The sequence below is a fragment of the Rhodoferax sp. LS1P39 genome, from assembly GCF_056521425.1.
Map to the genome: position 1 here is coordinate 167,921 of NZ_JBWMAV010000008.1, position 56,660 is coordinate 224,580.

General features: G+C 63.4%; 53 protein-coding genes and 1 pseudogene (2 of these 54 running past the window's edge). 32 read left to right on the top strand and 22 right to left on the bottom strand.

The window, feature by feature from the left end; genetic code table 11:
* The 4 genes from AC097O_RS14675 to AC097O_RS14690 form a co-directional block, all read left to right on the top strand.
* Positions 1-1,578, top strand: the 3' end of a protein-coding gene (locus tag AC097O_RS14675; protein ID WP_479593517.1) for a DEAD/DEAH box helicase. The gene continues 1,836 nt to the left of window position 1, outside the view; 1,578 of the gene's 3,414 nt are visible here — the last part of the coding sequence; the start codon falls outside the window, past its left edge; its stop codon occupies positions 1,576-1,578.
* Positions 1,579-1,681: 103 nt separating this feature from the next.
* The gene (gene relB, locus AC097O_RS14680) at positions 1,682-1,882 is read left to right on the top strand and encodes a type II toxin-antitoxin system RelB family antitoxin (RefSeq protein ID WP_479593518.1); all 201 of its coding nucleotides are present in this window, start codon (positions 1,682-1,684) and stop codon (positions 1,880-1,882) included.
* Complete coding sequence (locus AC097O_RS14685; protein ID WP_479593519.1) at positions 1,854-2,135, top strand: type II toxin-antitoxin system RelE/ParE family toxin; 282 nt, start codon at positions 1,854-1,856, stop codon at positions 2,133-2,135. The genes relB and AC097O_RS14685 overlap by 29 nt, the downstream gene beginning before the upstream one ends.
* Positions 2,136-2,167: 32 nt before the next feature.
* The gene (locus tag AC097O_RS14690) at positions 2,168-2,785 is read left to right on the top strand and encodes a CDP-alcohol phosphatidyltransferase family protein (RefSeq protein ID WP_479593520.1); all 618 of its coding nucleotides are present in this window, start codon (positions 2,168-2,170) and stop codon (positions 2,783-2,785) included.
* Positions 2,786-2,845: 60 nt separating this feature from the next.
* Here AC097O_RS14690 and ptsP read toward each other — a convergent pair whose 3' ends face one another.
* Genes ptsP through AC097O_RS14715 form a run of 5 tightly spaced genes read right to left on the bottom strand, consistent with a single transcriptional unit; the run spans position 2,846 to position 6,621 of the window.
* Positions 2,846-4,684 carry a phosphoenolpyruvate--protein phosphotransferase gene (gene ptsP / locus AC097O_RS14695; RefSeq protein ID WP_479593521.1) on the bottom strand — a complete coding sequence of 613 codons (1,839 nt, stop codon included), beginning with the start codon at positions 4,682-4,684 and terminating at the stop codon, positions 2,846-2,848.
* 4 nt (positions 4,685-4,688) lie between these two features.
* Complete coding sequence (locus AC097O_RS14700; protein ID WP_315188349.1) at positions 4,689-4,958, bottom strand: HPr family phosphocarrier protein; 270 nt, start codon at positions 4,956-4,958, stop codon at positions 4,689-4,691.
* On the bottom strand, positions 4,927-5,370 hold the full coding sequence (locus tag AC097O_RS14705; RefSeq protein WP_479593522.1) for a PTS sugar transporter subunit IIA: 444 nt from the start codon (positions 5,368-5,370) through the stop codon (positions 4,927-4,929). Before AC097O_RS14705 ends, AC097O_RS14700 begins: the two co-directional genes overlap by 32 nt.
* A gap of 10 nt (positions 5,371-5,380) precedes the next feature.
* Positions 5,381-5,917 (bottom strand): hypothetical protein, encoded by a 537-nt coding sequence (locus AC097O_RS14710; RefSeq protein WP_479593523.1) that lies wholly within the window; start codon positions 5,915-5,917, stop codon positions 5,381-5,383.
* Positions 5,914-6,621, bottom strand: coding sequence for a DUF4197 domain-containing protein (locus tag AC097O_RS14715; protein ID WP_479593524.1), 708 nt, complete (start codon positions 6,619-6,621; stop codon positions 5,914-5,916). The genes AC097O_RS14710 and AC097O_RS14715 overlap by 4 nt, the downstream gene beginning before the upstream one ends.
* Before the next feature lie 14 nt (positions 6,622-6,635).
* On the opposite strand from AC097O_RS14715, the gene AC097O_RS14720 reads away from it, so the two are divergent.
* From AC097O_RS14720 to AC097O_RS14740, 5 genes are all read left to right on the top strand, one after another.
* Complete coding sequence (locus tag AC097O_RS14720) at positions 6,636-7,139, top strand: TlpA disulfide reductase family protein (RefSeq protein WP_479593525.1); 504 nt, start codon at positions 6,636-6,638, stop codon at positions 7,137-7,139.
* Positions 7,140-7,416: 277 nt separating this feature from the next.
* A complete protein-coding gene (locus AC097O_RS14725; RefSeq protein ID WP_479593526.1) occupies positions 7,417-7,914 on the top strand; it encodes a GNAT family N-acetyltransferase in 498 nt (165 codons plus the stop codon).
* A 77-nt stretch (positions 7,915-7,991) separates the two neighbouring features.
* A complete protein-coding gene (locus AC097O_RS14730; protein WP_479589402.1) occupies positions 7,992-8,591 on the top strand; it encodes a methylamine utilization protein in 600 nt (199 codons plus the stop codon).
* Positions 8,588-11,014 carry a bifunctional diguanylate cyclase/phosphodiesterase gene (locus AC097O_RS14735; RefSeq protein ID WP_479593527.1) on the top strand — a complete coding sequence of 809 codons (2,427 nt, stop codon included), beginning with the start codon at positions 8,588-8,590 and terminating at the stop codon, positions 11,012-11,014. Before AC097O_RS14730 ends, AC097O_RS14735 begins: the two co-directional genes overlap by 4 nt.
* Before the next feature lie 192 nt (positions 11,015-11,206).
* Positions 11,207-11,428 carry a hypothetical protein gene (locus AC097O_RS14740; RefSeq protein ID WP_315188334.1) on the top strand — a complete coding sequence of 74 codons (222 nt, stop codon included), beginning with the start codon at positions 11,207-11,209 and terminating at the stop codon, positions 11,426-11,428.
* A 70-nt stretch (positions 11,429-11,498) separates the two neighbouring features.
* Here the strand turns inward: AC097O_RS14740 and AC097O_RS14745 are convergent, their stop codons facing one another.
* The gene (locus AC097O_RS14745; RefSeq protein WP_479593528.1) at positions 11,499-12,443 is read right to left on the bottom strand and encodes a DMT family transporter; all 945 of its coding nucleotides are present in this window, start codon (positions 12,441-12,443) and stop codon (positions 11,499-11,501) included.
* 87 nt (positions 12,444-12,530) lie between these two features.
* On the opposite strand from AC097O_RS14745, the gene AC097O_RS14750 reads away from it, so the two are divergent.
* Positions 12,531-13,157, top strand: coding sequence for a LysE family transporter (locus tag AC097O_RS14750; protein WP_315206293.1), 627 nt, complete (start codon positions 12,531-12,533; stop codon positions 13,155-13,157).
* 62 nt (positions 13,158-13,219) lie between these two features.
* Here the strand turns inward: AC097O_RS14750 and AC097O_RS14755 are convergent, their stop codons facing one another.
* The 4 genes from AC097O_RS14755 to AC097O_RS14770 are packed head-to-tail and all read right to left on the bottom strand — an operon-like array spanning position 13,220 to position 15,058.
* Positions 13,220-13,870, bottom strand: a complete 651-nt coding sequence (locus tag AC097O_RS14755; RefSeq protein ID WP_479593529.1) for a DUF599 family protein — start codon at positions 13,868-13,870, stop codon at positions 13,220-13,222.
* A gap of 9 nt (positions 13,871-13,879) precedes the next feature.
* Positions 13,880-14,290, bottom strand: coding sequence for a DUF6691 family protein (locus AC097O_RS14760; RefSeq protein ID WP_479593530.1), 411 nt, complete (start codon positions 14,288-14,290; stop codon positions 13,880-13,882).
* 10 nt (positions 14,291-14,300) lie between these two features.
* Positions 14,301-14,735, bottom strand: a complete 435-nt coding sequence (locus tag AC097O_RS14765) for a YeeE/YedE family protein (protein ID WP_479593531.1) — start codon at positions 14,733-14,735, stop codon at positions 14,301-14,303.
* Entirely contained in the window at positions 14,735-15,058 is a 324-nt protein-coding gene (locus AC097O_RS14770; protein WP_479589389.1) for an ArsR/SmtB family transcription factor, read from the bottom strand. Before AC097O_RS14770 ends, AC097O_RS14765 begins: the two co-directional genes overlap by 1 nt.
* Before the next feature lie 76 nt (positions 15,059-15,134).
* Between AC097O_RS14770 and AC097O_RS14775 the strand changes: the two genes are divergently transcribed.
* A complete protein-coding gene (locus tag AC097O_RS14775; RefSeq protein WP_479593532.1) occupies positions 15,135-16,013 on the top strand; it encodes an MBL fold metallo-hydrolase in 879 nt (292 codons plus the stop codon).
* An 8-nt stretch (positions 16,014-16,021) separates the two neighbouring features.
* Here AC097O_RS14775 and AC097O_RS14780 read toward each other — a convergent pair whose 3' ends face one another.
* From AC097O_RS14780 to htpG, 6 genes and pseudogenes are all read right to left on the bottom strand, one after another.
* Positions 16,022-16,762 carry an SDR family NAD(P)-dependent oxidoreductase gene (locus AC097O_RS14780; RefSeq protein WP_479593533.1) on the bottom strand — a complete coding sequence of 247 codons (741 nt, stop codon included), beginning with the start codon at positions 16,760-16,762 and terminating at the stop codon, positions 16,022-16,024.
* Between the two features lie 93 nt (positions 16,763-16,855).
* Positions 16,856-17,161 (bottom strand): annotated as a pseudogene (locus AC097O_RS14785) (hypothetical protein); the annotation flags it as partial.
* Complete coding sequence (locus AC097O_RS14790) at positions 17,151-17,612, bottom strand: SRPBCC domain-containing protein (protein WP_315188312.1); 462 nt, start codon at positions 17,610-17,612, stop codon at positions 17,151-17,153. The pseudogene AC097O_RS14785 and the gene AC097O_RS14790, both read right to left, overlap by 11 nt.
* A gap of 157 nt (positions 17,613-17,769) precedes the next feature.
* Entirely contained in the window at positions 17,770-18,303 is a 534-nt protein-coding gene (locus AC097O_RS14795) for a DUF6036 family nucleotidyltransferase (RefSeq protein WP_479593534.1), read from the bottom strand.
* Positions 18,300-18,968 carry a helix-turn-helix transcriptional regulator gene (locus AC097O_RS14800; protein ID WP_479593535.1) on the bottom strand — a complete coding sequence of 223 codons (669 nt, stop codon included), beginning with the start codon at positions 18,966-18,968 and terminating at the stop codon, positions 18,300-18,302. Before AC097O_RS14800 ends, AC097O_RS14795 begins: the two co-directional genes overlap by 4 nt.
* A gap of 188 nt (positions 18,969-19,156) precedes the next feature.
* Complete coding sequence (gene htpG, locus AC097O_RS14805; protein WP_479593536.1) at positions 19,157-21,136, bottom strand: molecular chaperone HtpG; 1,980 nt, start codon at positions 21,134-21,136, stop codon at positions 19,157-19,159.
* Between the two features lie 303 nt (positions 21,137-21,439).
* Between htpG and aqpZ the strand changes: the two genes are divergently transcribed.
* The gene (gene aqpZ / locus AC097O_RS14810) at positions 21,440-22,153 is read left to right on the top strand and encodes an aquaporin Z (RefSeq protein ID WP_479593537.1); all 714 of its coding nucleotides are present in this window, start codon (positions 21,440-21,442) and stop codon (positions 22,151-22,153) included.
* A gap of 105 nt (positions 22,154-22,258) precedes the next feature.
* Here the strand turns inward: aqpZ and AC097O_RS14815 are convergent, their stop codons facing one another.
* The 5 genes from AC097O_RS14815 to AC097O_RS14835 all read right to left on the bottom strand — a co-directional run bounded on the left by AC097O_RS14815 (position 22,259) and on the right by AC097O_RS14835 (position 28,422).
* Entirely contained in the window at positions 22,259-23,170 is a 912-nt protein-coding gene (locus AC097O_RS14815; RefSeq protein ID WP_479593538.1) for a DMT family transporter, read from the bottom strand.
* 51 nt (positions 23,171-23,221) lie between these two features.
* On the bottom strand, positions 23,222-24,838 hold the full coding sequence (locus AC097O_RS14820) for an ABC transporter ATP-binding protein (protein ID WP_479593539.1): 1,617 nt from the start codon (positions 24,836-24,838) through the stop codon (positions 23,222-23,224).
* 15 nt (positions 24,839-24,853) lie between these two features.
* Complete coding sequence (locus tag AC097O_RS14825; protein WP_479593540.1) at positions 24,854-25,687, bottom strand: ABC transporter permease; 834 nt, start codon at positions 25,685-25,687, stop codon at positions 24,854-24,856.
* Between the two features lie 17 nt (positions 25,688-25,704).
* A complete protein-coding gene (locus tag AC097O_RS14830; RefSeq protein ID WP_479593541.1) occupies positions 25,705-26,652 on the bottom strand; it encodes an ABC transporter permease in 948 nt (315 codons plus the stop codon).
* Between the two features lie 201 nt (positions 26,653-26,853).
* On the bottom strand, positions 26,854-28,422 hold the full coding sequence (locus tag AC097O_RS14835) for an ABC transporter substrate-binding protein (RefSeq protein WP_479593542.1): 1,569 nt from the start codon (positions 28,420-28,422) through the stop codon (positions 26,854-26,856).
* 614 nt (positions 28,423-29,036) lie between these two features.
* On the opposite strand from AC097O_RS14835, the gene AC097O_RS14840 reads away from it, so the two are divergent.
* The 14 genes from AC097O_RS14840 (at position 29,037) to AC097O_RS14905 (ending at position 48,370) form a co-directional block, all read left to right on the top strand.
* The gene (locus tag AC097O_RS14840; protein ID WP_479593543.1) at positions 29,037-30,302 is read left to right on the top strand and encodes an MFS transporter; all 1,266 of its coding nucleotides are present in this window, start codon (positions 29,037-29,039) and stop codon (positions 30,300-30,302) included.
* A gap of 99 nt (positions 30,303-30,401) precedes the next feature.
* Positions 30,402-31,595, top strand: coding sequence for a mandelate racemase/muconate lactonizing enzyme family protein (locus tag AC097O_RS14845; protein ID WP_479593544.1), 1,194 nt, complete (start codon positions 30,402-30,404; stop codon positions 31,593-31,595).
* A 1-nt stretch (position 31,596) separates the two neighbouring features.
* Positions 31,597-33,015 (top strand): aldehyde dehydrogenase, encoded by a 1,419-nt coding sequence (gene aldA / locus AC097O_RS14850; RefSeq protein WP_479593573.1) that lies wholly within the window; start codon positions 31,597-31,599, stop codon positions 33,013-33,015.
* A gap of 84 nt (positions 33,016-33,099) precedes the next feature.
* Positions 33,100-33,999 (top strand): LysR family transcriptional regulator, encoded by a 900-nt coding sequence (locus AC097O_RS14855; protein ID WP_479593545.1) that lies wholly within the window; start codon positions 33,100-33,102, stop codon positions 33,997-33,999.
* 194 nt (positions 34,000-34,193) lie between these two features.
* On the top strand, positions 34,194-35,504 hold the full coding sequence (locus AC097O_RS14860; protein ID WP_479593546.1) for an MFS transporter: 1,311 nt from the start codon (positions 34,194-34,196) through the stop codon (positions 35,502-35,504).
* A 178-nt stretch (positions 35,505-35,682) separates the two neighbouring features.
* The gene (locus AC097O_RS14865) at positions 35,683-38,739 is read left to right on the top strand and encodes a type VI secretion system Vgr family protein (protein WP_479593547.1); all 3,057 of its coding nucleotides are present in this window, start codon (positions 35,683-35,685) and stop codon (positions 38,737-38,739) included.
* 8 nt (positions 38,740-38,747) lie between these two features.
* Positions 38,748-39,662: a DUF4123 domain-containing protein gene (locus tag AC097O_RS14870; protein ID WP_479593548.1), complete on the top strand. Its 915-nt coding sequence runs from the start codon at positions 38,748-38,750 to the stop codon at positions 39,660-39,662.
* A gap of 27 nt (positions 39,663-39,689) precedes the next feature.
* On the top strand, positions 39,690-40,232 hold the full coding sequence (locus AC097O_RS14875; protein ID WP_479593549.1) for a DUF3304 domain-containing protein: 543 nt from the start codon (positions 39,690-39,692) through the stop codon (positions 40,230-40,232).
* Between the two features lie 9 nt (positions 40,233-40,241).
* Positions 40,242-42,395: a phospholipase effector Tle1 domain-containing protein gene (locus AC097O_RS14880; protein ID WP_479593550.1), complete on the top strand. Its 2,154-nt coding sequence runs from the start codon at positions 40,242-40,244 to the stop codon at positions 42,393-42,395.
* A 426-nt stretch (positions 42,396-42,821) separates the two neighbouring features.
* Positions 42,822-43,877, top strand: coding sequence for a DUF2345 domain-containing protein (locus AC097O_RS14885; RefSeq protein ID WP_479593551.1), 1,056 nt, complete (start codon positions 42,822-42,824; stop codon positions 43,875-43,877).
* Between the two features lie 65 nt (positions 43,878-43,942).
* Positions 43,943-45,709 (top strand): phospholipase D-like domain-containing protein, encoded by a 1,767-nt coding sequence (locus AC097O_RS14890; protein WP_479593552.1) that lies wholly within the window; start codon positions 43,943-43,945, stop codon positions 45,707-45,709.
* An 84-nt stretch (positions 45,710-45,793) separates the two neighbouring features.
* Entirely contained in the window at positions 45,794-46,588 is a 795-nt protein-coding gene (locus tag AC097O_RS14895; RefSeq protein ID WP_479593553.1) for a tetratricopeptide repeat protein, read from the top strand.
* 384 nt (positions 46,589-46,972) lie between these two features.
* On the top strand, positions 46,973-47,803 hold the full coding sequence (locus tag AC097O_RS14900) for a tetratricopeptide repeat protein (RefSeq protein ID WP_479593554.1): 831 nt from the start codon (positions 46,973-46,975) through the stop codon (positions 47,801-47,803).
* Positions 47,804-48,208: 405 nt separating this feature from the next.
* A complete protein-coding gene (locus AC097O_RS14905; protein ID WP_479593555.1) occupies positions 48,209-48,370 on the top strand; it encodes a hypothetical protein in 162 nt (53 codons plus the stop codon).
* Between the two features lie 83 nt (positions 48,371-48,453).
* On the opposite strand, the gene AC097O_RS14910 is transcribed toward AC097O_RS14905, so the two are convergent.
* Complete coding sequence (locus AC097O_RS14910; RefSeq protein ID WP_479593556.1) at positions 48,454-49,338, bottom strand: LysR substrate-binding domain-containing protein; 885 nt, start codon at positions 49,336-49,338, stop codon at positions 48,454-48,456.
* Between the two features lie 265 nt (positions 49,339-49,603).
* Here AC097O_RS14910 and AC097O_RS14915 point away from each other — a divergent pair, with 265 nt between their 5' ends.
* From AC097O_RS14915 to AC097O_RS14940, 6 genes are all read left to right on the top strand, one after another.
* Entirely contained in the window at positions 49,604-50,719 is a 1,116-nt protein-coding gene (locus AC097O_RS14915; RefSeq protein WP_479593557.1) for a clavaminate synthase family protein, read from the top strand.
* Positions 50,716-51,315, top strand: coding sequence for an HD domain-containing protein (locus AC097O_RS14920; RefSeq protein ID WP_479593558.1), 600 nt, complete (start codon positions 50,716-50,718; stop codon positions 51,313-51,315). Before AC097O_RS14915 ends, AC097O_RS14920 begins: the two co-directional genes overlap by 4 nt.
* Before the next feature lie 62 nt (positions 51,316-51,377).
* Positions 51,378-52,712: an aminotransferase-like domain-containing protein gene (locus AC097O_RS14925; RefSeq protein ID WP_479593559.1), complete on the top strand. Its 1,335-nt coding sequence runs from the start codon at positions 51,378-51,380 to the stop codon at positions 52,710-52,712.
* A gap of 146 nt (positions 52,713-52,858) precedes the next feature.
* On the top strand, positions 52,859-54,871 hold the full coding sequence (locus tag AC097O_RS14930) for a CocE/NonD family hydrolase (protein ID WP_479593560.1): 2,013 nt from the start codon (positions 52,859-52,861) through the stop codon (positions 54,869-54,871).
* 61 nt (positions 54,872-54,932) lie between these two features.
* Positions 54,933-55,805 (top strand): DMT family transporter, encoded by an 873-nt coding sequence (locus tag AC097O_RS14935; protein WP_479593561.1) that lies wholly within the window; start codon positions 54,933-54,935, stop codon positions 55,803-55,805.
* A 25-nt stretch (positions 55,806-55,830) separates the two neighbouring features.
* Positions 55,831-56,660: the 5' portion of an NAD(P)-dependent oxidoreductase gene (locus AC097O_RS14940; protein WP_479593562.1), read on the top strand. 91 nt of this gene lie beyond the right edge of the window; 830 of the gene's 921 nt are visible here — the first part of the coding sequence; the start codon lies at positions 55,831-55,833; its stop codon lies beyond the right edge, outside the window.

Consider the following 56,660-nt stretch of genomic DNA (forward strand, 5'->3'; position numbering starts at 1 on the left):
GACCTCGATGGCGACAGCCTGCGCCTGAGCCGCATGGAAGCCCTGCGCGCCGGGGCCGCCCTGGGCGAGGGCGCGGTGTGGACCGGGGCCAGCGCGCTACAGGAACTGGTGGCGCAACTGGCGGGCCGCAGCGCCCTGCCCGAAGTACCGCTGCCCGAGGGCGTGCACGCCAGCCTGCGCCCGTACCAGCAGCAAGGCCTGAACTGGCTGCAGTTTCTGCGCCGCGCGGGCCTCAACGGCATCCTGGCCGACGACATGGGCCTGGGCAAAACCCTGCAAACCCTAGCCCACATCCAGGTGGAAAAAGACGCAGGCCGCCTGACCAACCCGGCGCTCATCATTGCCCCGGTCAGTCTGATGGGCAACTGGCAGCGCGAAGCCCAGCGCTTTTGCCCCGGCCTGCGCACCCTGGTGCTGCACGGCCAGGACCGCCACGAGGTAGCCGACACCACGCATGAACACGACGTGGTCATCGCCCCGTATTCGCTGCTGCAGCGCGACCGCGAAGGCTGGTTGCAAGCCCCCTGGCACATTGTGGTGCTGGACGAAGCCCAGAACATCAAGAACGCCAGCACCCTGGCCGCGCAGGTGGTGGCCGAGCTGCAAACCCAGCACCGCCTGGCCCTGAGCGGCACGCCCATGGAAAACCACCTGGGCGAGATCTGGAGCCTGTTCCACTTTTTGATGCCCGGCTTTCTGGGCAGCCAGGCCAAGTTTGGCAGCCTGTTCCGCACCCCCATCGAAAAACGCGGCGACACCGAGCGCCTGGCCCAGTTGCGCAGCCGCATCACGCCGTTCATGCTGCGCCGTACCAAGGCGCTGGTGGCCCACGAGCTGCCGCCCAAGGTGGAAACCGTGATGCGCGTCGAGCTCGAAGGCCCGCAGGCCGACCTGTACGAGGCCATCCGCCTGACCACCGAAAAGGCGGTGCGCGAGGCACTTGACAGCAAGGGCCTGGCCAAGTCGCACATCACCATCCTGGACGCGCTGCTCAAGCTGCGCCAGGTCTGCTGCGACCCGGGGCTGCTGAAGCTGGAGTCGGCCAAAAAGGTCACCCGCTCCGCCAAGCTCGACCAGTTGATGGAAATCTTGCCCGAGATGCTGGCCGAAGGCCGCAAGGTGCTGCTGTTTTCGCAGTTCACCAGCATGCTGGAGCGCATCGAGGCCGAGCTCAAGGCCCGCGCCATCCCCTGGGTCAAGCTCACCGGCCAGTCGCAAAAGCGCGATGCCATCATCGACCAGTTCACCAGCGGTGCCGTGCCGCTGTTCCTCATCAGCCTGAAAGCCGGGGGCGTGGGCCTGAACCTGCCGCAAGCCGACACCGTGATCCACTATGACCCCTGGTGGAACCCTGCGGTGGAAACCCAGGCCACCGACCGCGCCCACCGCATCGGCCAGACGCAAAGCGTATGGGTGGTGAAGCTGGTGGCCCAGGGCACCATCGAAGAACGCATCCTGGCCCTGCAAGAACGCAAGGCCGCCCTGGCCGAGAGCATGTACAGCGGCGCCCAGGGCCGCAAGGAGCCGCTGTTCTCGGAAGACGATTTGCAGGAGCTGCTCAAACCGCTATCGAAATGAGAGCTTCTTGCGCCCTAGGAATAAGCGGTAGAGGCCGATTTCCTTTAAATCAATAGACCACCATTTACGCCTACGGCCCGCCCGTTTGTGCTAGCCTTAGGCCATGAGCACCGCACTCGACCCCCGTATTTCTGAATTCCAGACCGACGAAGCTGCGGCCAGCTACGACCGCTGGTTCCGCGCCAAGGTGCAAGAGGCCCTGGACAGCAAGGCCCCGCGCCTGCCCCACGACCAAGCCGTGGCCCGCATTGCCGCCATGTTGCAAGCCAAAAGGGATGCCCGTGCTGCAGGTTCGGTGGACTGAGGAAGCCATCCGCGACCTGGTAGAAATCATTGGCTATATCGAGGAACGCGACCCGCTTGCCGCCGCCCGCTTGCAAGATGACATCGTTCAAACCGCCGAACGCCTGGGCTACGTGCCCTTTCTGTACCGCCCCGGCCGTGTGCCCGGCACCCGTGAGCTGGTGGTACGCCCCAACTACCTGGTGGTCTACCAGGTAGGCGATGGCGTGCTGGACCTCCTGCGGGTACTGCACGCCCGGCAACAATATCCCTGAAGCCCTTCTTCCTTACCTTGCCACCAGACACCATGCCCCACCAAAAACCCTTCTCCATGATCCGCGAGTTCCACCTGGCCGACTGGTTCACGCTGGCCAACGCGGTATGCGGCGTGGGGGCGCTGTTTTCGACCATGACCTTTCTGGAAACGGGCGATGTGCAGCACATCTACTTTGCCTGCTGGCTGGTGCTGGCGGCGTTTGTGTTCGATGTGTTCGACGGCAAGATTGCGCGCTGGCGGCAGAAGACCTCCATTCTGGGGCGTGAGCTGGATTCGCTGGCGGATGTGATCTCGTTCGGCGTGGCCCCGGCCATCATGGCCTATGGCTGCGGGATGCAGGGGCTGTATGACCGCATCGTGTTGGCGTTTTTTGTGGCCTGCGGGGTGTCGCGGCTGGCGCGCTACAACGTGACGGCCGAGACGCTGTCGCAGGGCTCGGACAAGGTGAAGTACTTTGAAGGTACGCCGATTCCCACCTCCATCGTGCTGGTGTTCCTGCTGGGCATGGCCGCCTGGACCGGCAATGTGCGGGACGCGCTGTGGGGCGGCTCCGTGGTGCTGGGTGGCTTTACGCTGCATCCGCTGGTGCTGCTGTTTGCGCTGTCGGGCTCGCTGATGATCAGCCGCATCCGCATTCCCAAGCCTTGACACTACCATTTCGATAGCTTCTTACGCTTATGGAATAAGCGCCAGAGGCCGATTTAACCCTTAATACTTGGTCAAAGGCCCCAGCCCGGAATCCACCCGGCAGGGCTCGCCTTCGGGGCGGGCGGTAAGGGGCTCGGCCATGGCCTGGACCGGGTCTTCGGACTCCAGCACGCGCTGTGCCCAAGGCCCCAGGCGGGCGGTGTCGGCACGCAGCACCTCTTGCTTGACGGCCAGAATCTGCGCCGGGTGCATCGAGAAACTACGCAGCCCCAGGCCCAGCAGCAGCCGGGTCATGGCCACGTCACCGGCCATTTCGCCGCACACGCTCACGCCCTTGCCCTGGGCCTGGCTGGCGCGGATGGTATCGGCCAGCAGGCGCAGCACGGCGGGGTGCAGCGGGTCGTACAAATGGGCCACCGATTCGTCGGCGCGGTCGATGGCCAGGGTGTACTGGATCAGGTCGTTGGTACCCACCGACAAGAAGTCGAAGTATTTGAGGAACAGCGGCAGCGTCAACGCGGCCGCCGGGATCTCGATCATCGCGCCCAGCTTGAGCGGGCCGTAGACCACACCCCGGTTGTCCAGCTCGGCGCGGGCAAAGTCCAGCAGGGCCAGGGTCTGGCGGATTTCGCTGCCGTGGGCCAGCATGGGGATCAGCAAATTGACCTGGCCGTGCACCGCCGCCCGCAGGATGGCGCGCAGCTGGGTCAGGAACATGGCCGGGTCGGCCAGGCTCCAGCGGATGGCGCGCAGGCCCAGGGCCGGGTTGAGGTGGGTGTCTTCCTTGTGGCCTTTGTCCAGCGGCTTGTCGGCCCCGATGTCTACCGTGCGGATGGTGACCGGCATGCCCTGCATGCCCTCGACGGCGCTACGGTAGGCCTGGTACTGCTCTTCTTCGTCCGGCAGGCTGCCTTTGCGGCCCATGAACAAAAATTCGCTGCGGAACAGGCCCACGCCCACCGCCCCGGCAATCACCGCGCCCACCGCGTCTTCGGGCATTTCGATGTTGGCCAGCAGCTCGACCTTGTGGCCGTCCAGGGTGATGGCCGGGGTGTGGCGCAGGCGGGTCAGCCGTTCGCGCTCCAGCTCGCCCTGGCGCTGCTTGAAGCCGTATTCGGCCAGGATGATGGGCGAGGGATCGACCAGCACCACCCCGGCATCGCCGTCGATGATGACCCAGTCGTCCTGGCGCACCAGCTGGCTGGCGCTGCGCGCGCCCACCACGGCGGGGATGTCCATGCTGCGCGCCACGATGGCAGTGTGCGAGGTTTTGCCGCCCACATCGGTCACAAACCCGGCGAACACGCTTTGCTTGAACTGCAGCATGTCGGCGGGGGACAGGTCGTGGGCAATCAGCACCAGCGGCACGGTCAGGCTCTCGTCGGGCGACATCTGGTGTGCACCGCCCTTGCGCCGTTCGGCGGGCGATCTGGGCGGCGGCACGGCCATGGGCGAGCCCACGCCCTTCATGTAGCGCAGGATGCGTTCGACCACCTGCTCCAGGTCGGCCTTGCGCTCGCGCAGGTACTCGTCCTCCATCTCGTCGAACTGGCGGGCGATGATCTCCAGCTGGGTGGTCAGCGCCCATTCGGCGTTGTAGAGGCGGTCGGTGATCCAGTGCTTGACCCCGGTGGTCAGGGTTTCGTCTTCCAGCAGCATCAGGTGCACGTCGAGCAGGGCGGTCAGCTCGGGCGGCGCGTCTTTGGGCATGGCGTGCTGCAAGCGCTGCAGCTCGTCCACCACGGCATTGCGGCCCACGCGCACGCGGTCGATCTCGGCCGGGATCTGCTCGGGGGTGATGAAGTAATGCGCCACCTCCACCCGGCTGGAGCCGACCAGCACCGCACGCCCGATGGCGATGCCGCGGGCGACCGGTAAGCCGTGGATGGAAAAGGTCATGGGCTTATTGGCCTTCGCCGAACTTGTCGGCGATCAGGGCCAGCAGCGCGTCCATGGCTTCCTGCTCTTGCGGGCCGTCGGTGTCGAGCACCACGGTGCTGCCAATGCCGGCGGCCAGCATCATCACGCCCATGATGCTTTTGGCGTTGACGCGGCGCTCGCCCCGGGCGATCCAGACCTCGCAGGGGAAGCTGCCCGCCAGCTTGGTGAGCTTGGCGGAGGCGCGGGCGTGCAGTCCCAATTTATTGCTGATGGTCGTGGATGTTTGGATCATGCTTTTTGCGGGCTTGGTTCTGGGGTGCGGTGATGGCGACTTGCATGATGCCCTGCGTGCCGCCGATCAGCGCGCGGGCCACCAGGGCCTCCAGCGATTCGTGGCGGTAGCTGACGGTGCGCAGCAGCATGGGCAGGTTCACGCCGGTGATGAGCTTGGAGCGCACCCCGTCCACCAGCTTCTGCGCCACATTGCTGGGCGTGGCACCGAACACATCGCTCAGCACCAGAAACTGCCCGGAGCCCTGCTGCTCCATGGCGATACGGGCCATGGCAAAGGTTTCTTCGGGCGGGGTATGGGGTTGCACATCCAGGGCCACCACGCCACTGGCGCAGTCGGGAAACACGTGCAGCGCGCACTCGCGCAGGGCGTGCGCAAGCGGGGCGTGGGCGATGATGAGGATGCTGTTCATGCGGGCTCAATTATGGGCGAGGGTGGATTCCCTCGAATTGCAGGCCGGTAAAGAAAGTGTCCGCCACGGCGGTATCCCCTTTATCGGCAAACACCACGGCATTAAACAGGTCGATTCCGTCGGCCTGGATACGGGCAAACCACACGGCCTGGGCGCTGACCGGGCGGCCATCGGCACGCTGGCCCTGCACCGCCCAGCGCACGCCGAGCTGGCCGCCAGGCACCTCGAACGGCTGCGGCTGCGGTTGGGTGGCGCGCAGATTGGCCAGCGTGGCCGCCTGCCAACCCGCCAGCGCCGCCCCGGCTTGCCGGGCATCGGCCAGGCGCACATGGGACACGGCAAACGTGGCCCCGGCGGCGTCGCAGCCCTGCATGTCCAGCGCCACGGTGGCCCCGGCCATGGGCACATCGCGCGTGGCTTTATCGGGTTTGCAGGGCAGCAGCATCTTTAACGTGTGCGCGTCCGAGCGCACGGTGCGCCAGTTCAAAGCCGGGCTGCAGGCCACCAGCCCGGCCAGGGCCAGGCACACCAGGGGGCGCAAGCTCAAAACGTCGCGCCAAACACTTTCTTCAGCACCGCGCTGCCGGTGCCCACCGGGTCCTGGCGGATGGATTTTTCTTGCTCGCCAATCATGGTGTACAGGCCGTCCAGGGCTTTGCGGGTGATGTAGTCCTGGATGGACGCGTCTTCTTTTTTCACCAGCCCGAAGCCAGCGGCCTTGCTGGCGAACTGGTTGTATTTTTCGGCCGCGCCCACTTTTTCGGTGGCTTTGGTCACCACCGGCAGGAACTTGCCGAACAGCGGCTCGCGGGTTTTATCGGCAAAAAACGTGGTCATGGCGTTGTCACCACCGCTGAGGATGTTTTTGGCATCGCTGAAGTTCATGCTCTTCACCGCGCCCACCAGCGCGTCTTTGGCCAAGGGCACGGCGGCTTCGGCGGCGCGGTTCATGCTGGTGATGAGCTCGTCCACGCGCTTGCCCTGGCCCAGGTTTTTCAGCATCTTGGCCGCAGAATCCAGATAACCGGGCAAAGGGATGCGAACTTTTTCGTTGCCCAGGAATCCATCCGTCTGGCCCAACAGGCCCACCGCCGCCACGGCGGCCTTTTCCAGCGCGGCTTTCAGGCCCTGGTTGGCCTCTTTGTCGGTCAGGTCGGCCAGCGACAGGGCGTGGACCTGCTGGGCCGTGGCCCACACCAATGCGCCCAGCGCAGCAGAATTAAAATGGCGACGAGAAAATGGTCGATTCATAGGAACCCCTTGACATGAAAAAAACGTTTGTAGCCGCCAGCGTAGCAGCCCTGCTGGCCTTGGGCTCGGGGGCCTATTATCTGACCGCCCACACGGCCAATGCCGCCCCCATGGCCACCTATGTGCTGCTGGACGGCAGCCAGAAAACCACCGCCGACCTCAAGGGCCAGGTGACGCTGGTCAACTTCTGGGCCACCAGCTGCACCACCTGTGTGGCCGAGATGCCCAAGATCATCGCCACTTTTGATAAGTACCACGCCCAGGGCTTCAACACGCTGGCCATCGCCATGGCCTACGACCCGCCCAGCTACGTGGTCAACTACGCGCAAACCCGCAAGCTGCCGTTTGACGTGGCCATCGACAACACCGGTGCCGCCGCCCACGCCTGGGGCCAGGTGCAACTCACGCCCACCACCTTCCTGGTCAACAAGCGCGGCGAGATCGTCAAGCGCTTCGTGGGCGAGCCCGACTTTCCCGAGCTGCACAAGCTGATCGAAAAGCTGCTCAAGGAAGCCTAAGACTTGGCACACCCCCAGGCTCCAGTGCTTCGCATCTTCCTCCAACCCCCTTGCAGGGGGCAACACCAGCAGCCTGGCAAAGCCAGTTCTGCGGTGTTTCTGGCGGGTGGACGTTCTGGCTGAACGGGGCATCGTTTCATTTCTGATGCGAAATTAGCCTCTAGCGCATATTTAACCTACGCTAGCAGCTACAAAAAATAGAGCAAAAGCAAATTCTGCCCCCAGCGGCGCGCGACTGGCCTAAACTGGCCCCGTCGCAGCCCGTCACCTCACCGCCTTGAACACCCCAGAGATCGCATCCGTCCACTTGCTCACGCCCACCCGGCCTGAGGAACTCGATGCCACCCGCGCCATTTTTCAGGAGTACGCCGACCAGCTGGGCGTGGACCTATGCTTCCAGTCGTTTGACACCGAGCTGGCCACCCTGCCCGGCGACTACGCCGCCCCGCGCGGCGCGCTGCTGCTGGCCCTGGTGGACGGCGCACTGGCCGGGTGCTGTGCCCTGCGCCCGCTGGACAACGTGGACTACGCCAACGCCAGCGAAATGAAACGCCTGTACGTGCGCAAAGCCTTTCGCGGCTTTGGCCTGGGCCGCCAACTGGTCGAAGCGGCGCTGGATGCCGCCCGCGCGGCTGGGTACGACTGCGTGCTGCTCGACACCCTGGTCGATATGGAGGCCGCCCGCGCGCTGTATGAAGACCTGGGCTTCGCCGAGGTGCCGCCCTACTACCACAACCCCATTGCCGGAGCGCACTATCTGAAGGCCGACATTTAAGCCCCACAGTTGGTTACAACAGACGGCCCCGTATTAATATCCGTCCACAATTTGTAACTCTCTCACCCTGTCTGCCCATGCGCCTATTTTTATGTCTGACCACCCTGCTGTGTGCCGCCTTGCCGGTGCTGGCGGCCACGGTACAGGTACAAATGCAGGACAGCACCGGCAAGCCCCTGGTCGGCGCGGTGGTGTACCTGGAGTCGAAAGACGCGGCGGCAGCGGCCAAACCCCTGCAGGGGGCCGAGGTCTCGCAGATCAACCGCCAGTTTGACCCCGAGGTGCGGGTGGTCACCTTGGGCACTTCGGTGCAGTTCCCCAACCGCGACACGGTGCGCCACCACGTGTATTCGTTCTCGGAAGCCAAGCGCTTCGAGCGCAAGCTCTACATCGGCACGGCCGCCGCCCCCGAGGTGTTCGACAAACCCGGCATCGCCTTGCTGGGCTGCAACATCCACGACAACATGGTGGCCTGGGTGGTGGTGGTGCAAACCCCCTACTTTGGCCGCAGCGGAGCCGACGGCAAGCTCAGCCTGGACAACGTGCCTGCAGGCAACTACCGCCTGCGCACCTGGCACAAGCGCCTGGCGGTGGGCGCGGCCCCGCTGGACCAGGCACTGGTGCTGCCCGCCGCCGGTGCCAACGCCACGGTGCGAATGGACGGACTGGCCCCATGATCGCCCTGGTGCTTCGGCGCCTGCACGTGGGCCGCTGGCGGCTGTCTACCCACATCGTAGTGCGCTCACTGCTGCTGCTGCTGCTGGTGCAGGCAGTGGGCTACTGGGTGGTGCGCAACAGCATCGAAAGCAACGCCCGCGACCTGGTCACGACCGAACTGCAACGGGGCCAAAGCATCTGGCTCGGCCTGCTGGAACAAAACGCTGCCAAACTCCGCCAAGGTGCCGCGCTGATATCGGGCGACTTCGGGTTCAATACCGCCGTGGTGGATATGCACAAAGAGAGCGAGAAAGGCGCCGCCAACGCAGAAGACAAAGACATCCTGGTCGAAACCATCCGGGATGTCCTGGACACCCAGGGCGAACGCATCGGCCCCACCGTCATCACCGCCCTGCTCGACCCCCAGCTCCAGCTGATCGCCAGCAACCGCACGCCCGCTGCCAAGGACGTGGTCGACGTGCTGCCCCACATCATCCCGCCCCTGGCGAACAGCAAGCAGGACACCAAGGTCACGCTGGTCGGTGATACCGCCTACCAGTTTGTGCTGGTCAAAATGCGCGCCCCCCTGGCAGAGTCGGTACTGGTAGGGTTCCGTATCGACGAAGCCATGGCCCTGGCCATGAAGAAGAGCTCCGGCCTGGATGTCGCGCTGCTGACCCAGGAAACCCCCGCCAAGCCGCTGCACATCAGCCTGTCAACCCTGCCCAAAAATGACCTGGCCGGCCTGCTCGCAGCGGACCGCACCGCCGATGAGATAGAGATCGGCGGCGACACCCTGGTGGCGCAAACCATCGACCTGCAGGCAGTGGCCGGCAGTGCGCAAACGGTGCTGCTGCGCTCGCTCAGCCAATTGCTGGCACCCTACGAAGCCCTGAAAAGAACCATGTGGTGGATCACTGCCCTGGGCCTGCTGCTGTTTGGCCTGGTCAGCACCGTGACCGCCCGCAGCGTCACCCAGCCCCTGCAGTCACTGGCCCGCGATGCCAAACGCCTGGGCGATGGCACCTACGACCAGCCGGTACACCACACCGAGCGGCGCGACGAAATCGGCGATCTGGCCAAAGCCTTTGACCAGATGCGCAACGACATCGCCGACGACAAAACCCAGATCGAAAAACTGGCCTACTGGGACGACCTGACCCAGCTGCCCAATCGGCTGAACTTTCGCAAACTGCTGAAAAGTGAAATGGAGCACCGCCCGGCCACCGGCGGCAGCCTACAGCCGCCGCTGGCCGTCATCACCCTCAACCTGGACCGCTTCAAGCACGTCAACGACATCCTCGGCTATGCCGAGGGCGACCAACTGCTCAAAGCCGTCACCGCGCGTCTGCTGGACTGTATGGACGACGGTGCGCTGGTCGCCCGGCTCGGGGGCGACGAGTTCTCGGTGCTGCTGCACCACGCCGATGCCGATGCCGCCATCCAGGTGGCCCAGGCCATTGCCCTCGCGTTTGAAGCCCCGTTCCGGGTGGGCGACCAGCCGGTGGACCAGAGCGCCAGCATGGGCATCGCCTGTTGGCCGCAGGACGCGCAGGATCTGGACACCCTGCTGGGCCGAGCCGAGGTGGCCATGTACGTGGCCAAGCGCAAAAACACCGGCTTCCAGCGTTACGACCCGGCCCTGGACTCGTCCAGCAAGCAAACCCTGTCGCTGCTGTCCGAGCTGCGCCGCGCGGTAGAGCACAACCAGCTGCGGCTGTTTTTGCAACCCAAGATCGAGCTCACCACCGGCAAAGTCATCGCCGCCGAAGCCCTGGTGCGCTGGGAGCACCCGGAGCGCGGCCTGGTGCCGCCCGACTCCTTCATTCCGTTTGCCGAGCAAACCGGCTTTGTGCGCCAGCTCACCCTGTGGATGTTCAATGAGGCCGCGCACCAGTGGGCTGGGCTGCAACGGCCCGGCCAGCCGCTGCGCATCTCGGTCAATCTGTCCACCCGCGACCTGATGGCCCTGGACTTCCCGGACGCACTCGACACACTGCTGGCCAAGCACGGCGTGGCCCCCGAGGGCTTCTGCCTGGAGATCACCGAAAGCGCCATCATGGACGACCCGCTGCGCGCCGAAGGCACGCTGAACCGCCTGTCCGAGCGCGGCTTCAAGCTCAGCATCGACGACTTCGGCACCGGCTACTCATCCCTGGCCTACCTCAAGCGCCTGCCAGTGGACGAGCTGAAAATCGACAAATCCTTTGTGATGGGCATGGAACGCGACCCGGACGACGCCAAGATCGTGCGCTCCACCATCGACCTGGCCCACAACATGGGCCTGAGCGTGGTGGCCGAAGGCGTGGAAAACAGCGAAATCTGGCACCTGCTGCGCGAGCAAAACTGCGACGAAGCCCAGGGCTACCACATGAGCAAGCCGCTGCCGGTAGAGAAGTTCAAGGAATGGCGCGAACGCTGGGGCCAGCGCGCGGAAATTTGACTCACCCCCAGGCTACAGTGCTGCGCATCTTCCTCCACCCCCCTTGCAGGGGGCAACACCAGCAGCCTGGCAAAGCCAGTTCTGCGGTGTTTCTGGACGGCGTGCGTTCTGTCTGCAAGCAAATGTGACGTAACGCAAAATCCCCCCAGCGCAGCACCCCGCCGCGCGCAACCCCAGGAACCATCCCACCCCATGAACGCCCTCAAACTCGTTGCCGTCACCCTCATCGCCGCAGGCGTATTGGCCCTGGTCTACGGCAGCTTCAGCTACACCAAGGACACCACCGCCGTCAAAATCGGGCCGCTGGAGCTGTCGGTGAAAGAGAAGGAAACCGTGAACGTGCCCGTCTGGGCCGGTGTGGGCGCCATTGTGGTGGGCGGCCTGCTGCTGGCGTTTGGCAGCAAAAAGGGTTGAACCCCGACCATCGCTATTGAATTGATAGCTACTCGTGCTTATGGAATAAGCGCTGGCAGTCTAAAAAGCATCAAACCTTGACAGGTTGGCCCACCGCCCCCGGCTGGCGGTTCACCAACACGATGCCCACGCCCACCAGCGCCATGGCCCCCAGCAGGCCTGCCGACAGCGGCTCGCCCAGCCACCAGGCACTGAACAGCAGCGCGAACACCGGGGTCAAAAACACAAACACCGACATCCGCGTGGCCGGGTAACGGCCCAGCATCCACATCCAGGCCAGGTAGCTCACAAAGCCGCCCACAATGGCCTGCAGCAGCAGCGAACCGGTGGCAAAGCCGCTGAAGCGAAAGCTCCACGGCTCGCCCAGCACCCACGACACCAACGGCAGCGTGGCGGCACTCACGCCCACCTGGTAGAGCAGCTGCTTCTCGGGCGGCACGCGGGCAAACGCGGTGGTGCGGATCACCACCGTGGTCAGCCCCCACATTAGCCCGGCCAGCAGGCCCAGCGCATCGCCGAACCAGCCCAGCGGGTAGGCCTGGCCCGCAGGGTGGCCAAACAAGCCCTCGCCCATGGCCAGCGCCAGGCCCGCAAACGCGCAGCCCAGGCCCAGCCACTGCCCGCCGCGCAGCCGCTCGCCGGGGATGAAGCGCGGCAGCAGCAGCGCCACCCAGAACGGCGCGCTGTACAAAAACACCGTCAGCCGCGAGGCCAGGGTGTACTCCAGCCCGGCGTGGATGCAGGCAAATTCCGCTGCAAACAGCAGCCCCGCCAGCAGCCCAAAGCGCCAGGCCCCCGCCGGTTCCGAGGCAAACCCCAGCCGCACGCCGCGCCAGCGGCACCACAGCGCCACCGCCACACTGGACACCGCAAACCGCACACAGGCCTGGAACACCGGCGGCACCTCGGCCATGGTCGCTTTCACCAGCGTCTGCTGGAAGCCCCAGAACATGCAGCAGGCCAGTAACAAGGCGATGGCGAGGGGGTCGAGCTGGGTTTTGCGGGGCGTGGGCATGCGGGAATTATCGGCTCCAGGCCCGGCGCATAATTTGCCCGCGCCGACGCTTTGCCGTGCGCTTACGCCACCACTTCAAAGGTTTGCATGCCGTCTCTGGATACCTGTATTGCCTTCTTCGGCCTGTCCTTGCTGCTGGGCTTCACGCCCGGGCCGGACAATATTTTTGTGCTGCTGCAGTCGGCCACCCAGGGCCGCAAGGCCGGGTTTGTGGTCACCCTGGGCCTGTGCGCCGGGCTGGTGGTGCACACCCTGGCGGTGGCACTGGGCCTGGCGGCGGTGTTTGCCGCGTCGGCCATGGCGTTTACCGTGCTCAAGGTGCTGGGCGCCACCTACCTGGCCTATCTGGCCTGGCAGGCGTTCCGCGCGCCGGTGGGGGCGCTGGCCGCGCACACCGAGCAGCAACCCAGCATGCGGCGCATGTTTTTGCGCGGCTGGGTGATGAACCTGACCAACCCCAAGGTGGTGTTTTTCTTTTTGGCGCTGCTGCCGCAGTTTGTGCAGGCCGAGCGCGGCAGCATTGCGCTGCAACTGTGCGTGCTGGGCGGCATCTTCATCGCCTCCACCCTGGTGGCGTTTGGCAGCATCACCTACTTTGCGGCGGCCGTCAGCGCCGGGCTGCGCCGCTCGGCATCGGCCCAGCGCTGGCTGAACCGGGTGGCGGGCACGGTGTTTCTGGGCATGGCGGCGCGGCTGGCGCTGGCCGAACGCTAGTTTGCTATTGAATATATAGCTGGTTACACCCTATCCATAAGCGCTAGCGGCCTAAAAGGCACTTAAATCAGGGCATCCCGCGGAGCAAACCGGTCAAACCCCACCAGCGCCGCCACCACCAGCACGGCGGCCACCGGCCCGGCCAGCGGGTGCAGGATAGATGCCAGCAGTGGCACCACCAGGACCAGGTGCTTCAGCCCCCAGCTGTACAGCACACCGGCCCGGCGCACATAGGCGCTGCCCACGGCCTGCCAGCGCGTGCGGGCGGCAGATGCCACGGGCATGGCGCAGATAAAACTGGCATGGTGGTAGTAGCGCACCGCCGTGACCGATGCCACCAACGATGCCAGCAGCACGGCCAGCAACAGCAGCTCCAGCGCCAGCCGGGCGGTAAAAATAGGCCAATCCGTGGCGGCATCGATGCTGGCGTGCAGGGCCGGCACGGCCAGCGTGGCGGTGCCCATCAGCCCCAGCGCGGCGGTAGAGGCGGCCATGGTGGCCGACATCAACGAGTTGCGCAGCGTCTGCACTGCCAACAACTCCGAACCCACCTGTGCCGACACGGCGGCAAACCACTCCCCGCGCAAAGCGGCATGGGCGGTGCGGGCCAGGCGCTCCGGGTGGCGGCGCTGGGCCACCGCCAGCAGCGCCTCGTAGCCCGCCAGGATCAGTAAGGTGGCCCATGCGGCCAGCCAGGTTGCGTTGCCGGACATGGCGGGGGGTCAGCGGCTCTCTAACCACGCGAACAGGCCCATGCCCACCAGCATGGCTGCCACGAACACCCCCGCCTGGGCCAGCCCCATGCCCACGCCCACCAGCGCCGGGCCCGGGCAGAAACCCGCCACGCCCCAGCCCACGCCAAACAGCAGGCTGCCCCCGACCAGGCGGCGGTCGATCTGGCGGGCGCTGGGCAAGCGCATGGCCGTGCCCAGCAGCGACACGCTACGCCGCCGGGCCACCGCAAACGCCACCGCAGCCACGGCGATGGCACCGCCCATCACGAACGCCAGGGACGGGTCCCACAGGCCGCCCAGGTCCAGAAAACCCAGCACCTTGGCCGGGTTGGCCATGCCGGAAACGAGCAGGCCCAGGCCAAACACCAGGCCCGACAACACAGCAGCGATAAAAACCATGGAGTTCTCCTTACCAACCCACAATGTGGCGCACCACGAACACCGTGGCAAAGCCAGCGGCCATGAAAGCAGCCGTGGCCACCAGCGAGCGCGGCGACAGGCGCGACAGCCCGCACACGCCGTGCCCGCTGGTGCAGCCTGCGCCGTAACGCGTGCCCACGCCCACCAGCAGCCCGGCCAGCACCAGCGTACCGGTGCCCGCGTCGATCTGCGGCACGGGCAGCGGGGCAAACTGCAGGTACACCAGCGGCGCACCCACCAGGCCCAGCACAAAGGCCAGCCGCCAGGCGATGTCGCCCCGCGTGGGCACCAGCAACCCGCCCAGCACACCGCTGATACCGGCAATGCGCCCGTTCAGCAGCACGAACAGGGCGGCGGCCAGGCCGATCAGCGCGCCACCAGCCAGCGATGCCAGCGGGGTGAAGTGGTTCCAGTCGATGGCCATCACGCCTCCTTGGGACAGTACAGGCGGTACAGCACCGCCAGGATGTCCAGCATCGCCGGGTCGGCGACGCTGTAGTAAATGTTCTTGCCCTCGCGGCGAGGGCTGATTACGCCTTCGCTGCGCAACACGCCCAGCTGCTGCGACAGCGTGGGCTGGCGGATGTCCAGCTGCAGCTCCAGGTCGCCGACGCACATTTCGCCCTGCGCCAACTGGCACAGCAGCAGCAAACGGTCTTCATTGGCCAGCACTTTCAGGGCGGCCACCGCGTGGTGGGCGGCACCCCGCAGCACGGCGGGGTCGATGGCAGGGGGGGCTTGTGTCATGGAGTGGGTGGAGAGTGGATTTGCTTTCATTATATTTATTTATATAATATATGTCAACCAACTGTAGGACCCCACCATGACTACCCGCTTGCACACCGAAGGCTTTTTTGACCCCGCAACCTGGACCGTGTCGTACATCGCCTGGGACCCGGCCACCCGCCGCGCCGCCGCCATCGACCCGGTGCTGGACTACGACTTCAAGTCGGGCCGCACCGCCACCGCATCCGCCGACCGGCTGGTGGCCTATGTGCGGGCGCAGGGCCTGCAGCTGGACTGGATTCTGGAAACCCATGCCCATGCCGACCATCTCTCGGGCGCACGCTATCTGCAAAAGCAGCTGGGCGGGCGCATCGCTATCGGTGAGCGCATCCGCGCGGTGCAGGCCACGTTCAAAAAGCTGTTTAACCTGGAGCGCAGCTTTGTGCCCGACGGCAGCCAGTTCGACCACCTGTTCCAGGACGGCGAAACCTTCCACATCGGCGAAATCGAGGCCACCGCCCTGCTGGTGCCCGGCCACACCCCGGCCGACATGGCATACCGCATGGACGGTGCGGTGTTTGTGGGCGACACGCTGTTCATGCCCGACGTGGGCACGGCCCGCGCCGACTTTCCGGGCGGTGACGCACACCAGCTCTACGCCTCCATCCACCGCCTGCTGGCGCTGCCGCCCGAGACCACGGTGTACGTGTGCCACGACTACCCGCCCACCGCCCGTGCGCCCGCCTGGCAGACCTCGGTGGCCGCGCAGCGCGCCCACAACATCCATGTGCGCGACGGCATTTCCGAAGCCGACTTCGTCGCCATGCGCACCGCCCGCGATGCCACCCTGGAAGTGCCCACACTGATCCTGCCGTCCATCCAGGTGAATGTGCGCGCGGGCAACTTCCCACCCGCCGACGACAACGGAGTGGCCTACCTGCGCATCCCGCTGAACGCGCTGCCAACACACCGCTGAGGTTGAATTCAGGCGCCGTAGTCGCCCACCTCGTAGCGCGCCCCAAAGCCCAGCGATGGCAAGGCCAGGATGCGGCACACCGCAGCGGCCACATGGGCGGGCGGCACGAGCCCACCGTCTTCTTTGCGCCGGATGAAGCGCGCCAGCTCGGGAAAGTCGGCTACCGACGCGCTACGGATAAAGGCCTGCATGCCGGTATCGACCACGCCGGGGTCGATGTTGACGGGGATGAACGGCTGCGCCTCGGTCTGCTGCTCCAGCGCCAGTGCGCGGACATAGTTCTCCATGCCTGCCTTGGCTGCGCAGTACAGCGACCAGCCCGCGTAGCCCTTTTGCGCAGCCCCCGACGAAATATTAGCGACCACCTTGCGGCACGGTGTCGCCTGGAACTGCGCCACGATGGCGGAGAGCACGAGGATGGCGGAGCTGAAGTTGGTGTTCAGCTGCGCCAGCACCGCCGCCGGGTCTTTGCGCGAGGCCGGGCCGATCGGGTCCAGGGTGCCCGCGTTGTGGATGACGAGCAACTCGTCCACATCGCCAAGATCGGCAACGGCCGCCATGGCGGCGGCGGCGATGCGATAACTATCGCTGGGGGACGCAAGATCCAGGTGCACCGAATACGCATGCGGCGCGCTGCGCGAGAACTCCAGTACCCGGTAACCGCGCTCCGCCAGGGCTTCGCACAGCGCCAGACCCAGGCCGGTGGAGCCGCCTGTCAACACCGCCAGGCGCAGAGATTCAAAGGCCATAGACTTTCAAGCCTTTTAGGCCTTTAGCGCTTATTCCATAAGCATAAGCAGCTATGTAATGCATAGCACCCACTATTACCGGCGTGGCCGCGATTGCTGCGGGTCGTAGATCACCGTGCCAGTTCCCACACCCACGCCCACCTGCGCGCCGCCCACATTGGTGCTGGCCCCCACCCCCACGCCGGTGCTCACCTGGCCGCGCTGGTTCACCCCGACACCCACACCCACCGGCCCCACCCCGGCCCCCACGCTCAGGTGCAAGCCGCCCGAACCGCCGCCAATCCCGATGCTGACACCCGGGAACAGCGGCACGCTGACCCCCACACCCACCGAGCTGCACCCTCCCAGCAGCAAAGTCGCGGCCACTACCGCGGTGGCACGCCAAGGCTTAAGCACCATCGGGAATCTCCGGTTCGACCAGCTGCGCCAGCATGCCCAGCGACTCCTGCCAGCCCAGGTAGCAAAACTCCACCGGAATCACCGCCGGAATGCCTTCCTGCACGATGTTCAGCTCGGTACCGCAGGCGACCTGGCGAAACGTCACCGTCACCTGCATCTCGCCCGGCAGATTGGGGTCGTCAAAGGTGTCGGTGTAGCGGATCTGCGTGTGCGGCGTGAGTTCGGTGAAAGTGCCACCAAAGGAATGGCTGCTGCCGGTGCCGAAGTTGGTAAACGACATGCGAAAGCTGCCCCCCACCCGCTCCTCCGAGTGGTGGATCTTGGCCGTAAACCCGTGCGGCGGCAGCCACTTGACGCGGGCATCGGGGTCGAGGAAAGCGCGGTAGACCCGCTCGGGCGGGGCGCGCAGGACGCGGTGCAGGCGGACGGTGCCGGGGGTGGGTGTATCCATGATGGACTCCTGTGCAGACTAACCCGCCATTTTCCGGGGAAATGCGGTGGGGCTGCTGTAACAATTAGCGCCAACCGGGGGCGGGGATGGTCCGTAAACGCGCTGGATAGTTCCCAAGTCCACTTGGTCGGGTCAGCGCAGAATCTTTGCACCTCAATCACCCAGCCTGCTTAGCCCACCGACGAATGCAGGCCGCCAGGGTTCTGCGAGCTTCGGCCGAAATAGGCATCCGGGGCACGAGCTCCAAGGCTTGGTGAATCTGCACGTGCCCGAATTTGAGCAAGGCGCTGCAAAACACGCGGTCTTTTTCGCGGGCCGCGAAGGCCTTGGACATGAACAGGTCCAGCACGTCCAGGCACCAGCCGATGCGGCTGTCGGTGTTGACGTTTTGGACCTTATGCAGGCGGCCTTGCCAGCCCTCGGGCAGGATGGCCGTTTCGGGGCCCACGCCCTGGGCATAGTAGCCGTTGGTCTTGTGGAACACAGAACCCTCTCCAATGCTTCCGTCGATCTGGTCAGCCAGCTCAGGGGCGTGCAGGGGGTAAATGTCGGCCTCGGCGGACATCTTGAATTCGGGCTCCGGGTAGGGGATCGACCCCAGAATCGACTGGCTCCCCACGATCACCAACTCGTATTGGTTGGTGATGGCTCCGCTGGCGCGGATGAGGTGCTCCAGTTCGTCGCGGTTCATGGTGCGGGCTCCTGGCCGAGGACGATGCCTTTTTTGAGGCTGCCGAGCTCAGACAGGATGCGCTCGCGCACGGCGGGGGGCAGCACGGGGGTCAACGGCGATGCCTGGCGCAGCTCCTGCGCGCGGCGCGTGCGGCCCAGGGCCTTGCGCCACTGGCCGCCTTCCAGGATGTCTTTCCATTCCAGCCACAGGCTGGTCGAGCGGTGGTTGCCTGCACTGAGCCAGGTCTGGAGCAGGTCTTGGGCCTGCTGCAGCAAAGCGGGGTCTGCGCGCACCAGTCTGACGGCCTCCTCGTGCAGCACCAGGCTTTGCAGGTCCTGGGCCTGGTGGCGGGTGGGGTCGGTGGTCACCATCACCTGCACCTGGGGCGGGCTGCGCAAGGAGCGGGCGGCGGCAGAGTCGGCTGGGGCGGGGTGCAGCACATCGCCCGCCAGCAGAGCCAGATCACTGCCAACGCCCAGCACCGACATCACGCGCAAATACGTGCCTATGGACGGGGCCGGGTCACCGGCCTCCACGGCGCTGAGGGTGGTGCGCGAGATGCCCACGCGGCTGGCGAACTCAACGGTGCTCAGCTTGCGCGCCTTGCGCAGGCGGCGCAGCCGGTCGCCCAGTTGCAGCAGCAACTGGCGTTGCAGGATGGAGGAATCGACTAGCGTGTTCATATGTCCAGCAATTTAATCAAAACATTCAATTTTGTCTAGTTTGCTGAACATATAAAGTAATCTTCAAGCCACAAAAAAGCCCCGCAGGTCTCGCAACCGCGGGGCTTCTCTATAAAACTGACGCTACGAAATCAGTAGCTGCTCACGCCTATTTCATAAGCGCTAGAGCACTTTTCGTACAAATCTATTTATACCAGCAGCGCATTCACCCGCTTGACGTACGCGGCAGGATCCGCAGGCAACCCGCCTTCGGCCAGCAGCGCCTGGTCGAACAGGATGTGGGCCAGGTCGTTGAAGTGCACCGAGCCTTCGAGCTTCTTGACCAGAGCGTGTTCGGCGTTGACTTCCAGCACGGGTTTGACTTCGGGGGCGGTCTGGCCGGCTTGCTTGAGCATGCGGGCGAGCTGGGTGCTCATGCCGTCGTCTTGCACCACCAGGCAGGCGGGGCTGTCGACCAGGCGGGTGGTGACGCGCACGTCTTCGGCCTTGTCTTTCAGGGCCTCTTTCAGCTTGGCCAGCAGGGGCTTGAAGGTTTCGGCGGCGGCCTCAATCGCTTTCTTTTCGTCCTCATCCAGCAGCTTGCCCAGATCGACCGCGCCCTTGGCGACGGACTGCAGGGGGGTGCCGTCGAAGTCTTGCAGGTAGTTCAGCGCCCACTCGTCCACGCGGTCGGTCATCAAGAGGACTTCGATGCCCTTTTTCTTGAAGACTTCGAGCTGCGGGCTGTTCTTGGCGGCGGCGGCGTTGTCGGCGGTGATGTAGTAGATGGCTTCCTGGCCTTCTTTCATGCGCGCCTTGTAGTCGGCCAGCGACACGGTGGTGGTGTCGGTGGTGTTGCTGGCAAAACGCAGCAGCTTGGCCAGGCGGTCGCGGTTGGCGAAGTCTTCGCCCAGGCCTTCTTTCAGGACCGCGCCGAACTCGGCGTAGAACTGGCTGTACTTGCCGACCAGCGCCTTGTCTTCGTCAGACACCACGTCGGTCACATCGTCGGTAGCCACCGGCAGTGCGTTGTGCTTGGCCAAATCTTCCAGCATGCCCAGCACGCGCTTGGTGCAGCCTTCGCGGATGGCTTTGACATCGCGGCTTTCTTGCAGCAGCTCTCTAGACACGTTCAGCGGCAGGTCGGCGGAATCGACCACGCCCTTCACAAAGCGCAGGTAGCTGGGCAGCAGGGCTTCGGCATCGTCCATGATGAAAACGCGCTTCACGTACAGCTTCAGGCCGCCCTTCTTGTCGCGGTTCCACAGGTCTTGCGGGGCTTTGCCGGGCACATACAGCAGCTGGGTGTATTCGGTGCTGCCTTCCACGCGGTTGTGGGTGTGGGCCAGCGGGGCTTCGAAGTCGTGGCTGATCTGCTTGTAGAAGTCGTCGTACTGCTCCTGGGTAATGTCTTTTTTGGCACGGGCCCAGATGGCGCTGGCCTTGTTGACGGCTTCCCATTCGCCGGTGTTGACCATGCCACCGGGCTGGCGGCCGCCGTTTTCGTCTTCGGGATTGATCAGGTCGCCGTCTTTCCACTCTTCCTTTTCCATCAGGATGGGCAGGCTGATGTGGTCGGAGTATTTGCCGATGATGGACTTGAGCTTCCAGGCGGATGCGTAGTCGAGTGCGTCGTCGCGCAGGTGCAGGGTGACGCTGGTGCCGCGCTTTTCGCGGGTGATGTTCTCCACCTCGAACGCGTCGCCGCCCGCAGCACCGCCGTCGCTGGACCAGCGCACACCCTCATTCGCCGCCACACCGGCACGGCGGGATTCCACGGTGATGCGGTCGGCCACGATGAAGCCCGAGTAAAAGCCCACGCCGAACTGGCCGATGAGCTGCGAGTCGGCCTTTTGGTCGCCGCTGAGTTTGCTGACGAAGTCTTTGGTGCCGCTCTTGGCGATGGTGCCCAGGTTGTCGATGGCTTCCTGCTGGGTGAGGCCAATGCCGTTGTCGGTGATCGTCAGGGTCTTGGCATCCTTGTCGAAGGACACGCGCACTTCCAGATTCGGCGCATCTTCATACAGGCCAGGGTTGGCAATGGCCTCAAAACGCAGCTTGTCGCACGCGTCGGAGGCGTTGGACACCAGCTCGCGCATGAAGATTTCCTTGTTGGAATACAGCGCGTGGGTCACGAGGTGCAGCAGTTGGGCCACTTCGGCCTGGAAGGAAAGCGTTTGCTTGGTCATGTTGGTCTGTGGTGTGTCTGTGTAGAGGGTTCGAAAAAGAGGTGTCGGCAACCGGTGTTGCCGGGCAACCCTCAATTATGGCCGGGCGGGCAGATTGCAAGGCCTTAGCGTTTAACAACGCTCGCAGGTGTCAATGAACTTTCATACTTGTAAATGGTTATTACAAATTTCCCGGCAGAAAACGGCCAAATGTGTGAATTAGTTGCCTGCGTCACATTCACCTGCGACGATGATGGCCGCCGCGTGCAGCTTTCGCACCGGGCGATAAGCATGTGGAATGCAACAATATATTGGAGTGAAACTATGGATAGCAATCTTAAAAAGTGGTCCGCCGAATTCCTCGGCACCTTCTGGCTGACGCTGGGCGGCTGCGGCAGTGCCGTGCTGGCCGCTGCCTTTCCGGGCGTGGGCATCGGCCTGCTGGGCGTGTCGCTGGCCTTCGGCCTGACGGTGGTGACCGGTGCGTACGCGCTGGGCCCCATCTCGGGCGGCCACTTCAACCCCGCCGTGTCGATCGGCCTGGCCATTGGTAAGCGCTTCCCCGCTTCCGGCCTGCCGGGCTACATCATTGCCCAGGTGCTGGGCGCGTGCGCTGCAGCGGGCGTGCTGTATTTGATCGTCTCGGGCAAGGCCGACTTTGATGCCGCCAAGGCCTTTACCGGCGCGGGCGCATTTGCCACCAACGGCTTTGGAGCCAACTCGCCCGGCGGCTTCAACATGATGTCGGTGCTGGTCACCGAAGTGGTGTTGACCGCCATCTTCCTGATCGTGATCCTGGGCTCTACCGCCAAGCGCGCTGCCGGTGCCTTTGGCGGCCTGAGCATCGGCCTGTGCCTGACCCTGATCCACCTGGTGTCCATCCCCGTGTCCAACACCTCGGTGAACCCCGCCCGCAGCACCGGCCCCGCGCTGTTTGTGCCCGGTGCCATGGGCGACCTGTGGTTGTTCTGGGTGGCCCCCATCGTGGGTGCGATCCTGGGCGCTGTGATCTACAACGTGCTGCTCAGCGACGACTAAATCACATGCTTTTTAGGCCGCCAGCGCCCATGGAATGGGCGTAAGCAGCTATAAAAAGTATAGTTTTTAAAAAAGCCGCGATCCGTCGCGGATTTTTTGTGCGCGTCAGGTTTTCTCGGCCGCGCGCAGGGCCACCAGCCCGGCGATCACCACGATGGCCCCGCCCAGCACCGTGGTAGCGCGCGGCACCTCGCCAAAGAACAGGTAACCCCAGGTGGGTGCCCACAAAATGCCGGTGTATTCAAACGGCGTAACCACGCTGGCCCGGGCCATGCGGTAGGCGCTGGTAAGAAACAGCGTGCCCACGGCGGCCACCACGCCGCACACCGCCATCAGCGCACCGTCCAGCAGCGTGGGCAGCACCCAGGGGCGCACCAGGAACGACAGGCTGGGATGCTCGGCACGCACAATGCCCAACTGGTGCAAGACCAGCGCGGTAACCAAAGCACCCACCAGAAAAAACGCATTCTGGTGGAACGACATCACCGACGCGGCCTGGGTGGTGCCCAAGCGGCGCGCCATCAGCATGGAACTGCCGTACATGGCCGCCGACAGCAGCGACAGCAGCGCGGCGGGCTCGAACAGGCCGCTGCCGGGCTGCAGCATCACCATCACCCCGGCAAAGCCCACCACCACGGCCAGCCAGACTTTCCAACTGGATTTTTCGCCCAGAAACGGCCCGGCCAGCGCGGTGACGAACAAGGGCACGGTGAAGTACAGCGCCACCGCATCGGCCAGCGGCAGCGCCGGAAATGCCATGTAGTAGGCCGTGTACGAGATGAACAAGATGAGCGCGCGCAGGGCCAGCACGCCCCAGCGCGGCGTGAACAGGGCCTGCCAGCCCACCTCGCGCTGCACCAGGGCCAGCAGCACCGGCACGCCGACCAGCGAACGGATGGCGACCACCTCGGTGAGCGGATAGGCCCCGCTGACCTGCTTGATGATCGCGTCTTGCAGCGAAAACACGAGTACGCCCAGGCACAGGCACAAGATGCCGCGCGCAGTGTGGTTGGTCATAAGAAAAAGGCCGGGTTGGACGGCCCGGCCATGGGGTTTACCGGCAGCGGATCAGGCCGCCACTGCGGCCCGTTCGGCCAGCACGCCGTCCAGCCAGTCCACCCGCATTTCCGGCACGGCGGTGATCAGCTTGCGGGTGTAGGGGTGCTCAGGGTTGTGGAAGATCTTGTCGGTTTGGTCGAAAGCCACAAACTGGCCCTGCAACATCACCGCAGTACGGTGGGCGATGCGGTGCACAACGTCCAGGTCGTGGGTGATCAGCACGTACGACAGGCCCAGCTCGGACTGCAGCTTGCGCAGCAGCTTGAGGATTTCCTCGGCCACCAGCGGGTCGAGCGCCGAAGTCGGCTCGTCCAGGATGATCAGCTCTGGCTTGGCGGCCAGGGCGCGGGCAATGCACACGCGCTGCTTTTGCCCACCCGAGAGCTGGCCGGGGCGGCGCTGCAAAAACTCTACCGGCAGCTCCACCAGCGCCATCAGTTCCTTGGCGCGCTCCAGCACGGCCTGGCGGCCCAGGCCAAAGTAGAACTGCACCGGGCGGCCCACGATGTCCAGCAGGTTGTGCCGCGGGTTGATGGCCACGTCGGGGATCTGGTAGACCAGCTGGATGCGGCGCTTGAGCTCTTTGTCGCGGGCCTTGAGGGCGCGCGGCAAGGCCTTGCCCTGGAAGATGATTTCGCCGCTTTTGGGCGGCAGCAGGCCGGTGACGATGCGCGCCAGGGTGGATTTGCCCGAGCCGGATTCGCCCACCACGGCCACGGTTTCGCCACCTTTGACATCCAGCGACACGCCCTTGACCACATGGAAATCGCCGTAGTAGGCCTGGCAGTCCTTGATGGACAGGACGGTATCGGGCTTGACGGTGGCCTCGTTGGCGCGCTCGCTGGCCGCGGCACCGCGCACGGCCACCAAGCGGGCGGTGTAGTCCTGCTTGGCCTGGGTCAGGATTTGCTGGGTCTGGCCTTCTTCGACCTCTTTGCCGTGGCGCAGCACCTTGATGCGGTCGGCCACCTGGGCCACCACGGCCAGGTCGTGGGTGATGTAGAGCGCGGCGGTGTTGTACTGCTTGATCAGCGATTTGAGCAGGATCAGCACCTCGATCTGGGTGGTTACGTCGAGTGCGGTGGTGGGCTCGTCCAGCACCAGCACGTCGGGGCGGCACGACATGGCCATGGCCGCCATGGCGCGCTGCAACTGGCCGCCCGAGGCCTGGTGCGGGTAGCGCGCGCCAAAGGTGTCGGGGTTGGGCAGGTCCAGCGCCTTGAAGAGCTGGCGCGCCCAGGCCTCGGCCTCGGTGCGGGTCATCAGCTTGTGCAGCAGCGGGGCTTCGCAGACCTGGTCCATCAGGGTGTGGACCGGGTTGAAAGCCGCCGAGGCCGACTGGGCGATGTAGGCCACGCGTTTGCCGCGCACGCTGCGCCGCCCTTCGGCGTTGAGCGCGCGGATGTTCACGCCGTCCAGAATGATTTCGCCCCCGGCGATGTGCACCCCGGCGCGGGCGTAGCACATGCTGGACAGGCCGATGGTGGATTTGCCCGCCCCGCTCTCGCCAATCAGGCCCAGCACCTCGCCCTTGCGCAGGCTCAGGCCCACGTTGTCCACGATGGCGTTGCCCGCCAGGCTCTCCAGGCGCAGGCCTTTGATTTGCAGAATGATTTTCTCGTCCATGGGAATTGGTCTTTCTTACAGTTCGGCTTGCGTGCCCGAGGGGCGTGCGTCCATGGACAACATCCAGTCCACCACCAGGTTCACCGACACGGTGAGCAGCGCAATGGTGGCGGCGGGGTAGATCGGGGCCATCATCCCGAAGTTGATGGCGGCGGCGTTTTCACGCACCATGCCGCCCAGGTCGGCATACGGCGGCTGGATGCCCAGGCCCAGGAACGACAGCCCGGCGATGAACAAGAAGTTGAAGCAAAAGCGCAGGCCAAACTCCGACACCAGCGGGGCCCAGGCGTTGGGCAAGATCTCGCGGCTGATGACCCACCACAGGCCTTCGCCCCGCAGGCGGGCGGCCTCCACGTATTCCATCACCGACAAATTCATGCCCAGCGCCCGAGCCAGCCGAAACACCCGGGTGGAGTCCAGCACGGCGATGGTCAAAATCAGCACCGGGATGCTGGAGCCAAACACGCCCAGCACGATGAGCGCGAAGATCAGGCCGGGGATGGACAGCATCACGTCCACCAGGCGGCTGAAAAACACATCCACCCAGCCCCCCACCACCGCGCTCACAAACCCCAGCACGATGCCGATCAGGAAAGACAGCAGGGTGATGGCCAGGGCCACGCCAATCGTCATGCGGGTGCCGTACAGAATGCGGGTGAGCATGTCGCGCCCGATCTGGTCGCCGCCCAGCCACATGGTCTTGGAGGGCTCGGCCCAGGTTTCGCCGATGTTGGCCGACTGGGCATACGGTGCCAGCCAAGGGGTGAACAGGGCAACAAAGATGAAGATCGCCACCACGGTCAGGCCAAACCAGGCCGACAGGGTGGGTTTTTGTCCAAAAAGTTTCATGGGGCTTCCTTGTTCTTTTAGCGCTTATGGCGCAGGCGCGGGTTGACCAGAATCACCAGAATGTCGGCCACGGTGTTGAGCAGCACAAACACCATGGCAAACACCAGGCCGCAGGCCTGGATCACCGGCACGTCGCGCTTGGATACGGCATCCACCATCAACTGGCCCAGGCCGGGGTAGACAAACACCGCTTCGATCACCACCACCCCCACCACCAGGTAGGCCAGGTTCAGTGCGATCACGGTGATGATGGGCGCAGCCGCATTGGGCAGGGCGTGGCGGGTGATGACGCGCCCGCGCTTGGCCCCCTTGAGGAAAGCCATCTCGATATAGGGCGTGGACATCACCGACAGCACCGAGCTGCGCGTCATGCGCAGCATGTGGGCGGCCACCAGCATCGTCAGGGTGATGGCGGGCAGCGTGGTCTGGTAGACCCGTTCGCTGAAAGGCATGCCCTTGAACACGGTTGAGAGCGACGGGAACCAGTCCACGTTCACCGAGAAAAAGATGATCAGCAGGTAGGCGATGAAGAACTCGGGAAACGAGATGGCAATCAACGACAGGATGTTGGCCAGCTTGTCGGAGAGCTTGCCTTCGTTGATGGCCGAATACACGCCCAGGCCCACCGCTACCGGTATCGCAATCAGCGCCGCGTAGCCCGCCAGGAACATGGTGTTGCCCAGACGCGGCAGCACTTCGTCCACGATCACCAGCTTGTTGGTCAGCGACACGCCCAGGTCGCCTTGCAGCACACCCACCAGCCAGTTCCAGTAGCGCATGTAGGACGGAATGTCATACCCCAGCTCCTTGCGAAACACCGCCAGCGCCTCGGGCGTAGCGCCCTGGCCCAGCACCGCCGAAGCCACGTCGCCCGGCAAGATTTCGGTGCACACAAAGATCAACACCGACACTGCAAACAGGGTCAGCACGCCTAAAAAAAAGCGGTTCAATATCAGTTTCGCCATAGCAATTTCCGAGTGGACTGGAGGGCAACGCCAGCGGTTGGCCCAAAAAAAGCGGAGCGGGGACAAGCCCCACCCCGCTGGCAACAGAGCGCACGCCTCCCCCTTCGCGAACAGCGCAGAACTGGCTCTGCCAGGCTGCTGCTGTTGCCCCCTGCAAGGGGGTTGGCGAAAAGCGCTTGCGCTGTAGCCTGGGGGTGAGCCTTAAATAAACCAGCCTTTTTCGGCGATGCGGTCATCCGCCAGGTCGTAGCGGCCCGACACGGTCAGGCCACCCAGCTTGGTGTTGTACGCGTCGATGTAGTCCTGCACCGCAAAGCACACCATGCCGGCGTTCTCGCGGATCAGTTCCTGGCAGCGGGCATACATTTGCGCGCGCTTGACCTGGTCCAGCTCCACGCGGGCGGCCACCAGCAGCTTCTCGAACTCGGGGTTGTTGAAGTGGGTGTCGTTCCAGGTGGTGTTGGCCTTGAAGGTGCTGGTCAACTGGTTGTCGATGGTGGGGCGGTTGCCCCAGTACACCGCGCAGAAGGGCTGCTTGAGCCAGACGTTAGACCAGTAGCCGTCGCCGGACACGCGTTTCAGGTCCAGCTGGATACCGGCCTTGGACAGCGACTCCTGGAACACCTGGCCGCTGTCGGTGGCACCCGAGAACGCGCCTTCCGACACCTGCAGTTCCACGGGGCCGGTGATGTTGGCCTTTTTAAAGTGGAACTTGGCCTTGTCGGGGTCGTAGGCGTGCAGCTTTTGCTTGGTGTCGTAGTACTTCATCTTGGCGCCCACGGTGTGGTCGTTGCCGATGGAGGCGTAGCCCGAGAACACGTTGTCCACGATCTTCTTGCGGTCAACACCAAACTTCAGCGCCAGCATCAGGTCGGGGTTGGTGAAGGGCGACTTGTCGGTGTGCGCCACAAAGGCAAAACGGTTACCGGCACCCGGCGTGCGCGACAGCTTGATGTTCTTGCTCTTGGCCAGCAGGCCGGCGGTCTTGGGGTCTACGCGGTTGATCACGTCCACCTGGCCGGTCACCAGCGCCTGGGTGCGGGCGGCGGCATCGCCGATGTAGCGCAGTTCCACGCGCTCGAAGTTGCCACGGTTGGGTTTCCAGTAGTTGCCGGGCTTGCGCTTGAAGGTAGCGCGCACACCGGCCTGGAACTCTTCCAGCAGGTAAGCACCGGTACCGTCGGGCTTGCTGAAATCGGTGGTGCCGTTGGGCACGACGATGATGTGGTAATCGCTCAGGTTATATGGCAAATCCAGGTTGCCATTGGTCATCAAAATCTGAATTTGCGTGGGCGATATTTTCTTGATATCACTGATATCGGCCAACAGGGCCTTGGCGGGTGATTTGGTTTCACCGCGGTGCATATTGATCGAGTAAATGACATCGTCGGCATCCAGTGTTTTGCCGGATGCAAAGGTAATGCCTTTGCGGATATTGAAGATCCAGTCGGCGGCACCGGGTTTGACTTCCCAACTTTCAAACAGCTCGCCGGTGGCGTCGCCGTTGTCGGCCACTTCCACCAGGTTGTTCCAGAGCATCAGGCTGATGTTGATCATCACCGAATCGGCATAGGTGCGGGGGTCGAAGCTGTCAGATGCCGAGCCACCTTCCACGCCCATGCGCAGGGTGCCGCCCTTTTTTGGTGCGCCTTGGGCCATGGCGGGCATGGCACCGAAAGTTGCTGATAAACCGAAAGCGGCGGCGCCTGTGAGGATCTGGCGGCGGTCCAAAATGATGCTGGATTCTGGATGGATGTCGTTCATGGGCATATCAAAAATTCCTTCAAAGTCGATGGACAGGGGTCCGCTGCAGAGGTCTGAAAATCATGCAACTCCCCCAAGAGCAAAGTGGCTTTGCACTCGCTAACCATCATAGGGTGGGTTTTTTTTCTTGTATCGGTATATGCGCTTATTCGGCGCAATGATTTTCAAAGTGCGATTCAATTATTTTTGTGAGTTCACGTACGTAAATGCACCTGCGTCGCAGCACCATCAATTAGTGTCGGATTTCAGCTAGCCCGATAAGGTCAGCCTGTTATGAACGCTGTACAGACAGGCCATCCGACCCAACTGCGGCAGTGCCAGGACCCATTTTTTACAAGGCTATTTATTGCAGCCAAAAATTGCCGAAAAACGCGGGCCTTGCGGGTGCCTAGGCAAGCCCGAACAGACTGTCTGGCAACCCACGCTTGCATGCCCTGCAAGTCAGCACCGCGCAACTTGCTTTGGCCGGTGGGCGAGACCGCTGCGCGGCATGCCAACGCCCGAATCGGTGCAGACCGAAAGCCGGGCCAAGGCGGTCTTGCACGCGGATGGTGCAGTGCAGCAGAGATATCCCGTCATCGGTCCGTGTTAACTTTATGAGCCCCTTTCAAGGAACCCACTTGCGCAACATATTTCTCTCCCTGGCCTCGCTTCTCAGCGGTGTGGGCATGCTGGTAGTGGGCACCGGCCTGCTGTTTGCGGCCATCGGTGCGCAGGCCAGCTCGGCCCATTTTTCGGCCCTGGTCACAGGCCTGATCATGTCGGCGTATTTCGCGGGCTTTGTGTACGGCACCTATGCCTGCCCGATGATCATCCGCCGGGTGGGGCACATCCGCGCCTTTGCGTCCATGGCCACGGTGGCCTCGTCGCTGCCCATCATGCATGCGCTGTGGGTCAACCCCTGGGCCTGGGGGGCGCTGCGCTTTGTCACCGGGGTGTGCCTGGTGGGCCTGTACATCGTGGTGGAAAGCTGGCTCAACGTGGTGGCCAACAGCGAGCAGCGCGGCAAGGTGTTTGCCGCCTACATGGCCGTCAACGGCGTGGCGCTGGCGCTGGGCCAGTGGCTGATTCTGGTGGGCGACCGGTATGGTTTTGTGCCGTTTGCGGTGGTGTCCATCCTGTTCTCGTTGGCCATACTGCCCATTACCCTCACGCCGGTAAGCGAGCCGGAGCCCACCGACGCGCCCAAGCTGGGCCTGTTCGAGCTGTTCCACATTTCGCCTATCGGGGTGATCGGGGCGGTCGGCTCGGGCCTGCTCAACGGCGCGTTCTACAGCCTGGGCACGGTGTTCGCCGATGGCGTGGGCTTCAGCGAGGCGGGGGTCGCCACCTTCATGGCCGCCACCATCCTGGGCGGGGCGGTGTTCCAGTGGCCGGTGGGGCATTTGTCCGACCGGCACGACCGCCGCCGCGTGCTGTTTCTGGTCTGCGCCCTGAGCGCGGCGGTGGCCGTGGCGGGCTACTTCATGGCCGAGGGCAACGAGCTGCTGCTGATCGGCCTGGGCGTGGTGTACGGCGGCCTGTCGTTCTCGATCTACGGGCTGTGCGTAGCCCATGTGAACGACCTGATCGACCCCTCGCGGGTGCTGGAAGTGACCGGCGGCCTGCTGCTGCTGTTTGGCATCGGGGCCACCGTGGGCCCCACGCTGGGCGGCGCCATGATGGACTGGATGGGCCCGGTCGCACTGATGCTCTACTTTGCGGGCCTGCTGAGCCTGCTGGTGCTGGCCACCTGGCGCTACAGCATCCGCAGCACACCGCATGCCGACGAACACGCCGTCAAATCCGACTACGTGGTCATGGGCAGCGGCTCGCAGGCAGTGCTGCAGATGGACCCGCGCCGGACGGCATCGTCCAACACAGCCCCCGCCGACCTCGGCCCATAGCACCCAATCAATTATTCGGATTGATCTTGCGGCTAGCCGGGGGCCAGAACATGGGGCGGCCCTAAACTTTGCGCCACCCCTGTAGACCCCGGAGCCCGCATGCAACTCGAATCCATCCAGACCTTTGTGGTGGCCAACCCGCCGCCCAGCTTTGGCGGCCGCTACTTTGTGTTCGTCAAGCTGCGCACCCGCTGCGGCATCGAAGGCATTGGCGAGGCCTACACCGCCACCTTTGGCCCCAAAGTGGTGGCGGCCATGGCCGAAGACCTGTTTGCCCGCGTGTTCCAGGGCGAGGACCCGATGCAGACCGAAACCCTATGGCGGCGCGCCTACGGCGAAGGCTTCTCGCTGCGGCCCGACATCTCGCTCATGGGCGTGCTCAGCGCCCTGGAGATGGCCTGCTGGGACATCACCGGCAAGGCGCTGGGGCAGCCCGTGTACAAGCTGCTGGGCGGCCTGGTGAACCCGCGCCTGCGCAGCTACACCTACCTGTACCCCGACGCTGACGAGGACGAATCTTTCTACGGCGACCCCGACCGCTCTGCCGAGCGTGCCGCCCGCTATGTGGAAGAAGGCTTTACCGCGGTGAAGTTCGACCCGGTGGGCGGTTACTCGGTGTTCGACCCGCGCCAGCCCACGCTGGAGCGCATGGACATGTCAGAGCGCTTTTGCGCCCGCATCCGCGAGGCCGTGGGCGACAAGGCCGACCTGCTGTTTGGCACCCACGGCCAGTTCACCGTGTCCGGGGCCAAGCGCCTGGCGCGCCGACTGGAGCCCTACAACCCGCTGTGGTTTGAAGAGCCCACTCCGCCCGAGCGCCCGGAGGCGATGGCCGAGGTGGCCCGCTACACCTGCATCCCCGTGGCCACCGGCGAGCGCCTGTGTACCAAGTACGAATTTGCCCGGGTGCTGGAGACCGGCGCGGCCACCATCCTGCAGCCCAACCTGGGCCGCGTGGGCGGCATCCTGGAGGCCAAAAAGATCGCTGGCATGGCCGAGGCGCACTACGCGCAAATCGCCCCGCACCTCTACTGCGGCCCCATCGTGGCGGCGGCCAACATCCAGCTGGCGGCCTGCATCCCCAACTTTTTGATCCTGGAAAGCATCCAGCAATTTGGCGGCTTCCATGCACAGCTGTTGAAAAAACCGCTGCAGTGGGAAGGCGGCTACGTCATCCCCAGCAAAGAACCCGGCCTGGGCGTGGAGCTCAACGAGGCGGTCGCCCTGGCCCACCCCTATGACAGCACCCGCCTGCACCTGGATATGGCGCAACACCCCCTGGGCTACTTTTGACATGACGCACTACCTGAACTTCATCCACAACCAGTGGGTCGCCGGTGCCGCCAGCTACACCGTCACCAACCCCGCCACCGAGGAAACCGTAGGCCAGGTCAGCGCCGCCAGCGCCGCCCAAGCCCTGGCCGCAGTAGATGCCGCCGCCGCGGCCCAGCGCGGCTGGCGCAAGCTCACCAGCATTGAGCGTGGCAACCACTTGCGCGCCCTGGCCGATGCGCTGGTGGCGCGTAAATCCGCCATCGGCCTGGCCCTGGCGCTGGAGTCGGGCAAGAGCCTGGAAGATGCCGAGAACGAAGCCGTGTACGCCGCCGACATCACCCGTTACCACGCCGAATGGGCGCGCCGCATCGAGGGCGAAATCATCCCCAGCGACAGCCCCGGCGAGAACCTCATGCTGCACCGCGAGCCCATGGGCGTGGTGGCCTGCCTGATCCCGTTCAACTACCCCGTCTACACGCTCTTGCGCAAGATCGCGCCCGCGCTCATCACCGGCAACACCGTGGTGGTGCGCCCCAGCAACCACACGCCCTGCTCGGCCTTCGAGATCGCCCAGGCGGTATTGGACGCAGGCCTGCCCCCCGGCGTGGTCAACATCCTGGCCATGGGCCATGCCGAGGCCGAAGTGCTGTGCACCCACCCCAAGGTGGCCATGATCACGCTGACCGGTAGCGTGGGCGCGGGCCAGCGTGTACTGGACTATTCGCGCGTGAACATTGCCAAGGTGTCACTGGAGCTGGGCGGCAAGACCCCGGCCATCGTGGCGGCAGATGCCGACCTGGAGCAGGCCGCCAGCGACATCGTGCGCTCCAAAACCACCCACTGCGGCCAGCTCTGCACCGCCGTGGAACGGGTCTACGTGCAAGAGGCCGTGTTTGAGGCGCTGGTCGCCAAGCTCAAACAAAAACTCAGCGCCCACGCCTTCGGCAGCCGCACCGAGCAGCCCCAGCGCATGGGCCCCCTGGTCAGCGCCTCGGCGCGCGAAGGCATCCATGCGATGGTCGAACGCGCCCTACAAGCCGGTGCGCAGCTGGAATGCGGTGGCAGCATCCCCAGCGGCCCCGGCTACTTCTACCCGCCCACCCTGCTCACCCAGGTGCGGCAAGACATGGAAATCGTGCAGGAAGAAGTCTTTGGCCCGGTGCTGTGCGTGCTGCCCTACACCACGCTGGACCACGCCCTGGCCCTGGCCAACGACCACCAATTCGGCCTGGCCTCCGTGCTGTACACGGCCGACTACCGCAGCGTGATGCAGGCCAGCAACGAGATCGAAGCCGGCGAGCTCTACATCAACCGCACCCCCGCCGACCCCTACCAGGGCTACCACGCAGGCTGGAAGCGCTCCGGCCTGGGCGGTGACGACGGCAAGCACGGCATGCTCGAATTCACGCAGACCCGTTTGGTGGTGATGAAGTTTTAAAAGAAATCGGCCTCTCACGCCCATTCCATCGGCGTGAGCAGCTATTAAAACCATAGTAGCCAACACCCTTGTGATAATGCCGCGATGGAACTCACCCCCTTGCGCGCATTCCTGGCCGTCGCCCGCCACGGCCAGCTGGTGCGGGCGGCCGAGCAACTGCACCTGACCCAGTCGGCGTTGTCCAAGCAGATCAAGGGGCTGGAAGACGAGCTGGGCGTGCTGCTGTTTGCACGCACGCCCACCGGCATGGTGCTCACCGGCGAAGGGCGGCGTTTGCTGCCGCTGGCCACCAAGACGGTAGATGCCACACACGAGATCAGCGCACTGGCGGCGCAGATGCGGGGCACGGTGTCGGGCGGGCTGCGGCTGGGCACCATCATCGACCCCGAATCCATCCGCCTGGGCCCACTGCTGGCCGCCCTGCTGGAGTTTTATCCGCACGTGGACGTGGCACTGCAGCACGGCATCTCGGGCAGCGTGCTACAGATGCTGCGCGACGGGCAGGTGGATGCCTGCTTTTTCCTGGGTGCCCTGAAAGACCCCGACATCGCGGTGCGCCAGCTCTGGCTGGAACACTACGTGGTGGTCGGCCCCGTGGCCTGGGAAGAGCGGCTGCGCCAGGCCGACTGGAGCGATCTGGCCGCCATGCCCTGGCTGTCCACCCCCGTGGGCGGCTCGCAGTACGGCCTGGTGGCGCAGATGTTTGCCGAGCGCGGCCTGACCCACCGCACCTCGGTACAGGCCGACCAGGAAGCCACGGTGTTCGAGCTGGTGCAAAGCGGCGTGGCCCTGAGCCTGATGCGCGAGCGCATGGCCGCGCCGGTGCTGCAGCGCGGCCAGGTGGTGGTGTGGCAGGGTGTGCGCCTGCCCTGCCCGCTGTCGCTGCTGTACCGCCGCTCTGACGAAAACACCGCCACCTTGCAGGCCCTGCTGGCCATGCTGCAGGTGGTGTGGCCGGTGGATGAAGGCGAGCTCGCCGACTAGGGGTTTTCACCATGCGGCGGCAGGGGCCATCGCGTAAGTCCTTGTGGCCAAAGGCTATTCCCGCAGGTTGAGGCCGGGTTGCCGCAATGTCACTCTTTGAAACGGGGCCGTCTCCCTAGACTGCGCCCAGACCCGCTTTTCGGGTCGGTGGCAACTGGCCACACCCCCACAAGTCCATCCCCCGGAGACAAAAAATGCCCCTACCTTCCCCTGCCAGCGACGCGCTGGAGCACGCCACCTACCGCAAGGTCATGTGGCGGCTGATTCCCTTTTTATTCCTGTGCTACGTGGTGGCCTACCTGGACCGCGTCAACGTGGGCTTTGCCAAGCTGCAGATGCTGACCGATTTGAAGTTCAGCGACACCGTATACGGCCTGGGCGCGGGCATCTTCTTCATTGGCTACTTTTTGTTTGAAGTACCCAGCAACATGATCCTGCACCGCACCGGAGCCCGGGTGTGGATTGCCCGCATCATGGTCACCTGGGGGGTGATCTCGTCGTGCATGATGTTCGTGACCACGCCCACCATGTTCTACGTGCTGCGCTTCTTTCTGGGCGTGGCCGAAGCGGGCTTCTTCCCCGGCATCATCCTGTACCTGACGTACTGGTTCCCGTCGGCCCGCCGCGCACGGGTGGTGGCGTTGTTCATGACGGCCATCGCCTTGTCGGGCGTGGTGGGCGGCCCGCTGTCGGGCTGGATCATGCAGGCCTTTGCCGGTGTGAACGGCTGGGCGGGCTGGCAATGGCTGTTTTTGCTGGAAGGCATTCCGTCGGTGCTGGTGGGCATCGCGGTGTACTTCTACCTCGACGACTCCATCGCCCAGGCCCCCTGGCTGACCGATGCCGAAAAGCGCCTGCTGATCGACAACATCCGCCGCGACGAAGGCACCCGTGGTGACCACAGCCTGAAGCAAGTGTTCCGCAATGGCCGGGTTTGGCTGATGGCCAGCATCTACTTCTGTTTCATCATGGGCCTGTACGGCATCAGCTTCTGGCTGCCGCAGCTGGTCAAGACGGCGGGCGTGAAAGACGTGCTGGATGTGGGCCTGCTCACCATGATCCCCTACGCCCTGGCCGCCGTGGCCATGGTGCTGGCCAGCCGCAGCTCGGACCGCAGTGGCGAACGCCGCTGGCACACTGCCGGGGCCGGTTTCATCGGCGCGCTGGGTCTGGTGTTGAGCGGCATCTTTGGCGGCGATCTGGTGCTGGCCCTGGCGGCGCTGAGCCTGGCCACCATGGGCATTTTGAGCAGCCTGCCGCTGTTCTGGACGCTGCCCACCAGCATGCTGCGCGGCTCGGCAGCGGCAGCGGGCATTGCGCTGATCAACGCGGTGGGCAACCTGGCCGGGTTCGTCAGCCCGTTCATGGTGGGCAGCGTCAAGGATGCCACCGGCAGCACCACGGCAGGCCTGTATGTGCTGGCCGCCAGCCTGGTGTTGGGCGGGGTGCTGGTACTGCTGGCCACGCGGGGTCGCCAACACAGCGCCCAGCTGGCAGCCGCCTGAACCCAGGCGCCGGGGCCGCAGGCGGGGTAGTTTAGCTATTTTATTTATAGCTACTCACGCCGATGGAATGGGCACAAGAGGCCGATTTCATATAAATCGGGTACTTGGTAGATAATTTTGGTTTCGTTCGTACACCTGTGCGGCGATATACCAATATTGTTCACAAAATGCCCTGCCCATGTCCAGCGACCTCCTCAGCCTCTTCAGCAGCGCCAGCCGCCTCTACGCCCTAGACCTGCCCCAGGCTGACAGCCTGGACCTGGGAGACACCGGCCTGCTGCTGGAGGCCTTTGTGGCCCGCGACAGCCTGTTCCACGTGGGCACCCGCGAGCTCATCGTCCTCAGCAGCCACCCCGACATCGACTTCAACACCCTGTACGGCCAGGTCGCCCGGCTGCAGATCAGCCTGTCTGACCGCAGCCGCACCAGCGCCACCGGCTTGATCGTAGCCGCCGCCCGCCACGGCAGCGACGGCAGCCTCACCCGCTACCAGCTGCGCGTCGCCCCCTGGCTGTGGCTACTGGGCCAAACCCACACCAGCCGCGTCTGGCAAGACAAAACCACCGTCGAGATCGTGGAATCCGTGTTCCGGGACTACCGCGCCTTTGCCGCCTGGCGCTGGAGTGAAGAAGTCCCCAGCTTCCTGCGCCCCACCCGGCCCCGCAGCTACTGCGTGCAGTACCGCGAAACCGACCTGGCCTTTGTCTCCCGGCTGCTGGCCGAAGAAGGCCTGGCCTGGCGCTTCGAAGAAAGCCCCAGCGCCCCCGCAGGCCACCAGCTCGTGCTGTTCGCCGACACCCACAACCCGCAGGCCTGCCCCGAAGACCCCAGCAGCGCCCATGTGTTGGGAGGCCAGGGCATCCGCTTCCAGGGTGCCCGCGCCATGGAAGAACAAGACGGTGTACAAGCCCTGGCCCAGCGCTGCACCCTGCCCCCCGCACGCCTGACCCAGCTCAGCTACGACTACGAGACCAAGCGCAGCATCAGCGTCAGCATCCCCACCCACCCCAGCCACCAGCCCTTCCCCGCGGGCCCGCGCGCCCCGCAACTGGAGTGCTACGACTCCCCCGGCCCTGGTGCCTGGGCCAGCGCCGAAGAAGCCCGCCACTACACCGACTGCCAGGTCCAGGCCCGCATGTCGCGGCGCAGCCTGTGGCAAGGCCGCAGCACCGTGCGCACCTTCACCGCCGGGGCGGGCACCCGCTTCCCACTGGTCAACAGCCCGCGCAAGGTCACAGTCCAAGGCCAACCCCAAGACCCCGAGTTCGTCCTGCTGTCCGTCACCAGCATCGGCATCAACAACCTGCCCCGGCCCGCCCAAGAAGATGCAGACCAACGCTTCGGACCCCTCGGCCAGGTGCTGCAAACCTGCTTAAACGGCCTACAAGCCGAATCCCCCTCCAGCGCCGATACCACCGGCACAACCAGCTACACATTAGATAGCGCCCCGCTGGAGCTGCTGCGCCTGGACGACGTGCTCACCCAGGCCTGGGCCAGCGGCTACGCCAACCGCTTCGATGCCATCGCCATCGGGCCCGATACCCCGCCCTGGCGCCCGGTGCTGGCCGACGGCACCGGCATGTACCACCGCCCCCGTCCCACCGCCCAGGGCAGCCTCAGCGCCACCGTGGTCGGCCCCAACGGCGAGGTCAACCCCACCCCCGGCCAGGAGCTCTTCACCGACCGCCTGGGCCGCATCCGCATCAAGCTGCACTTCCAGGGCCAGCCCGAGAACCTGCAAGGCGACCCCCACGGCGATGCCAACGCCTCCTGCTGGGTGCGGGTGGTGCAGCGCAGTGCCGGGGGCGGTATGGGCCACCAGTTCATCCCCCGCATTGGCCAGGAAGTGCTGGTGCAGTTCCTGGAAGGCAACATCGACCGCCCCATCGTGCTGGCCGCGCTGTACAACGGCCAGGGCGAAGGCGGGGTGCAGCCTACGCCAGGCGGCTTGCCACCGGACAGTGAAGCCGACAAAGTCTTCAAACACGCCACCGACCACCGCAGCAGCGCCCAGGGCAACCGCATCGGCTCCGGCACCGGGGGCCACAGCCCGGTGTGGCATGGGGCGGCGGCCAGCGCGGGGGCCGATGGCCACAACAATGCCAGCGCCCAATGGGGCATCCGCAGCAAGGAGCACGATGGCCAGGGCTACAACCAGCTGGTGATGGACGACAGCGATGGTGCCGGCCCTCAGGGAAGGACCCAGCTCAAGACCACCCAGGCCGCCACCGAACTCAACCTGGGCCATCTGCTGCACACCGCCGACAACTACCGGGGCAGCTTTCGGGGCACCGGGGCCGAGCTGCGCACCGATGCGTATGGGGCGCTGCGCGCAGGCCAGGGCTGGCTCATCAGCAGCTACCGGCTCCAGCACAGCGCCGCCCAGCGCGACCCGGCTGGCGACAACAGCGCGGGCATGGCCCTGCTCAAGCAGCTGGAGACCCTGGCCGGGGCCTTCAGCCAAGCCGCTGCCACCCACCGCACCGTGGCCCTGGCCGGGCACATCGGCACCCTGCAAACCAATGCCAGCGTCCTCAACGACCAGGCCGCTGTATTCAAAGCCCAGCGCATCGCCGCCAGCGGCATGGTCGATGGCCAGAGCCTGCAGACCGCCCTGGGCGATGCGGCGGCCAAGGCGACACAGATCGACACGGGCAAAGTCCCGCACAGCAGCGCCGCCACCATCGCCATCACCGCCAAGGCCGGGCTGGGCGTGGTGGCCGGGCAGCACCTGCAGTGGGCCAACGGCGAGACCGCCAGTGCCATGAGCGGGCAAGACAGCCAGTACGTGACCGGGGGCCAGCTGCGGGTGCACACCGGACAGGCGATTGGCATCCTGGCCGGGGCGGTGCAGGCCGGGCCGAATGCCCAGTCAGGCCTGGGCCTGCAACTCATCGCCGCCCAAGATGCCATCGACCTGCAAGCCCAGGCCGACACGCTGAAAGTCCAGGCCAAGGACCTCATCAACGTGGTCAGCGCCAACGCCCACATCGACTGGGCCGCCGCCCAAAGCATCGAGATTGCTACGGCCGGTGGGGCCAATGTGACCATCAGCAGCGCGGGGGTCAAACACACCGCGCCAGGGATGATTTTGGTGAAGGCGGGGGAGAAGGTGTTTGTGGGGCCGGGGTCGGTGAACTATGCGTTGCCGCAGTTGCCGCAAAGCGTGTGCGTGCCGTGCATGCTGGCGGCCTTGCGCAGTGGCAGCCCGTTTGTGGCACCGGCTGCGGCTTGAGGTAGTTTATGTACTTTGCGATCGAACCAACACACCCCGAATGGGCTGCACAGATCCACCAGGCGCTGACTGAACTCTGCGCCTCGTTTCCGGATACACCCATGCACCTGTTTGCATTGGTGGACGGCGCATTTGACGATCAACTTTTAGACTCACGCGCCTGGATTCGCCAGCCCAAACTTTCGTTGTACGCCAGAACGGCATTGCAAGGTTTTGGAACGGTGGCGCCACACCTGCTAACCGGCCCATCATTGCTAGCAGAACAGCTGCCCTGGCTGCAAAAGATAGCGGCAGCATGCGCAGGAAAGCCGATGCTCAGCGTGCTGGTCAGCCCGCTGGATGCGCAAGCATTGCAGCAGCATTTTTGCCCCTACCTTGTCGCCCGCACCCCCGACACATTGGAGTGGCCGCTGCGTTGGGCGGATACCCGTGTGTTGCCAGGATTGCTCACCGCACTGGAGGAGCCGCAGCGCCAGCACCTCATGGCACCGCTGCTGGCGTGGTGGTCCGCCCGGCGCGATGGCGGACTGTGCCAATGGATCGGTGACGCAACATCCACCGTAGACCCTACAGAGTTTGACAAACTGCCGCTCAGTGATGCCGCCTTTACCGCGCTAGTGGATGCCGCCGAGGCCGATGCAATATTGTCCAATATCTACGAAAGCCAGCCAGACCTGCTACACAGGCACAGCCCCGCCCAGTGCCACGCCAGCCTTGTGCAGCACTTGAAATTGGCAAGTCGGCACCACATCGAAGCTGCGCCAGACCGCCAGCATTTCTGTGTACTCGCGCTAAGTGTGAAGGAGAATTTTGCCAACCATCCTGCCATGGCAACGCTGTTGCAAAACACCCGGCAGGGCGTGGCTTACCAAACTGCGATAGCGGTGCTTCCGCCGGAATTTTGGCAAGAAACTCAGTCTTGAACATGTGTGACCCCGAAGGATAAATCCATGAAAAAACCCATTACCTTATGCGCCGTGCTCTGCGCCACCACCCTGCTGCTGCAAGGCTGTATGTCGTCGTGGGCGGAAATGCAGGGCGGCGGGAAGTCGTACTCCAATAACTCTGTGCTCGACGGCCTGTTCACCAAGAAAGTAGTGGATGACAGCGCCCCTGCCCAGGTGGGCATCGTGAACCACACGGGCAACTACATCCACTCGGCTTCGGTGCGGGGGGATGAAGTGGGTGGGGGTGGAGGGGGCGGCATGTCGGCCTGGGGGGCTGGGGGAGCCAATATTTGCTGCTCCTCCATCCCCCGGGTATGGCACCCCGGCATCAAAGTGTTAGTGCGCTGGAATATGCCCGATGAACATACATATGTATGGAAAGAGAAGATTGTCGAGGTAGAGAAGTACGACGAAACGGGCAGCATTTATCTGCACTTCTTCCCTAACGACGAGGTGCGGGTCGTGGTGTCCAACGCCGCAGGCTACAGCAGCATGCACCCTATACCGCGTACCCGAAAACCCGCTACGACCGACACCCAAAAGTAGGTCCACACCATGCATCCCACACCACCCAAAGCACCCTATCCCGCAGCGGACTTCCTCGGGCCGACGGCAAAGGAACAATCGCAAATTGCCATCGTCTGTAGCAAAGATGCCACGAACCTGCCCTGCGCTATACCGATACAAGTGGGCCTGTTCTTTGACGGCACCAACAACAATATGTACCGCGACCGCGATGGCGAGCGGACGGGGCTACCCGACCCTAGAACCCGGCAGCCCCGCCCTATTGCCAACAAACCGATGGGGCCGCAGGACGGTAGCCATAGTAATGTGGCCCGGCTGTTTGCAGCGTATCCCGATGACAAACGAGAAAGCGGCTTTTACCCTTACTACATCCAAGGCGTGGGCACGCCTTTCAAGGAGATCGGCGAGCCCACCGAATCCACAAACGGCAAGGCATTTGCCAAAGGAGGACAGCCTCGGATTGTGTGGGGCCTGTTGCAAGTACTCAACGCCATTTACGGCACTATGTACAGCGGTACCGCGCTTTTATACAAAGATGAAGAAGTCGGCAAACTCGCCCAGTCCTACGACAACGAAGTGGGCCACCCCGAGCCTGGAAGCGGTGGAAGAGGCCGGGTTATCACAGCCAAGGAATGGTTTGCACCGCACCTGGCCAAGCTCCAAGCGGTCTTGACCGCTCGCCCCAAGCCGCATATTCCGACGCTGAAGGTTTCGGTATTCGGCTTCTCCCGTGGCGCAGCAGAAGCCGTAGCGTTTTGCCATGCATTTGACGAACTGCTCGAAGGCGGCAAGCTGGTGGGCATACCGGCTTCCATCTCCTTCTTGGGGGTGTTTGATACCGTGGCATCGGTGGGCGGCTCGGCATCGATTGCCAAAACATTGCCAGTGCCCGGCGCTATGTTTGACGGCCACTGGGCCTGGGCCAACAGTATCTTGAAGCCTTTGCCGGGCTGCGTAGATACAGGCATGCATTTCATCTCTTCCCACGAGCAGCGCATGAACTTTCCGGTCACGCGGTTGGAGGGCAATATCCAGGAGTTTTACTTTCCTGGCGTGCACTCGGATGTAGGTGGTGGCTACGGCCCAGGCGACCAAGGCAAAGGGCGTGGCGCGCAGGCGGCCATGCTTTCGCAGATTCCTTTGGCCCATATGTTTAAAGCGGCTCGCATGGCGGGGGTGCCACTCACGCCGTTCAGTTTGTTGCCCACGGCACGACAAGATGACCTCCAAGTCGATGCCAAACTCGCCTCCGCGTGGGATGCCTACACCGCCGAGTTGGGCAAGAGCGGCCACCTGCTCAAAAAGCACATGGAGCTGTACTACCGCTGGCGGGCTTCGCGGCTCACCACCCTGGAATCGGCCTCCAACTTCCAAGCCGCCAATGCCCAGGACCAGCAGGATCTGCGCGATGCCAACCGCATGCTGGCAGGGGACCTGGAGGCACTGAAACTGCGCAAGAAAGGCATTGAACGCGACCCGCAAAGTCACCGCATCGTTTCACCGTTCAAAGGCGAGGACAAGGCTCGCATGAATCAATGGCAGTTCAACCGCGCCCAAGTGGGTGCGTCGCTGGATGGCTGGGAAACCTGGGCATTCGCATTCTTTGACAAACCCCAGCCTCTGCCCGCCGAAGTACAGCGCTTTTTTGACGACTACGTCCACGATTCGCATGCAGGTTTCTACCTGGCAGGTGAAGTCACCGAATACGACAAGCGGGCGAAGATTGAAGAGCTCCAAAAGAAGAACCCCGAAAACGCCAAGGGCTTCGACAAAGAAGTTCTGGACATCACCCGCAAGACGAAAAATGCGCAAGAAAAGCAAAAGAACGGCGAAGTACTAACCGCCGAAGAGTCTGCACTGGTGAAAGAAGCCGAGTTTGGTACCCCGTACCCGCTGATGACCGACAGCAATACCGAAGTGGGCAAGGCGATCGATACGCAAACCAACTCCCGCCGAGAGGGTGGTGGCTATGTGCTGTGCCGTGGGTACTACCCGCAGTCTGGCTTCTTTATCCGCAAAAGCGTTCATGAAGATGACTTGAATAAAGAGCCAGACACGCTCGTCCAACCCCAAGAAGGCGCATCCGCCAAAGAGCCAAAGGTCACGTATGTGTGGAGCGACAACCTGCGCCAGGATATCGCCTTGGCCCGAGCAGAAGAGGCGGCGGAAACAGCGATGGCCTAGTAACAGGACGCACAGACAGGAGATAGACTTACAAGCCGAATCCCCCTCCAGCGCCGATATCACCGGCACAACAAGCTACACATTAGACAGCACCCCACTGGAGCTGCTGCGCCTGGACGACGTGCTCACCCAGGCCTGGGCCAGCGGCTACGCCAACCGCTTCGATGCCATCGCCATCGGACCCGACACCCCGCCCTGGCGCCCGGTGCTGGCCGACGGTACCGGCATGTACCACCGCCCCCGGCCAACAGCCCAGGGCAGCCTCAGCGCCACCGTGGTCGGCCCCAACGGCGAGGTCAACCCCACCCCCGGCCAGGAGCTCTTCACCGACCGCCTGGGCCGCATCCGCATCAAGCTGCACTTCCAGGGCCAGCCCGAGAACCTACAGGGTGAGCCTTCAGCCAGGCCGCTGCCACCCACCGCACCGTGGCCCTGGCCGGGCACATCGGCACCCTGCAAACCAATGCCAGCGCCCTCAACGACCAGGCCGCTGTCTTCAAAGCCCAGCGCATCGCCGCCAGTGGCATGGTCGATGGCCAGAGCCTGCAGACGGCACTGGGCGATGCGGCGGCCAAGGCGACACAGATCGACACGGGCAAAGTCCCGCACAGCAGCGCCGCCACCATCGCCATCACCGCCAAGGCCGGGCTGGGCGTGGTGGCCGGGCAGCATCTCCAGTGGGCCAACGGCGAGACCGCCAGTGCCATGAGCGGGCAAGACAGCCAGTACGTGACCGGGGGCCAGCTGCGGGTGCACACCGGACAGGCGATTGGCATCCTGGCCGGGGCGGTGCAGGCCGGGCCGAATGCCCAGTCAGGCCTGGGCCTGCAACTCATTGCAGCCCAAGATGCCATCGACCTGCAAGCCCAGGCCGACACGCTGAAAGTCCAGGCCAAGGACCTCATCAACGTGGTCAGTGCGAATGCGCACATCGACTGGGCCGCCGCCCAAAGCATCGAGATTGCTACGGCCGGTGGGGCGAATGTGACGATCAGCAGCGCCGGAGTGAAACACACCGCGCCGGGGATGATTCTGGTGAAGGCGGGGGAGAAGGTGTTTGTGGGGCCGGGACGGGTGAGTTACAAGCTGCCGGTGATGCCAGATGCAATGACAAACCCGCTTAAAAGGACGATGGCGTTTTCTCTCAACGCCCTACCGAACACCACAGGTCACTATGCAGGTGAGCCTTTCACCCTCTACGCTGATGGCGGAATACTCAACAAGGGTACAGCCGACGAACTCGGTACAGTTATCTGGGAGCACAAAGAAGGGACACAACAATACAAGATTGAGCTGCTGACCGGGGCTCACTTTTTCATCGACGTAAACGAAAATTTTTCAGAAGATGCCCAGGAGCGAGAGCTACAAAATTTATCCAACCAAGGATATCGCTCGCACATGCACTCTGGCGATACGGAAGCTACTGATGCCGAGCAGGGAGAGGAATTCCGCAAAACATTTGCCCAAAAGCGGCCCTCTTAGCGCGTAATAAGTTACTGAGAACCTCAAATAACACGCCGCTAACAGCATTTGTAAATAGCAAAACCATGACCGATTTCATTAAAACAACAGACCGTGCTGCGGTGTCGCTCGCCGCCAAACGCGACGTACAACTGACCATGCCATGGTTTGTTTCCAAGAGCAAATATCCCCCGCGCCATGCCAATCTTATTGAACCGCTGATTAACGGCGAACGTGCTTTTGGAGCGGTACATGAAGCAATCGCTAACGCCAAAAAATCAGTGGACATTATTAGCTGGGGGTTCGATCCCAGCATGCGACTCAAGCGCCCTAACGGCGAACGTCTAGGCGATCTACTCGTGCGCTTAGCAGACCATCACAAACGCAGTGGAGAAGACTTCACCAAACCTAATATTCAAGTTCGCGTTCTAATTTGGAAAAATGCGTTTGCCAACTTTGCAGAAAACAACATTATTGGAGAAGGTTTACTCGGTAGCGGTGGAGGAACGCCAATGGGCTCTGGTGTTGGAGGATTGGAGTCTGCAGGAGGCAAGCCCTCACAAAGCGATGCCGAATTTAACGACTACGGAGGCAAAGTAACAAACAGTGCGGCCGTATTGCGGGACGATGACGACGCAAAGCGGTTTAATCGCGAATGGTTTCGCTATCAACCACCCGACTTAGAATTTCGCACCCGAGATTTTTCACTCCCTGATCGAACAAGCATTCTGACGCACCAAATAGCGCAACGCGGCATGTCCAATGCAAGTCGCACTTATTTAATGACCGACTTTGCATCGCACCATCAGAAAATGATTCTGGTGGACTATGAATTGCCTGAACATGCAGTGGGATTTGTGATGGGGCATAACCTTCTACGCAACTACTGGGACACTGACTCGCACGAGTACTTCTCTACACTGCGCCATGGCTTTGCACCTTGGCAAGATCTATCCTGCAAAGTGCGTGGGCCCATACTCTTTGATTTAAACGAAAATCTCATGACCGCTTGGGATAAAGCGGAGGGACAAGGTTCCAAGTTTTTCTGGTCCGATGTGCGCAAAGCCATCAGGGCGAATGATTTTATTGCCCCAGCCAGCCGCAATGGTGGACGGGAAATGGCCCAAATTTGCCGCACTCAACCGCAAGAAAATGATCGATCAATTCTGGACGCATACAAACTGGCACTTGCGAATGCACGCAACTACATTTACTTCGAGAACCAGTACTTCCGCTACAAAGAGTTTGCAGAGCTACTACGCGTGACACGGCGCAAACTCAAAGCAGCGGGTTGGAAGCGTGACTTTCACATTTTTGTGGTCACCAATGTTCCTCCGGGTGCAGGCAAGCTCAACACCTATGAAATGCTGGCAGCTTTAGGCAAAGGCCAAATGATGCCATCCATTGAAAAGAAGGAAAACAGCGCACGTAATCCCGATGCCGCATTACGGCAAACAGACCTTGATGGTGTCAATATCCATATAGCAACCCTATGCGCCAGCACAAAAGAACCCACTAAAAATAAATACAAAGAGATCTACGTACATTCCAAGCTACTTTTGGTGGACGACGTTTTCTTCACCCTTGGTTCCGCCAACGTAAATGTGCGTAGTTTAGAAGGTGACTCAGAGCTTAATATTTCCTGCCCATCGCCTGATTTAACCCAGCAATGGCGCACGCACTTGTGGCGGTTGCATACGGGGCGGGTGCCTCTGGAGGATATGAAAGAAGAGTATAGAGAATGGCAAAAATTAATGGCAACCAACAAGAGTAATCAAAAATTCGGCTTACCATTGATTGCGCCGGTGATTGAGTTTTTTGACGGTGAATCGGCGACGATGGCACCTGACTAGGCCGGTACTATGCGATTAGGTTTACGTTATTTTTATTTACTTGTAGTGCTAGTCATTGCAGCCTGCAAACCTTCTGGAGATGCTATGTCGGATACACAAAAAATAGATTGGGACAGCTTAACATTTGTATGCAAAAAAGAGATGCAATCTCCACTGGACCGGGAAGCCGAGGTCTGGTATCGACGAGCCCGTGATCTGCAAAATCAGGACGAGGACAAGAATATAAAACCGATTGTAGAGTTGTTTGAAAAAGCTATTGAACGCGGCCATTACAACGCCATGCAACGACTGGCGCTTTTATACGTCTACGGAGCAGAAGGTTTTCAGCCAGACCATCGCAGAGCGGCAGACTTGGTAGAACGAGTAATAAAACTCAACGTAGCCTCGGGTTATTACCAAATGGGGGTATTTTTAGAGCAGGGTATTGGGGTTAAGGAAGACCCAAAAGCAGCTCTAATTTATATGCGTAAATCTGCAGATATGGGTAGCCCGCATGCACAGTTTACTGTAGGGAAAAAGTTACTCAATATTGATGGAGAAGCAGCACGTGAAAAAGCCGTACCGCTGGGGGTATCAATGTTGGAATGTGCGTTATCGCAGGATTTTGCAAAGGCGGGTTATGATCTTAGTTTTTATTATGGTGTAACAAAAAAACCATTAGATGTATTACGGGTTCTTCAAAAATCCGCATCATTGGGGAGTGGGGACTCTCTTTACAACTTGCACTCCATCTTTCGGGACGGCGAATACGGAATTGAAAAAGATCCGCAGCGGGCAGCCTGCTATCGTAAATTAAGCAAAGAAGTAGACGAAGATAAAACCAAAAAATATCCCAACCTCAACAAATTCTGCCCACTTCCACCAGCCCCAATGCCCTGATTGACGAGCAGACCATCCGCCTCCCCGTGGTGAACAGCCCATGCAAGATACCCAGACCCAAGGCAAACTAAACCCAAGTTCCCGAGTTCATCCTGTTGTCGTAACCAGCATCGGCATTAACAATCCGCTCAGGCCTAGACAGAAAGACCATGCGCGGCACTTCGGACCTTTGGCTCAGGTACTACAAACTTGCCTGAATAGTTTACGAGCCTAATCCCCTTCTAGTACCGATATCGCCAGCACAAACAGCTACACATTAAATAGCGCCTCACTGGAACTTCTGCACCTGGACGACGTGCTCACCCAGGCCCAGACCAGCAACTAGGCGCATCTGATTAGATGCCCTCCATGCGCATATTTCTACGTTACTTTTTCCCACTTGCGATGCTGATCATTGCAGCGTGCAAGCCTTCTGGAGATGCAATGTCTGATACACGAGAAATTGATTGGAATAGTTTGGCCTTTGCATGCAAAAAGGAGATGCAACCTCCGTTAAATCGCGAAGCCCAGGCCTGGTATCGGCGAGCCCGCGACCTGCAAGATCAAGATGAAGACAAGAACATCAAAACTATTGTGGAGTTATTTGAGAAGGCCATTGAACGCGACCATTACAACGCCATGCAGCGCTTGGCATTGTTATATATCTATGGAGCAGAAGGTTTCCCGCAAAACCACCGCAAAGCGGCAGACTTGGTAGAACAAGTTATCAAACTCAACGTAGCCTCGGGTTATTACCAAATGGGGGTATTTTTGGAGCAGGGTATTGAGGTAAAAGAAGACCCAAAAACCGCTTTAATATATATGCGAAAAGCTTCCGACATGGGCAGTCCACATGCGCAGTTCACTATTGGAAAGAAACTACTAAAAACACCTGGTGAAATAGAGAGAGAAAAATTAATGCCACTGGGATACAGCATGCTGGAATGTGCCTTATCACAAGATTTTGCGGAAGCGGGCTATTTTCTGGGAATTTACTACAACGACGACAAACCTCAGGATGCGTTGCGAGTTCTTCAAAAATCTGCATCGTTAGGCCATAGCGGTAGTTTGTCGAACTTATCTTCCATATTTCAAAATGGCGAGTACGGCTTCGCCAAAGACCCACAACGTGCCGCCTGCTACGACAGGTTATGGGAAGAACTAAAAGAAGACAAAACCAAAAAATATCCCAACCTCAATAAAATCTGCCCACTTCCACCAGCCCCAATGCCCTGATTGGCGAAAAGATCACCTTCACCGCCGAGGCGGGCACCCGCTTCCCGCTGGCCAACAGCCCGCGCAAGGTCACAGTCCAAGGCCCCGGCCAAAGCCAACCCCAGGCGCAAGACCCCGAGTTCGTCCTGCTCAGCGTCACCAGCATCGGCATCAACAACCTGCCCCGGCCTGCCCAAGAAGATGCAGACCAACGCTTCGGCCTCCTCGGCCAGGTGCTGCAAACCTGCCTGGATGCTTTACAAGCCGAATCCCCCTCCAGCGCCTATACCACCGGCACGACCAGCTACACATTTGAGAGCACCCACTGAAGCTGCGGCCCCTGGTCGACGTGCTCACCCAGGCCTGTCTTCCTCTCTCAAACTTATCCGCCATGACGACACAGTGGACTATGGCTATGCAGCTGTGGTGCGTGGCGACCCCCATGCCGAGGAAGACACGCCCGAGCTGATGGTCTACGCCATCCGCGACTCGCACAACGCCAGAGGCAAGGAACCCATGCCCAAAGATGCGTTCTTGAAAATGGCGGAAACGATTGCGGCCAGTGTGAAGCGCAGGCCGGTGCAGTGATATACGTGTGGCTAGTGTTCAAGCATGAAATTGGCCTCTACCGCCCATCCCATAAGCACAAGCAGCTCCCAAAACAATAGCACCTACAGTTTCCCCCCCATCTCCCCCAACAACCAGCCCTTGAACGCCTGCGCCGCCGGATGCGCTTGGTTGCCCTCGGGGGCGATCAGGTAGTAGGCCTCCTTCATCGGCAGGGCAAACGCCAGTGGGCGTACCAGCCGCCCGGCGCGGATCAGGTCGTTGGCGACGGTATCGTGGGCCAGCACCACGCCCAGGCCGTTTTGCGCCCACTCCAGGCTCAGCGCCCAGGTGCTGGTGCGGTGCACCAGGGGCCTGGCCACTCTGCTCTTGGCGGGGTAGGCCTCCAGCCAGCTGTCCCAGCTTTGCAGCGTGCCGGGCAGGTCGAACAGGCGCTGGCGCAGCAGGTCGTCCAGCCGCTGGATGCGCGCGCCCACCTCGGGCGAGCACACCGGGAAGATGCTGTCCTGGCCCAGCCGCTTGCCCACCCGGCTCTCCCACTTGCCCTGGCCGAAGACGATCTCTACATCCGCCGAATCGCTTTGCCGCTCTTCGGGCCAGATCGAGGTGACCACATTGAGCTGCACCCAGGGGTGCTGGTCCATGAAGCGGCCCAGGCGCGGGCTGAGCCAGAACTTGGCAAACGACAGGTTGACGTGCAGCTCCAGCATGTCGGGCTCTTTGCGGCCGGTGAGCACGCGGGTGCTTTCCTCCAGCATGGCAAACGCCGCCTGCACCGTGGGCAGGTAGCCGCGGCCCGCGTCGGTCAGCTCCAGGCCGCGCACCCGGCGCACAAACAGCGGGCGGCCAATGGCGTTCTCCAGGCTTTTGATCTGCTGGCTCACCGCCGACTGGGTCATGTTCAGCTCTTGCGCTGCTGCGGTAAAGCTCAGGGCGCGGGCCGAGGCCTCGAAGGCGCGCAGCCAGTTCAAAGGAGGTAATCTTTTCATCGCAATTTTTACGTTGACGGTCAGTGCACAACACCCAAGTTTCAGACTGGACGCGCACCTTCCAGGGATGCCGTGGAACCGGCTTTGCCGGGCCACTGGCATCGCCCCCTGCAAGGGGGTTGGAGAAAGATGCGCAGCACTGCAGCCTGGGGGTGTCCCATAAGTCAGGCATTAGTTTTGCTAAGGTTATAGCGCTGTTTTCTTCGTTTGTCGGCTGTGGGGTCTGCCGCCACACTCTGCCTCTTCGTCCACCCGTGCCCACGCCATGTCTGAAATTCACATTCTTTCCAACCCCGTCCGGTTGGTCATGCGCACGCCCACCGGCGACACCCCTCTGCCCGCCCTGTGGCTGCGCGCCCTCAGCCCCGACCCCAGCCAGCGCGACCCGCTGACCGGCCAGCGCCTGATCAACCCGCACCTGTTTCCCGACGACCTGGTGCTCACCGCCGCCCGCTGGGATGGCGCACAACTGCACCTGGCCTTCAGCGATGGCTTTGCCGGACACTTCGATGCGGCCGAGCTGCTGGAAGCCACGGTGCTGAGCGAAGGCTGCCCCGCGCCCCAGCCCTGGCGCGCCGATGCCGCCTACCGGCCGCTCTACCAGTGGCCCGATCTGGCGCAAGACGCGGTGCTGCTGCGGGCGCTGCACGACTTCATCACGCTGGGCTACTTGCTGGTGCACCACACGCCCACGCAGCCCGACTCCATCCTTACCATCGCCCGGCGCTTCGGCTTTGTGCGCGAGACCAACTTTGGGGCGTACTTTGAGGTGTACTCGCGCCCCGCAGCCGAGGCCATCGACCTGGCCTACCAGCCCGTGGCCCTGGGCCCGCACACCGACAACCCCTACCGCACTCCGGTGCCCGGCATCCAGCTGCTGCAGTGCCTGCAGAACGAAACCTCGGGCGGCCTGTCCAGCCTGGTAGACAGCCTGGCCGTGGCCGCACAGGTGCGCCAGGAAGACCCCGAGGGCTTTGCGCTGCTGAGCCGCATCCCGCTGCGCTTCGAGCACCGCGATGCCACCACCCAACTGGTGGCGATCAAACCCATGATCGAGCTCGACGGCAGCGGCCAGATGGTGGGCGTGCACTACAGCCCCCGGCTGGACAGCCTGCCGCTGATGTCCGAGGACGACACCCGCCGCTACCACCGCGCCCGCAAGCGCATGGGCCAGCTGTTTGACGACGATGCCTACGCGCTGCGTTTCCGCCTGGAGCCGGGGCAGATGATGGTGTTTGACAACAACCGCGTGCTGCACGGCCGCACGTCTTTCAACCCCGCCGAAGGCCACCGCCAGCTGCAGGGCTGCTACATCGACCGCGACGGCCCGCGCAGCCTGTACCGTGTACTGCACCGCCAACTCAATGGAACCCCCGCATGATCACCGTTGCCAACCCCGCCATGCACGCCGTCAGCTTCACCCAGATGAAAGACGGCAGCACCGAGGAATACCTGTTTCTGCAAAAGCTGGAGCATGGCTACGTGCGCGCCCTGCCCGACCGCCTGCTGCTGGCCCTGCACCGCCTGGGCGATTCGCTGGAGGGCTACCAGGTGAGCCGCCTGGAGCATTCGCTGCAAGCCGCTACCCGCGCCGAGGCCGACGGGGCCGACCTGGAGACCATCGTCGCCGCCCTGCTGCACGACCTGGGCGACGAGCTGGCCCCTGAAAACCATTCGCAGTTTGCCGCCTCGCTCATCCGCCCCTACGTGCGCGCCGAGGTGACCTGGGTGGTGGAAATGCACGGCCTGTTCCAGATGCAGTACTACGCCCACCACTACGGCCTGCCCAACGATGGCTACCTCGCCCACCGCGACCACCCTTGGTTCGATGCCTGCTGCCGCTTCTGCGAGCGTTACGACCAGGCATCGTTCGACCCGCACTACCCGAGCAAGTCCCTGGCCTACTTCGAACCCATGCTGCGCGAGGTGTTTGCCCGTCCACCGTTTGACCCGGCCATTCTGAAAGAGTTAGCATGAAAAAGGCCTCTAGCGCTTATTGCATGGGCGCTAACAGCTCTTTATTTTGTAGCAAATAGCCCATGCACCCTGCCCCGAGCGTGGCTTCGATTGCCGACACGCTGGCCCAGAAAATCCGGGACGGCCAGTTGTCTGCGGGCGACAAGCTGCCCGCCCAACGGGTGCAGGCCCAGCGCCTGGGTGTGAGCCTTGCCACCGTCAACCGCGCCTATGCCCAGCTGGAGCAACTGGGCCTGGCGACAGCCCGCGTGGGCGACGGCACTTATGTGCGCGCCACCCCGCCCGCCGCCGATGCCGCACCCATCGACCTGGCCCACAACGTGGCCATCCCCACCGATGAGGTGGAAGCCCTGCGCCAGGCGCTGGCCGAGATCAGCCTGGACCCGGCCTGCATGGCCGGGCTGCTGGCCTACCAACCCGAAACCGGTGCCCCGCAGCACCGCCAGGCCGGTGCCGACTGGCTGCGCCGCTTTGGCACCAGCGGCGAGGCGAACCGCGTCATGGTGACCCACGGCGCGCAGCACGGCCTGGCCGGGGTGTTGCGCACGCTGGCCAAGCCCGGTGACACCTTGCTCACCGAATCGCTCAGCTACCCCGGCCTGCTGGCCCTAGCCAGGTCGCTGCGGCTGCAGGTGATCGGGCTGGAGATGGACGGTGAAGGCCTGCTGCCCGAGGCGCTGGACCAGGCCGCCCACAGCTACCAGGCCAAGCTGCTGTTTTGCAGCCCCACCCTGCACAACCCCACCGCCAGCACCATGCCGCTGGCGCGCCGCGAAGCCCTGGCCGCCGTGGTGCGCCGCCGGGGCCTGTGGCTGGTGGAAGACGTGGTGCACGCCGCCGTGCTGGCCCAGCCGCCACCGGCCATCTCTACCCTGGTGCCCGAGCAATCGTTTCTGCTGGCCAGCCTGAGCAAGGTGATGGCGCCGGGCCTGCGCGTCGGCTACCTGGAAGCCGCGCCCGAGTGGCTGGACAAGGTGGCGGCCAGCATCCGCGCCGACTGCTGGATGGTGGCCCCGCTGATGCCCGAGATAGCGGCCCGCTGGCTGGCCAGCGGCGAGGCCGAGCGCCTGATCAGCCTGCAACGCCAGCAGATCGACAAGCGCCTGGCCCTGGCCCACCAATGCCTGGCCGGGTTTGACTACGCCTGGAGCGCCCACCACCCGCACCTGTGGTTTCCCCTGCCCGAACCCTGGCACGCCAGCCCCTTTGCCGCCGCCCTGCGCCAGGCCGGGGTGCTGGTGCGCACCGCAGAGCAGTTTGCCGCCGGGCGCAGCCGCGCCCCCCACGCCGTGCGCATCAGCCTGAACACCGCGACCTCGCCCGCGCAACTGGAATTGGGGCTGCGCACGCTGGTGCAGGTGCTGCAGAGCAGCCCGCTCGCGGACATGGCGCCTTAGCAAATGCACACACCGTCGGTGACCGCCCGCCCCCACCCCAACCCTCCCCCGAAGAGGGAGGGGGTCATGCATCCTCTCGCTCCCCCACCGGGGGAGGGCCGGGGTGGGGGCCGGATGTTATGCCTTACCTCCCAATCGCTACCCCCATGAAAACCGTCAAATCCTTCCCCCGCAAAGTCCAGGAAATCGCCAACACCTTCATCCCCCTGGCCGACGGCACCCGCCTGGCCGCGCGCATCTGGCGGCCGGTGGATGCCGAGCGCAAACCCGTGCCCGCCATCCTCGAATATTTGCCCTACCGCAAGCGCGACGGCACCGTGGTGCGCGATGCCCTCACCCACCCCTACCTCGCAGGCCACGGCTACGCCTGCGTGCGCGTCGATATGCGGGGCAGCGGCGACTCGGATGGCGTGATGTTGGACGAATATGCCGAGCAAGAGCTGGCCGATGCCGAAGAAGTCATCGCCTGGCTGGTGGCGCAAAGCTGGTGCACCGGCAAGGTGGGCATGATGGGCATCTCCTGGGGCGGCTTCAACGGCCTGCAGGTGGCCGCACGCCAGCCGCCGGGGCTGGAGGCGGTGATCACCCTGTGTTCTACCGACGACCGCTACAGCGACGACATCCACTACAAGGGCGGCTGCCTGCTGGGCGAAAACCTGGGCTGGTCGGCCACCATGCTGGCCTATTCCTCCCGCGCCCCCGACCCGGCCCTGGTGGGCGACCGCTGGAAAACGATGTGGCTGGAGCGGCTGGAGGCCGAGCCGCTGCTGGCCATCCCCTGGCTGCAGCACCCGCACCGCGATGCCTACTGGAAGCACGGCTCGGTGTGCGAAGACATTGGTGCCATCCAGGCCGCCGTGCTGGCCATCGGCGGCTGGAACGATGCCTACTCCAACGCCGTGCCACGCCTGGTGGCCGGCGTGCAAAGTCCTGTCAAAGGCATCATTGGCCCCTGGGCCCACAAGTACCCGCACTTCGCCGTACCCGAGCCGCGCATCGGCTTTCTGCAAGAGGCCCTGCGCTGGTGGGACCAGTGGCTCAAGGGCGTGGACACCGGCGTAGACCAGGACCCGGCGCACCGCACCTACATCATGGAGATTGGCCGCCCCGGTGCCAGCGTGGCACACATCGCCGGTCGCTGGGTGAGCGACACCGTCTGGCCGTCGGACCGGTCTGAAACGCAGCGCTGGCACCTCAACACGCAGGGCCTGGGCCCCACCCCGGATGTGAAGGGCAAGCAAATCGTCTCCTCGCCCCAGCACACCGGGGCCGACAGCGGCGAGTACTGCATCATCTGGCTCGGCCCGGAGTTCCCCGGCGACCAGCGCCAGGACGACTCGGGCTCGCTCACCTTCGACACGCCGCCTCTCGCCAAGCCCATCGACCTGGTGGGCGCGGCGGTGCTGCACCTGCAGGTCAGCAGCGACCGCCCGGTGGCGATTGCTGCCATCCGGCTCAACAGCGTCTGGCCCGATGGGGCCGTGTCGCGCCTGACCTATGCCGTGGCCAATCTGTGCCACCGCGATAGCCACGAACACCCCGAGGTATTGGAGCCCGGCAAGGTCTACACCTTGCAGATCGCGCTGGACGACGTGGCCTGCACCGTGCCCCAAGGCCACCGCCTGCGCGTCTCCATCTCCACCAGCTACTGGCCGCTGGTCTGGCCCGCGCCCGAGCCGGTAACGCTGACGGTGCACACGGGGAATAGCTTCATCGACATCCCGGTGCGCAAACCCAAGCGCGGCGAAAAAGCCCCGGAGTTCGCCCCCGCCGAGGCCGCGCCACCGGTGAAGCTGGTGACCGTGCAGCCCGCCTGGAACAAGCGCGAGGTCACCACCGACCAGCGCACCGGCGAGCGCCGCATGGCCATCGTCGACGACTTTGGCCGCAGCACCAGCACCGAGCACGGCCTGACCACCTGGGGCTGTGGGCGCGAGAACTACCGCATCCTGCCCGACGACCCGCTGTCGGCCCAGCAAGACTGCCACTGGTCGATGGAGACCTCGCGCGGCGACTGGAAAGTGCGCACCGAAACCTATTCCAGCCTGCGCGCCAGCAAGACGCACTGGCTGGTGTCGGGCAGACTGGAAGCCTATGAAGGCGACACCCTGGTGTTTGCCAAGGACTGGAATAAAAATATCCCGCGCAAGCTGGTTTAAGCCTTTCAGGCCGCTAGCGCCCATTCCATGGGCGTGAGCAGCTCTTATTTTTGAAGCATTTATGCAAACCAAGTATTTCGTGCAGCTGGTCGCTTTGTCTGCCTTGTGGGGCTCGTCCTTCATGCTGACGCGCCTGGCGGTGCCCACGCTGGGGCCGAACCTGGTGGCGGGCCTGCGCATGGCCATGGCCACACTGGTGCTGGGCACCATCATGCGGGTGGCGCGCCAGCCCTGGCCCTGGGCGCAGTGGCGCGAGATGTTTTTGCTGGGCGCGCTGGCGGTGGCCGGGCCGCACTTTTTTTACTCGTGGTCGTCGCTGGAGCTGCCTGCGGCCTACGGCTCGCTGCTGTCGGTCACGGCGGTGCTGTTTGGGGCCTTCATCTCGGCTTACATGAAAGAGGAAGCGCTGACCCCGGTGAAGCTGATGGGCTGCCTGCTGGGCTTTGGCGGCGCGGCGCTGGTGGTGCAGCTGGGCCCCGTCAACCCCACGCCGCTGCTGGTGCTGTCGGCCCTGGGCTGCGTGGCGGGCGCGGCGCTGTCGGGCATGTCCACCCCATTTTTGAAACGCGCCACCACCCGGCTGGAGCCGCTGGCCATCACCGCTGGCATGCATGCCACCGGCGCGTTGCTGCTGCTGCCCGGTGCCCTGTACGACCTGCCCCGCGCGCATTTCACACTGCCCGCCCTGGCCGGGGTGGTGCTGATGGGCACAACGACTTCGGGCATGGCCTACTGGATGTACATGCGCATCATGCGCCACGTGCCCCCGGTGGCGGCGCTGAGCAGCACCTTCCTGGTAACCGGTTTTGGCGTGCTGTTTTCCATCATTTTTCTGGGCGAAGCCACCGGCCCCGGGCTGTATGCCGGGGGCGCATTGATCGTGCTAGCCAGCATGATGGTGATGGGCTTCAACCCCTTTCGCCGCACGGCGTAAATCGTTTTCTATCCACAGGACTTGTATGGCACTGAACATTGGTTTTATCGGCTTGGGCAGCTTGGGCGAGGGCCTGTGCAACAGCCTGGTGAAGGCGGGCTTCCCCGTCACCGTGACGGACCTGAACCCGGCTGCGGCGCAGAAGCTGCTGGCGGCGGGTGCGGCCTGGGCGGACGATGTGGCCGGGGTCTGCAAAGGCGCGGATGTGGTAATCACCGTGCTGCCCTCACCCGCCATCTCCCGCAAGGTGGTGGAAGGCCCGGGTGGCGTGTTTGAGAACCTGCGTGCGGGCGGCGTGTGGATAGAGATGAGCACCACCGACTTTGAAGACCTGCAGCGCCTGCAGGCCGCTGCCGCCGAGCGCGGCATCGCGGTGCTAGAGTGCCCGGTGACCGGCGGCGTGCACCTGGCCAATTCGGGCCAGATCACCGTGCTGGTAGGCGGCGACGAAGCGGTGTTCCAGCGCGTGGAGCCGCTGCTGGCGGCCATGGGCGGGCAGATCATCTACATGGGCAAGCTGGGCAATGCGTCGGTGGTGAAAGTGGTCACCAATATGCTGGCCTTCATCCACCTGGTGGCCGCGGGCGAGGCCATGATGGTGCCCGCCAAATACGGCGTTGACCCGGACGCCACCTACCGCGCCATCCGCGCCAGCTCGGGCAACAGCTTTGTGCACGAGACCGAGTCGCAGCTGATCCTCAGCGGCAGCTACAACGTCAAGTTCAACATGGACCTGGCCTGCAAAGACCTGGGCCTGGTCAACGGCATCGCCGAAAAGCTGGGCGTGCCGCTGGAGCTGGGCGGCATGACGCAGCAGATCTTCCGCCGCGCGCGCGGCATGTTCGGCAGCCAGGC

What these genes read in the sequence shown, in the direction of transcription:
- relB (WP_479593518.1), top strand. Translation starts at nt 1,682, where the DNA reads ATGAGCACCGCACTCGACCCCCGTATTTCTGAATTCCAGACCGACGAA.
- AC097O_RS14685 (WP_479593519.1), top strand. Translation starts at nt 1,854, where the DNA reads ATGCCCGTGCTGCAGGTTCGGTGGACTGAGGAAGCCATCCGCGACCTG.
- AC097O_RS14690 (WP_479593520.1), top strand. Translation starts at nt 2,168, where the DNA reads ATGCCCCACCAAAAACCCTTCTCCATGATCCGCGAGTTCCACCTGGCC.
- ptsP (WP_479593521.1), bottom strand. Translation starts at nt 4,684, where the DNA reads ATGACCTTTTCCATCCACGGCTTACCGGTCGCCCGCGGCATCGCCATC.
- AC097O_RS14700 (WP_315188349.1), bottom strand. Translation starts at nt 4,958, where the DNA reads ATGATCCAAACATCCACGACCATCAGCAATAAATTGGGACTGCACGCC.
- AC097O_RS14705 (WP_479593522.1), bottom strand. Translation starts at nt 5,370, where the DNA reads ATGAACAGCATCCTCATCATCGCCCACGCCCCGCTTGCGCACGCCCTG.
- AC097O_RS14715 (WP_479593524.1), bottom strand. Translation starts at nt 6,621, where the DNA reads ATGAATCGACCATTTTCTCGTCGCCATTTTAATTCTGCTGCGCTGGGC.
- AC097O_RS14720 (WP_479593525.1), top strand. Translation starts at nt 6,636, where the DNA reads ATGAAAAAAACGTTTGTAGCCGCCAGCGTAGCAGCCCTGCTGGCCTTG.
- AC097O_RS14730 (WP_479589402.1), top strand. Translation starts at nt 7,992, where the DNA reads ATGCGCCTATTTTTATGTCTGACCACCCTGCTGTGTGCCGCCTTGCCG.
- AC097O_RS14735 (WP_479593527.1), top strand. Translation starts at nt 8,588, where the DNA reads ATGATCGCCCTGGTGCTTCGGCGCCTGCACGTGGGCCGCTGGCGGCTG.
- AC097O_RS14740 (WP_315188334.1), top strand. Translation starts at nt 11,207, where the DNA reads ATGAACGCCCTCAAACTCGTTGCCGTCACCCTCATCGCCGCAGGCGTA.
- AC097O_RS14745 (WP_479593528.1), bottom strand. Translation starts at nt 12,443, where the DNA reads ATGCCCACGCCCCGCAAAACCCAGCTCGACCCCCTCGCCATCGCCTTG.
- AC097O_RS14750 (WP_315206293.1), top strand. Translation starts at nt 12,531, where the DNA reads ATGCCGTCTCTGGATACCTGTATTGCCTTCTTCGGCCTGTCCTTGCTG.
- AC097O_RS14755 (WP_479593529.1), bottom strand. Translation starts at nt 13,870, where the DNA reads ATGTCCGGCAACGCAACCTGGCTGGCCGCATGGGCCACCTTACTGATC.
- AC097O_RS14760 (WP_479593530.1), bottom strand. Translation starts at nt 14,290, where the DNA reads ATGGTTTTTATCGCTGCTGTGTTGTCGGGCCTGGTGTTTGGCCTGGGC.
- AC097O_RS14765 (WP_479593531.1), bottom strand. Translation starts at nt 14,735, where the DNA reads ATGGCCATCGACTGGAACCACTTCACCCCGCTGGCATCGCTGGCTGGT.
- AC097O_RS14770 (WP_479589389.1), bottom strand. Translation starts at nt 15,058, where the DNA reads ATGACACAAGCCCCCCCTGCCATCGACCCCGCCGTGCTGCGGGGTGCC.
- AC097O_RS14775 (WP_479593532.1), top strand. Translation starts at nt 15,135, where the DNA reads ATGACTACCCGCTTGCACACCGAAGGCTTTTTTGACCCCGCAACCTGG.
- AC097O_RS14780 (WP_479593533.1), bottom strand. Translation starts at nt 16,762, where the DNA reads ATGGCCTTTGAATCTCTGCGCCTGGCGGTGTTGACAGGCGGCTCCACC.
- AC097O_RS14790 (WP_315188312.1), bottom strand. Translation starts at nt 17,612, where the DNA reads ATGGATACACCCACCCCCGGCACCGTCCGCCTGCACCGCGTCCTGCGC.
- AC097O_RS14795 (WP_479593534.1), bottom strand. Translation starts at nt 18,303, where the DNA reads ATGAACCGCGACGAACTGGAGCACCTCATCCGCGCCAGCGGAGCCATC.
- AC097O_RS14800 (WP_479593535.1), bottom strand. Translation starts at nt 18,968, where the DNA reads ATGAACACGCTAGTCGATTCCTCCATCCTGCAACGCCAGTTGCTGCTG.
- htpG (WP_479593536.1), bottom strand. Translation starts at nt 21,136, where the DNA reads ATGACCAAGCAAACGCTTTCCTTCCAGGCCGAAGTGGCCCAACTGCTG.
- aqpZ (WP_479593537.1), top strand. Translation starts at nt 21,440, where the DNA reads ATGGATAGCAATCTTAAAAAGTGGTCCGCCGAATTCCTCGGCACCTTC.
- AC097O_RS14815 (WP_479593538.1), bottom strand. Translation starts at nt 23,170, where the DNA reads ATGACCAACCACACTGCGCGCGGCATCTTGTGCCTGTGCCTGGGCGTA.
- AC097O_RS14820 (WP_479593539.1), bottom strand. Translation starts at nt 24,838, where the DNA reads ATGGACGAGAAAATCATTCTGCAAATCAAAGGCCTGCGCCTGGAGAGC.
- AC097O_RS14825 (WP_479593540.1), bottom strand. Translation starts at nt 25,687, where the DNA reads ATGAAACTTTTTGGACAAAAACCCACCCTGTCGGCCTGGTTTGGCCTG.
- AC097O_RS14830 (WP_479593541.1), bottom strand. Translation starts at nt 26,652, where the DNA reads ATGGCGAAACTGATATTGAACCGCTTTTTTTTAGGCGTGCTGACCCTG.
- AC097O_RS14835 (WP_479593542.1), bottom strand. Translation starts at nt 28,422, where the DNA reads ATGCCCATGAACGACATCCATCCAGAATCCAGCATCATTTTGGACCGC.
- AC097O_RS14845 (WP_479593544.1), top strand. Translation starts at nt 30,402, where the DNA reads ATGCAACTCGAATCCATCCAGACCTTTGTGGTGGCCAACCCGCCGCCC.
- aldA (WP_479593573.1), top strand. Translation starts at nt 31,597, where the DNA reads ATGACGCACTACCTGAACTTCATCCACAACCAGTGGGTCGCCGGTGCC.
- AC097O_RS14855 (WP_479593545.1), top strand. Translation starts at nt 33,100, where the DNA reads ATGGAACTCACCCCCTTGCGCGCATTCCTGGCCGTCGCCCGCCACGGC.
- AC097O_RS14860 (WP_479593546.1), top strand. Translation starts at nt 34,194, where the DNA reads ATGCCCCTACCTTCCCCTGCCAGCGACGCGCTGGAGCACGCCACCTAC.
- AC097O_RS14865 (WP_479593547.1), top strand. Translation starts at nt 35,683, where the DNA reads ATGTCCAGCGACCTCCTCAGCCTCTTCAGCAGCGCCAGCCGCCTCTAC.
- AC097O_RS14870 (WP_479593548.1), top strand. Translation starts at nt 38,748, where the DNA reads ATGTACTTTGCGATCGAACCAACACACCCCGAATGGGCTGCACAGATC.
- AC097O_RS14875 (WP_479593549.1), top strand. Translation starts at nt 39,690, where the DNA reads ATGAAAAAACCCATTACCTTATGCGCCGTGCTCTGCGCCACCACCCTG.
- AC097O_RS14880 (WP_479593550.1), top strand. Translation starts at nt 40,242, where the DNA reads ATGCATCCCACACCACCCAAAGCACCCTATCCCGCAGCGGACTTCCTC.
- AC097O_RS14890 (WP_479593552.1), top strand. Translation starts at nt 43,943, where the DNA reads ATGACCGATTTCATTAAAACAACAGACCGTGCTGCGGTGTCGCTCGCC.
- AC097O_RS14895 (WP_479593553.1), top strand. Translation starts at nt 45,794, where the DNA reads ATGTCGGATACACAAAAAATAGATTGGGACAGCTTAACATTTGTATGC.
- AC097O_RS14900 (WP_479593554.1), top strand. Translation starts at nt 46,973, where the DNA reads ATGCTGATCATTGCAGCGTGCAAGCCTTCTGGAGATGCAATGTCTGAT.
- AC097O_RS14910 (WP_479593556.1), bottom strand. Translation starts at nt 49,338, where the DNA reads ATGAAAAGATTACCTCCTTTGAACTGGCTGCGCGCCTTCGAGGCCTCG.
- AC097O_RS14915 (WP_479593557.1), top strand. Translation starts at nt 49,604, where the DNA reads ATGTCTGAAATTCACATTCTTTCCAACCCCGTCCGGTTGGTCATGCGC.
- AC097O_RS14920 (WP_479593558.1), top strand. Translation starts at nt 50,716, where the DNA reads ATGATCACCGTTGCCAACCCCGCCATGCACGCCGTCAGCTTCACCCAG.
- AC097O_RS14925 (WP_479593559.1), top strand. Translation starts at nt 51,378, where the DNA reads ATGCACCCTGCCCCGAGCGTGGCTTCGATTGCCGACACGCTGGCCCAG.
- AC097O_RS14930 (WP_479593560.1), top strand. Translation starts at nt 52,859, where the DNA reads ATGAAAACCGTCAAATCCTTCCCCCGCAAAGTCCAGGAAATCGCCAAC.
- AC097O_RS14935 (WP_479593561.1), top strand. Translation starts at nt 54,933, where the DNA reads ATGCAAACCAAGTATTTCGTGCAGCTGGTCGCTTTGTCTGCCTTGTGG.